The organism is Vibrio iocasae (assembly GCF_042245395.1).
GTDB lineage: Bacteria > Pseudomonadota > Gammaproteobacteria > Enterobacterales > Vibrionaceae > Vibrio > Vibrio iocasae.
In genome coordinates, this window is record NZ_CP145310.1 from 1,326,445 (window position 1) to 1,384,115 (window position 57,671).

At 43.0% G+C, this 57,671-nt stretch carries 50 protein-coding genes, 1 pseudogene and 1 riboswitch (1 of these 52 running past the window's edge); of the genes and pseudogenes, 21 read left to right on the plus strand and 30 right to left on the minus strand.

Features of this window, described 5'->3' with window-relative positions:
- Both SNR28_RS05965 and SNR28_RS05970 read right to left on the minus strand, forming a co-directional pair.
- Window positions 1–305, minus strand: the 5' end (the start) of a protein-coding gene (locus tag SNR28_RS05965; protein WP_375748298.1) for an AraC family transcriptional regulator. The gene continues 529 nt to the left of window position 1, outside the view; the window shows 305 of its 834 coding nt (coding positions 1–305); the start codon lies at window positions 303–305; the stop codon falls past the left edge of the window.
- A 109-nt stretch (window positions 306–414) separates the two neighbouring features.
- Window positions 415–1,344, minus strand: coding sequence for a LysR family transcriptional regulator (locus tag SNR28_RS05970; protein WP_375748299.1), 930 nt, complete (start codon window positions 1,342–1,344; stop codon window positions 415–417).
- A 146-nt stretch (window positions 1,345–1,490) separates the two neighbouring features.
- Here SNR28_RS05970 and SNR28_RS05975 point away from each other — a divergent pair, with 146 nt between their 5' ends.
- Together SNR28_RS05975 and SNR28_RS05980 are read left to right on the plus strand one after the other, a co-directional pair.
- Window positions 1,491–2,936, plus strand: a complete 1,446-nt coding sequence (locus SNR28_RS05975) for a DUF1254 domain-containing protein (protein WP_375748300.1) — start codon at window positions 1,491–1,493, stop codon at window positions 2,934–2,936.
- An 86-nt stretch (window positions 2,937–3,022) separates the two neighbouring features.
- The gene (locus SNR28_RS05980; RefSeq protein WP_375748301.1) at window positions 3,023–4,270 is read left to right on the plus strand and encodes a DUF1254 domain-containing protein; all 1,248 of its coding nucleotides are present in this window, start codon (window positions 3,023–3,025) and stop codon (window positions 4,268–4,270) included.
- A gap of 106 nt (window positions 4,271–4,376) precedes the next feature.
- On the opposite strand, the gene SNR28_RS05985 is transcribed toward SNR28_RS05980, so the two are convergent.
- The 4 genes from SNR28_RS05985 to SNR28_RS06000 all read right to left on the minus strand — a co-directional run bounded on the left by SNR28_RS05985 (window position 4,377) and on the right by SNR28_RS06000 (window position 9,052).
- A complete protein-coding gene (locus tag SNR28_RS05985) occupies window positions 4,377–6,149 on the minus strand; it encodes an FAD-binding protein (RefSeq protein WP_375748302.1) in 1,773 nt (590 codons plus the stop codon).
- Between the two features lie 5 nt (window positions 6,150–6,154).
- Window positions 6,155–6,370, minus strand: a complete 216-nt coding sequence (locus SNR28_RS05990; protein WP_277822881.1) for a ferredoxin family protein — start codon at window positions 6,368–6,370, stop codon at window positions 6,155–6,157.
- A 24-nt stretch (window positions 6,371–6,394) separates the two neighbouring features.
- Entirely contained in the window at window positions 6,395–7,774 is a 1,380-nt protein-coding gene (locus SNR28_RS05995; protein WP_375748303.1) for a ferric reductase-like transmembrane domain-containing protein, read from the minus strand.
- 213 nt (window positions 7,775–7,987) lie between these two features.
- Window positions 7,988–9,052 (minus strand): TRAP transporter substrate-binding protein, encoded by a 1,065-nt coding sequence (locus SNR28_RS06000; protein ID WP_375749907.1) that lies wholly within the window; start codon window positions 9,050–9,052, stop codon window positions 7,988–7,990.
- 311 nt (window positions 9,053–9,363) lie between these two features.
- Here SNR28_RS06000 and SNR28_RS06005 point away from each other — a divergent pair, with 311 nt between their 5' ends.
- Complete coding sequence (locus SNR28_RS06005) at window positions 9,364–11,004, plus strand: VRR-NUC domain-containing protein (RefSeq protein ID WP_375748304.1); 1,641 nt, start codon at window positions 9,364–9,366, stop codon at window positions 11,002–11,004.
- Window positions 11,005–11,008: 4 nt separating this feature from the next.
- On the opposite strand, the gene ppiC is transcribed toward SNR28_RS06005, so the two are convergent.
- Entirely contained in the window at window positions 11,009–11,287 is a 279-nt protein-coding gene (ppiC, locus tag SNR28_RS06010) for a peptidylprolyl isomerase PpiC (RefSeq protein ID WP_375748305.1), read from the minus strand.
- A gap of 170 nt (window positions 11,288–11,457) precedes the next feature.
- Between ppiC and SNR28_RS06015 the strand changes: the two genes are divergently transcribed.
- Window positions 11,458–12,357, plus strand: coding sequence for a chemotaxis protein (locus tag SNR28_RS06015; protein ID WP_375748306.1), 900 nt, complete (start codon window positions 11,458–11,460; stop codon window positions 12,355–12,357).
- Window positions 12,358–12,635: 278 nt separating this feature from the next.
- Entirely contained in the window at window positions 12,636–13,577 is a 942-nt protein-coding gene (gene nlpI, locus SNR28_RS06020; protein WP_375748307.1) for a lipoprotein NlpI, read from the plus strand.
- Between the two features lie 56 nt (window positions 13,578–13,633).
- Here nlpI and SNR28_RS06025 read toward each other — a convergent pair whose 3' ends face one another.
- The 11 genes from SNR28_RS06025 to sigZ all read right to left on the minus strand — a co-directional run bounded on the left by SNR28_RS06025 (window position 13,634) and on the right by sigZ (window position 25,993).
- Entirely contained in the window at window positions 13,634–13,981 is a 348-nt protein-coding gene (locus SNR28_RS06025) for a DUF3316 domain-containing protein (RefSeq protein WP_375748308.1), read from the minus strand.
- A 476-nt stretch (window positions 13,982–14,457) separates the two neighbouring features.
- Window positions 14,458–17,610 (minus strand): efflux RND transporter permease subunit, encoded by a 3,153-nt coding sequence (locus tag SNR28_RS06030; RefSeq protein WP_375748309.1) that lies wholly within the window; start codon window positions 17,608–17,610, stop codon window positions 14,458–14,460.
- 3 nt (window positions 17,611–17,613) lie between these two features.
- Entirely contained in the window at window positions 17,614–18,762 is a 1,149-nt protein-coding gene (locus SNR28_RS06035; protein ID WP_375748310.1) for an efflux RND transporter periplasmic adaptor subunit, read from the minus strand.
- 136 nt (window positions 18,763–18,898) lie between these two features.
- The gene (locus SNR28_RS06040) at window positions 18,899–19,687 is read right to left on the minus strand and encodes a LytR/AlgR family response regulator transcription factor (RefSeq protein ID WP_375748311.1); all 789 of its coding nucleotides are present in this window, start codon (window positions 19,685–19,687) and stop codon (window positions 18,899–18,901) included.
- Window positions 19,684–20,754 carry a sensor histidine kinase gene (locus SNR28_RS06045; protein ID WP_375748312.1) on the minus strand — a complete coding sequence of 357 codons (1,071 nt, stop codon included), beginning with the start codon at window positions 20,752–20,754 and terminating at the stop codon, window positions 19,684–19,686. The genes SNR28_RS06040 and SNR28_RS06045 overlap by 4 nt, the downstream gene beginning before the upstream one ends.
- Complete coding sequence (locus SNR28_RS06050; protein WP_375748313.1) at window positions 20,754–22,013, minus strand: hypothetical protein; 1,260 nt, start codon at window positions 22,011–22,013, stop codon at window positions 20,754–20,756. The genes SNR28_RS06045 and SNR28_RS06050 overlap by 1 nt, the downstream gene beginning before the upstream one ends.
- 2 nt (window positions 22,014–22,015) lie before the next feature.
- Window positions 22,016–22,780 carry an outer membrane lipoprotein-sorting protein gene (locus SNR28_RS06055; protein ID WP_375748314.1) on the minus strand — a complete coding sequence of 255 codons (765 nt, stop codon included), beginning with the start codon at window positions 22,778–22,780 and terminating at the stop codon, window positions 22,016–22,018.
- Complete coding sequence (locus SNR28_RS06060; protein ID WP_375748315.1) at window positions 22,773–24,032, minus strand: ABC transporter permease; 1,260 nt, start codon at window positions 24,030–24,032, stop codon at window positions 22,773–22,775. Before SNR28_RS06060 ends, SNR28_RS06055 begins: the two co-directional genes overlap by 8 nt.
- Window positions 24,029–24,706, minus strand: a complete 678-nt coding sequence (locus SNR28_RS06065) for an ABC transporter ATP-binding protein (RefSeq protein WP_375748316.1) — start codon at window positions 24,704–24,706, stop codon at window positions 24,029–24,031. The genes SNR28_RS06060 and SNR28_RS06065 overlap by 4 nt, the downstream gene beginning before the upstream one ends.
- 8 nt (window positions 24,707–24,714) lie before the next feature.
- On the minus strand, window positions 24,715–25,317 hold the full coding sequence (locus SNR28_RS06070) for a hypothetical protein (RefSeq protein ID WP_375748317.1): 603 nt from the start codon (window positions 25,315–25,317) through the stop codon (window positions 24,715–24,717).
- Window positions 25,318–25,450: 133 nt separating this feature from the next.
- Window positions 25,451–25,993 (minus strand): RNA polymerase sigma factor SigZ, encoded by a 543-nt coding sequence (gene sigZ / locus SNR28_RS06075; protein WP_375748318.1) that lies wholly within the window; start codon window positions 25,991–25,993, stop codon window positions 25,451–25,453.
- 141 nt (window positions 25,994–26,134) lie between these two features.
- On the opposite strand from sigZ, the gene SNR28_RS06080 reads away from it, so the two are divergent.
- Complete coding sequence (locus tag SNR28_RS06080; protein WP_375748319.1) at window positions 26,135–26,851, plus strand: glutathione S-transferase family protein; 717 nt, start codon at window positions 26,135–26,137, stop codon at window positions 26,849–26,851.
- Window positions 26,852–26,917: 66 nt separating this feature from the next.
- Here SNR28_RS06080 and SNR28_RS06085 read toward each other — a convergent pair whose 3' ends face one another.
- The gene (locus tag SNR28_RS06085) at window positions 26,918–27,841 is read right to left on the minus strand and encodes an aldo/keto reductase family oxidoreductase (protein WP_375748320.1); all 924 of its coding nucleotides are present in this window, start codon (window positions 27,839–27,841) and stop codon (window positions 26,918–26,920) included.
- Window positions 27,842–27,940: 99 nt separating this feature from the next.
- On the opposite strand from SNR28_RS06085, the gene SNR28_RS06090 reads away from it, so the two are divergent.
- Together SNR28_RS06090 and SNR28_RS06095 are read left to right on the plus strand one after the other, a co-directional pair.
- Window positions 27,941–28,351 (plus strand): XRE family transcriptional regulator, encoded by a 411-nt coding sequence (locus SNR28_RS06090; protein ID WP_375748321.1) that lies wholly within the window; start codon window positions 27,941–27,943, stop codon window positions 28,349–28,351.
- 90 nt (window positions 28,352–28,441) lie between these two features.
- Entirely contained in the window at window positions 28,442–29,488 is a 1,047-nt protein-coding gene (locus tag SNR28_RS06095) for an alpha/beta fold hydrolase (RefSeq protein ID WP_375748322.1), read from the plus strand.
- Between the two features lie 10 nt (window positions 29,489–29,498).
- Here the strand turns inward: SNR28_RS06095 and SNR28_RS06100 are convergent, their stop codons facing one another.
- Window positions 29,499–30,074, minus strand: coding sequence for a hypothetical protein (locus SNR28_RS06100; protein WP_375748323.1), 576 nt, complete (start codon window positions 30,072–30,074; stop codon window positions 29,499–29,501).
- Between the two features lie 188 nt (window positions 30,075–30,262).
- Between SNR28_RS06100 and SNR28_RS06105 the strand changes: the two genes are divergently transcribed.
- Window positions 30,263–32,314: an alpha-amylase gene (locus SNR28_RS06105; RefSeq protein WP_375748324.1), complete on the plus strand. Its 2,052-nt coding sequence runs from the start codon at window positions 30,263–30,265 to the stop codon at window positions 32,312–32,314.
- 178 nt (window positions 32,315–32,492) lie between these two features.
- Window positions 32,493–32,592: riboswitch (purine riboswitch) on the plus strand.
- Window positions 32,593–32,659: 67 nt separating this feature from the next.
- Complete coding sequence (gene add, locus SNR28_RS06110) at window positions 32,660–33,658, plus strand: adenosine deaminase (RefSeq protein ID WP_375748325.1); 999 nt, start codon at window positions 32,660–32,662, stop codon at window positions 33,656–33,658.
- A gap of 65 nt (window positions 33,659–33,723) precedes the next feature.
- On the opposite strand, the gene SNR28_RS06115 is transcribed toward add, so the two are convergent.
- Window positions 33,724–35,733 (minus strand): methyl-accepting chemotaxis protein, encoded by a 2,010-nt coding sequence (locus SNR28_RS06115; RefSeq protein ID WP_375748326.1) that lies wholly within the window; start codon window positions 35,731–35,733, stop codon window positions 33,724–33,726.
- A gap of 222 nt (window positions 35,734–35,955) precedes the next feature.
- Between SNR28_RS06115 and SNR28_RS06120 the strand changes: the two genes are divergently transcribed.
- Window positions 35,956–36,594, plus strand: a complete 639-nt coding sequence (locus SNR28_RS06120) for an HAD family hydrolase (RefSeq protein WP_375748327.1) — start codon at window positions 35,956–35,958, stop codon at window positions 36,592–36,594.
- Between the two features lie 72 nt (window positions 36,595–36,666).
- Here the strand turns inward: SNR28_RS06120 and SNR28_RS06125 are convergent, their stop codons facing one another.
- From SNR28_RS06125 to SNR28_RS06140, 4 genes are all read right to left on the minus strand, one after another.
- A complete protein-coding gene (locus SNR28_RS06125) occupies window positions 36,667–36,909 on the minus strand; it encodes a hypothetical protein (protein ID WP_375748328.1) in 243 nt (80 codons plus the stop codon).
- A gap of 39 nt (window positions 36,910–36,948) precedes the next feature.
- Entirely contained in the window at window positions 36,949–37,164 is a 216-nt protein-coding gene (locus SNR28_RS06130) for a DUF3820 family protein (protein WP_375748329.1), read from the minus strand.
- 32 nt (window positions 37,165–37,196) lie between these two features.
- The gene (gene alr, locus SNR28_RS06135; protein WP_375748330.1) at window positions 37,197–38,276 is read right to left on the minus strand and encodes an alanine racemase; all 1,080 of its coding nucleotides are present in this window, start codon (window positions 38,274–38,276) and stop codon (window positions 37,197–37,199) included.
- A 93-nt stretch (window positions 38,277–38,369) separates the two neighbouring features.
- Window positions 38,370–39,734 (minus strand): alanine/glycine:cation symporter family protein, encoded by a 1,365-nt coding sequence (locus SNR28_RS06140; RefSeq protein ID WP_375748331.1) that lies wholly within the window; start codon window positions 39,732–39,734, stop codon window positions 38,370–38,372.
- Window positions 39,735–40,556: 822 nt separating this feature from the next.
- On the opposite strand from SNR28_RS06140, the gene dgcN reads away from it, so the two are divergent.
- The 4 genes from dgcN (at window position 40,557) to SNR28_RS06160 (ending at window position 45,163) form a co-directional block, all read left to right on the plus strand.
- Window positions 40,557–41,561: an N-acetyltransferase DgcN gene (dgcN, locus tag SNR28_RS06145; protein ID WP_375748332.1), complete on the plus strand. Its 1,005-nt coding sequence runs from the start codon at window positions 40,557–40,559 to the stop codon at window positions 41,559–41,561.
- Window positions 41,561–42,535, plus strand: a complete 975-nt coding sequence (dgcA, locus tag SNR28_RS06150) for an N-acetyl-D-Glu racemase DgcA (RefSeq protein WP_375748333.1) — start codon at window positions 41,561–41,563, stop codon at window positions 42,533–42,535. The genes dgcN and dgcA overlap by 1 nt, the downstream gene beginning before the upstream one ends.
- Before the next feature lie 20 nt (window positions 42,536–42,555).
- Entirely contained in the window at window positions 42,556–43,419 is an 864-nt protein-coding gene (locus SNR28_RS06155; protein ID WP_375748334.1) for a D-amino-acid transaminase, read from the plus strand.
- Window positions 43,420–43,744: 325 nt separating this feature from the next.
- Window positions 43,745–45,163, plus strand: a complete 1,419-nt coding sequence (locus SNR28_RS06160; protein WP_375748335.1) for an alanine/glycine:cation symporter family protein — start codon at window positions 43,745–43,747, stop codon at window positions 45,161–45,163.
- 52 nt (window positions 45,164–45,215) lie between these two features.
- Here SNR28_RS06160 and SNR28_RS06165 read toward each other — a convergent pair whose 3' ends face one another.
- The 4 genes from SNR28_RS06165 to SNR28_RS06180 all read right to left on the minus strand — a co-directional run bounded on the left by SNR28_RS06165 (window position 45,216) and on the right by SNR28_RS06180 (window position 49,888).
- Window positions 45,216–45,962 carry a hypothetical protein gene (locus tag SNR28_RS06165; protein ID WP_375748336.1) on the minus strand — a complete coding sequence of 249 codons (747 nt, stop codon included), beginning with the start codon at window positions 45,960–45,962 and terminating at the stop codon, window positions 45,216–45,218.
- A 206-nt stretch (window positions 45,963–46,168) separates the two neighbouring features.
- A complete protein-coding gene (locus tag SNR28_RS06170; RefSeq protein ID WP_375748337.1) occupies window positions 46,169–47,842 on the minus strand; it encodes a SpoIIE family protein phosphatase in 1,674 nt (557 codons plus the stop codon).
- 14 nt (window positions 47,843–47,856) lie between these two features.
- Window positions 47,857–48,156 (minus strand): STAS domain-containing protein, encoded by a 300-nt coding sequence (locus tag SNR28_RS06175; protein ID WP_375748338.1) that lies wholly within the window; start codon window positions 48,154–48,156, stop codon window positions 47,857–47,859.
- Between the two features lie 91 nt (window positions 48,157–48,247).
- A complete protein-coding gene (locus SNR28_RS06180; RefSeq protein WP_375748339.1) occupies window positions 48,248–49,888 on the minus strand; it encodes a methyl-accepting chemotaxis protein in 1,641 nt (546 codons plus the stop codon).
- A 717-nt stretch (window positions 49,889–50,605) separates the two neighbouring features.
- Here SNR28_RS06180 and SNR28_RS06185 point away from each other — a divergent pair.
- The 5 genes and pseudogenes from SNR28_RS06185 to SNR28_RS06205 form a co-directional block, all read left to right on the plus strand.
- Window positions 50,606–51,580, plus strand: coding sequence for a hypothetical protein (locus SNR28_RS06185; RefSeq protein WP_375748340.1), 975 nt, complete (start codon window positions 50,606–50,608; stop codon window positions 51,578–51,580).
- Window positions 51,570–52,958, plus strand: coding sequence for a diguanylate cyclase domain-containing protein (locus SNR28_RS06190; protein ID WP_375748341.1), 1,389 nt, complete (start codon window positions 51,570–51,572; stop codon window positions 52,956–52,958). Before SNR28_RS06185 ends, SNR28_RS06190 begins: the two co-directional genes overlap by 11 nt.
- 41 nt (window positions 52,959–52,999) lie before the next feature.
- Window positions 53,000–54,135, plus strand: a protein-coding gene (locus SNR28_RS06195; protein WP_375748130.1) for an IS3 family transposase whose coding sequence is annotated in 2 segments (ribosomal slippage) — window positions 53,000–53,249 and window positions 53,249–54,135 — 1,137 coding nt in all. Because the reading frame shifts where the segments join, the coding sequence is not laid out codon by codon here.
- Window positions 54,119–54,895 (plus strand): EAL domain-containing protein, encoded by a 777-nt coding sequence (locus tag SNR28_RS06200; protein WP_375748342.1) that lies wholly within the window; start codon window positions 54,119–54,121, stop codon window positions 54,893–54,895. The genes SNR28_RS06195 and SNR28_RS06200 overlap by 17 nt, the downstream gene beginning before the upstream one ends.
- A gap of 64 nt (window positions 54,896–54,959) precedes the next feature.
- Window positions 54,960–55,093: pseudogene (locus SNR28_RS06205) on the plus strand (IS481 family transposase); the annotation flags it as partial.
- 96 nt (window positions 55,094–55,189) lie between these two features.
- On the opposite strand, the gene SNR28_RS06210 reads toward SNR28_RS06205, so the two are convergent.
- The gene (locus tag SNR28_RS06210) at window positions 55,190–56,476 is read right to left on the minus strand and encodes a diguanylate cyclase (RefSeq protein WP_375748343.1); all 1,287 of its coding nucleotides are present in this window, start codon (window positions 56,474–56,476) and stop codon (window positions 55,190–55,192) included.
- A gap of 230 nt (window positions 56,477–56,706) precedes the next feature.
- Here SNR28_RS06210 and SNR28_RS06215 point away from each other — a divergent pair, with 230 nt between their 5' ends.
- Window positions 56,707–57,597 carry a DMT family transporter gene (locus SNR28_RS06215; protein ID WP_375748344.1) on the plus strand — a complete coding sequence of 297 codons (891 nt, stop codon included), beginning with the start codon at window positions 56,707–56,709 and terminating at the stop codon, window positions 57,595–57,597.
- Window positions 57,598–57,671 lie beyond the last annotated feature (74 nt).

Sequence of the window (57,671 nt, forward strand, 5' to 3'; positions counted from 1 at the left end):
AGCTTTTCAAGTTGTTCAGGAACCGGATACATGGCTCGATAGGCCCAGCCACCTTCGGTCGCAGAATGACCACTATGAACCTCATCAGCATTCACCAGAATGATGGTGTCTTGTGGAGCAACATGATGCCCACCCGTCCTGTAAAAACGCTGTGCACCGTTTTCAATCACACCTATGGTATAGCCTTCATGGCTATGGCGAGAAAAGTTTTGCGTTTCGTATTCGGCATCAAGAATCTCAAGACCACCCAACTCCTGAGTGATCTTGTAATCTGCTTTTTCCTTGCATTTTTTCTTTTCTGTCATGACGCCCAATCTTTACCGAACCACGTTTCAGATTAGTTTAGCCTACACCCGTAACATTATTTTGTACAAAATAGCGCATTCAGAAAATGAATGCTTATTACCTTTTCGATTATTTAACCACCATATCCTGAGTCACCTCACGAAAGAGCTGTAAAAACCATTTATGTAACGGACTCTGCCGAAAGCGATAATGGTTGAAGACAGAGAATTCGACTGGCTTGGGTTGAAAACTATCCTCAACCTCAAGTGAAGTAAGTTGTGGGAACAAATCTCTGGAAAGGTATGCTGATGCAGGAAATATCGCGTCACTGCAAGCGGCGATCTCAGCCAGTGCCGTAATGGATTCGGAACGAAAATCTATCTGAAGCTCTTCTCCATCTTTGGCCCCAAGCGTTTTTATTAAGGGCACCTGCTCATTCCAATCCGGAACAATAGCACTCACCATTGGGTATTGGGCAAGATCAGCGCTTGTACACTCGCGCTCAACCAGTGGATGATCTTTTCTGGCTAGCAGTTGAAATCGATCATAGGCAAGCGTTGTGCGTATGATTTCCTTAGGTACGTCCGATGAATAGTAGGTAATCCCCATATCCAGCTCACCATTTCTTAGCCTGGCCACAGAATCTTTACTCCAGCTTTCTATATACAAATTGATATTTGGAGCAGATTCACGAATTCTAAGATGCAGCTGCGCTGGTAACGAAACTGACAAGAAGTTGTTCATGGCAATTTTGAGCGTTGCTGTGTGTGTAGATGGGTCGAACACCTGAAGCTCATTGATCAGATCATCGAGAGACTCCATGACAAAAGGGAGCTTGTCGCATAGAAGCTGCCCCTTTTCCGTTGGCGTCAGGCCATCTCTTGTCCGGACAAATAACTCATCATCAAGCTGATTTCTCAAGCGGGCCAGTGAACGACTCACCGCCGGCTGTGTCATACCCAGGCGCTTTGCCGCCAGTGTCGCTTTACGCTCTTCCGAAAGTACTTTAAATACTTTGAGCAGATTCAAATCCAGGTTATGAAGGGCCGTTCTGTCCATACTGTTGTTCCAGTTCAGTCGCTGATTTACCAGCCAGCACTATATCACTTTTGGTATATCCGCAATAATGTTCCAGATCTTGTTGGGAGCCGAAGCAAAGAATAATCTATACCCCATGACATCTTTGGTTACTAACAGGCAATCATATGAAAATTAAAACATTAGCAACTATTATCAGTCTGACTCTGGTAGGTACCTCTGCGATAAGCCTCGCTTCAGAAGCAACTCAAATTGCTCCTCTGGCTCAACCATCACATCAGGTTAATATGCCGATTGCGTATGCACAGAGCATCGCAAAACAGGCATATCTTTGGGGATGGCCAATGGTAAATCAGGCTAATCGTCGCGCTTCGATCACTCAGGCCCCTTATCCCGGACATCTGGCGGGAGTTTTACCTGTTGCTAACCAGGGCCATATCGCTATGTTGAATGACTACATCAACCCCGGCCAGTCATTTGTTACCTGTCCTAATCAGGATGTTGTTTACGGCCTTGGCTTTTTCTCTCTTGATGAGCAACCTGTGGTTATTCAGGTTCCGGACTTTGGCGATCGTTTTTGGGTTTACGCCTTATACGATCAACGTACTGATCAGTTTGGCCATCTTGGCAAACCATATAAAACGGAGCCCGGCTTTTACCTGATTGCAGGTCCTAACTGGAAGGGTGAAGTGCCGGAAGGAATCAATGCGGTCGTTCGTTCCAGCACGGAATTTGCCAACATTATTCCACGTGTATTTATGGATAATACAGAAGCCGACAGAGAAGCAATCCAGCCACTGGTTAATGAGATTGTTGCCTACCCGCTAACCGAGTTCAACGGCAAAGTGAAGCACACTAACTGGGCCAAAGCACCTGTTATACCAGCACCTAAATCAGATGGTGAAACAAAGTGGGTAGTACCTGAGAAGTTCTTTGACCAGCTGGGAGGGGTACTGGATTCCGTTCCTCCGCTACCGGGAGAAGAGGCGATGTACGCTAACTTCCGCGCTCTGCTGGCAGCTGCAGAACAAAGCCCGGAGATTAAGCGAGCTATTACACAAACCGCGGTTGAACTGGACGAGAAAGTTGTCAGCGAGTTTTTCAAATGGAAACACAACGGTGTACCCGCAGGTAACGGCTGGAACCGCTCGAAGAACAACGCTCAGTGGGGTATCGATTATTACAACCGTCTGGGTACCGCAAAGTCAAACATGTTTGATAACCGTCCGTCAGAGACGCAATATTTCTACACAGATGGTGATAGCAAAGATATCCAGTTAGATGGTGCTAACAGCTACAAGATCACATTCGAAAGGGGCGAGCTCCCACCCGTAAATGGCTTCTGGTCGATGACCATGTACAACAAACATCATATGTTTAATCCAAACGAGCTGGAAAGATATTCACTGGGTACCAAAAATAAGGCTTTGAAATATAACGAAGATGGCTCGTTAACGCTTTATGCAGGTCACAAGAGCCCTGGTAAAAAATTAGAGAGTAACTGGCTACCAGCACCTGATGGTACATTCTCGCTTTACATTCGCGCGTACTGGGGCAAAGAAGCCATTCTCGATGGTAGCTGGAAACCACCCGTTATATCTCAGGTTAAATAGTCAGATTAACTAAGCTGAGCAACAGATTGAACCAACACAAGGTTGGGTTGGTTCTCAATTTATCGAGTTTTAAAAGGTAAAACATAATGACCAGATTAAACAGGTTCCTGACAACCGGGCTTTCAATCATCGCACTAACGTCAACATATGCATCTGCGCAGCAGTTAACTGAACCTACTGCCGCCGAGTACACTGGATACCGAATTACTCATCATATGGATGCAACCATCAAACATATTGAAAATTTCGGCCTCAATACCTTCGATCATCCGCCGATTGGTGACTACCGTTCGTTTGTGATTACTCCTGCACTTGATCACTTCTACTCTAAGGCGGTAGCCGACCTGAGGTATGGTCCCGCGGTTGTGGAAACGCCTGCAAGAGATGATCGTTACGGCAGCATTCAGGTATTTGATATGGAGCACTACACCATCTTCGACAAAGTCACAGACAAAGAGGGTGAGCGCATTGTTCTGGTACATGAGGATTACAAAGGTAAACTGCCTTCTGGAACCGTGGTTAAAACCAAGTCCTATTTCCCGTTTGTTTTCATTCGCACCCAGTCATTTAACTTTAATGATGACAAACTTGCAGATGCCATCAGACATCAGGCAAAAATCTACGGCGTGGTTGATGATGTAGAGCTGCCTAATACTTCTGAGCCACAACAAGTGTTGCAGTGGACATATGACAATAAAACTCACTACAAACAGAGTGAAAAGCTGATTGAAAAAGCGATTGCAACTTATGACGCAGAAGCACATAAAAAGGCATATGCATATCTAGCCGACTACGCTTCATCGGGTCAGGTAGTTGGTAATCCAGGCATGTTTGAGGATATCGACGATCCAAAAGGCGGGGATCTTAAGATCCGCGCAACGGGGACTCTACTTGGTCATCTTGGTTTCCCGGTACATCACGCTTATTATCAAAACGTAGCTGTTGACGAAAAGGGGCGCAGACTGGAAGGTAAAAATGGCCCGTTTAAGGTCACGCTGCCTTACAAGCCGGGGGTTGGTCAGTTCTGGTCAGTAACTCGCTACGGCTCAGATACCTTCCTGCCACTCAACCCGGCAGAGATTGGTGGTAATGATATCCAGTCATACAACGCTTACAATACTCAGCCAGACAAGGATGGTAATGTAACCTTTACGTTCAGTACTAAAGATCCGAAAGATGGTAGTTACTGGATGCCGGTTAAAGAAGATGGGTACTACTTTGTCGTGCGCTACTACCAGCCGACAACGAAACTTAATGGTAATACCGCGTTTGATAAGATTTATGGTGATACTAAGTTGAAAGGCAAGTTCAAGGCTATAACGTTCTCGAAGTAAATCTTACAAATAGCAAACCTTACAAAAATATAGCGGCGTCTTCTCTGACGCCGCTTTTTATATCTGTTTTGGTTGATTTCTATCCGTTTAAACAAGCTCTATCTTTTTAACTAAGCTCAGGCCAGTTATCAAATGGTTGCTTCTGGAACTGCATTTCACCATTGTCATCTTTATAGAGATTCAGCCATGCTTGCCAGTTTTCGTAGTCAATCTCAGGGTAATCAAGGCGATAGTGGCTACAACGGCTTTCGGTGCGAAGCATAGAAGCCTTCAACTTCATTTCCGCTGACACAATCATGTTCTTCGTTTCATGAGCTAATCTTAAACTATGACGGTCCTCTGCCAACAGCATTGGGGCGTGATGCTCTTTAAGCTCTTCCACATAAGCCAGTGCACCCTGCATCATCCGCTCTTTCTTAATATAAAGTACGAAGTTGGGAATCATCACCCCCTGAAGCACCTGAGTGACCCACGCCGGGCTATACCCTAACTCTCTTTTTAGTGGAGCCAGGATCTCTTCTTCAATCTGCATCTGCTTTGATTTGCTAACCTGAATCTGCTCTACAGACTGACTCGCCTTCGCTGCCGCTTCGCCTGCGAATGTACCTTGTACTGCCGAGCCCGCTAACGAGCCACCAATTTGAGTATAGATACCACCAGACATATAAGAACCCAATGCATCCCCTGCGGCGTATAGCCCGGGAATCGTGCTTAAGCCCGTTTCATCAACAGGTACCAGCCCTTCCGCTTTATGAATGGCCATACCTGCTGTAGAGCCACCAACACGGTCACTGCTCATCCCCGGAGGGCCTGATCGTTTCGCTTTGCCGAACAGTGAGAACAGCCCCGTTTCCTCTGGTGGTCTTGGCGGTGGGCCTGACTGCCTAAAAGCTTCTGGCACAAAAGGCCCTTGAGAGTATCGATCGTTGTCTTCTTTAGGTGGTGGCCCGTCTGGTCGCCCTTCGCCTGGAGGAGGCCCCATCGGCTTAGCACCACCATTTACATAAGCTTCATAGTTAAGATCAACACCAAGATGATGATTTACCTGAACGCCGGTAATACCCGGTTTCTCCTCAATCTGGCCATCCCAGTTGTCATAACAGGAGCCCGAGTTTTCTGCCGATGCAGGGTGTCCATCATTCCACTCTTTACCTGTTACCACAGCACCGATGTCATAGGCCATAATCGTTCCGTCATGGGTGACATCGCACATAGGAAAACCATTAGGTTTAAAACCGCCCGAACCAGTACACAACACCACTGTTTTCGCGTGATAAAAAATAACCTTATTCTCATCCATGCTAAAGCCTGCGGCACCTACAACACGTCCCTGCTCCTTCATCAGATGCGTAACCATAATCCGCTCTTGCAGAGGTATGTTTCGCTCTTCCATTGGACGCATAAACGACTTGTTATATAGGGGGGAATCAAAGAATCCCCATGATCTGAGCTCTTCAACTCTATCAGCAGAGTGTTCCGCGAGCTGTCGGGTAAATACCGGGTTGTTGGTACCAATAGCCGACTCTGAAACCTTCGCGACAAACTCATCGATGCTCATCTTTGCGTTTTCTTTGTCATAGCTAAAAATACCCTTAGCGAACGGGGTAAGACCGGAGCTACCCAACCGACCTTTAGAAACCATCAATACTTGAGCTCCGGCATCGTGTGCTTTAACCGCCGCGAACAAACCAGCCATGCCTCCACCAATGACCAGTACATCGGTCTCGTGTGACTCCTGGGTAAAGCTATTTGCATCAATTTTGGGTTGGTTCTCGACCGGAGAATCGGCGAAAGCCATTGATGCAAATGCGGATGCACCTATCACACCACCAGCAACGCTTATAAACTGGCGTCTGGACATATCCATTTTATTGCTCATGTTCATTACCTCCAGGAAACCATGACTGGCAGTGTTTTTTCAGGTGTAATAGTGATGGCACCTACCGGACAGTAGAGTCTGCATAGATGGCAGATCTGGCAGTCTTCCGGATAGGCAATCACCGCTTTTTTCTTTTTATCGTCGAACTGAATCACATCCGTGGGACAACTTTCCACACAGGTTTTGCAACCTATACAACCGGAAATCTGACTAATTGGCATATCTGTTACCTCTAAAACCTGTGATTAAAATGAAAGTTGTTCGTAGTGAACATTGGAAGCAGGAACATTCAGTTGTTTCAGGCTCTTTTTCACCCCTGAAATCATCGCTTCAGGGCCACATAAGTACACTGTCCAGTCGCCTGTATGTGCTTGGTGAAGCGTCTGGCCGATACAGGCCTTGTCGATAACACCCTGATGTACCCCTTCCAGATTCGATTCCTCAACACACACAAGCTGTTGGCCGAAGTCATTCATTGTCCCTTCAAGCGACTTTATTTCGTCCTGAAGCACCATTTGATCGTAGTTGCCATTGCCGTAGATCAAACGCACCGGGCGTTGTTCATTGCGGGAGGCCAGTTCTCTTAACAAACTAAGCATTGGCCCGATACCCGCACCACCAGCAATCAAGGCGATGGCATCAGACTTATCACTCTCAGCCAGGCTAAGGCTTCCGTATGGGCCATCTATATAAACGTTTTGTCCGACCTGCAACGTGTCCAGCGACGAGGTATAGTCGCCCAGCTCGCGGATAATCATTGAGATATTGGGAAGATCTTTTTTGCAAGACGCGATAGAAAACGGGTGTTCATTCATGTTGAAAACAGATCCGGATGTATTCATCCAGACAAACTGACCAGCTTCAAAATCGAAATCACTTTGGCTTTTCAGAGTGACCTGCCAATCTCTGCTACTCACCTTTTCGGTACTGACTAAAGTAAATGGAGTAGCATTTATGCGAAGTTTTTTGACAAATGAGTTGTAGAAAACAAGAAACACAGACACCCCACAAAGTGTCCACCAAAGATTGTTAAACTGAGTTTCAAACTGACCGTGGCTCCCGACGCTAGTAATGTGCAAAGTTGCAAGCACAGCAATAACAACAAAGCCGATAAGATGAGTAAGACGCCACATCTCATAGCTCATTTTCAGTTTGTTCTTAAATACGGCCATCAATACCCAGGTAACCATCGCAACCCAGGCCAGAATCCCCGTTAACATCTGTGGAGCGGTAATCACCTCTACAACACTCGTAAGGCCATCGGTAAATGCCTGTTGAAAACGTGGAGCCAAAATCAAGATTGGGTGAAGGAGAAAGAAAGCACCAATCCACTGCCCTACTGTCTTATGTTTCGACATGCTCCAGTCTATATTGGCAAACAAAGCTAGCTTTCTAACCCGGCTACCCAAAGGAAATTGCACAAAAAAAGCCATCATCGCAATAATATTTAACATTCCCAGTATGCTGATATATGCACCCTTATCGTTCATATCCAGCGTATAGGTAGCAAGAAACGGTACTACCAACAGGGCAAAGTAACCCACAAACATTTTCCAGTTTCTTCTGTTAACAAGCGACGTCAGTCGATTTGTTGATGCACCCAGAGAAATTGCTTTTGTATTCATAAGCCTATCCAGTGTTTTATATGATTTGAATTTGCTGACAACAAATCCATAGTTTTTATCTGGATATACACTACTGAAAAAGGTTGGAGGGAATGTGGAGAAAAGATGGAGTCTTATTAGTCCATTGCCCTATAGATAAACAGAGAGAGGCTATAGAAAAATATGCCCCGCTTGCGGAGAGTCCAAGCGGGGCATTTTACAATCCGATAGTGATTAATTTAACTTGCTGCTATCTAAGTAAGCTTTCGTCGAAATATCCGTCCATGCACGAACTTTCTTCGTATATTCTGCCTGAGAATCAACGATGCGTTTTGCCAGTTCGTCTCTTGCAGCTTGCTCTGCCAGTAGTTCTGTGGTTGCTGTGCGCATTGCATCCATGACTTCTTCCGGGAAGTCACGAACTTTTATGTCTGGGTTATCTTCAAGCATCTTATCCCACGCAACTGCGTTGGCATCAATCGCCTGAACATACATGTCAAACGCAGCAACACGGAATGCGGTTTCTAAGATAACCTGAAGGTCTTTCGGTAGCGATTCCCACTTACGCTTGTTAACAAGGAACTGAGTTTCAGATCCTGGCTCATGCCATGCTGTGTAGTAGTAAGGTGCGATATTCTGGAAGCCCATGCGTAAATCGAAAGCAGGCCCAACCCATTCCAATGCATCAATGGTTCCGCGCTCCAGTGACGTATACAATTCACCTGGTGCAATGTTCGTTGGTTTTGCACCTACGCGAGCAAAAACCTCACCGGCAAACCCTGGAATACGCATTTTAATGCCTTGCAGATCATCAACTGATTTGATTTCTTTCTTAAACCATCCACCCATCTGAATATCAGAGTTACCGCCAGGGAAAGAAAGAAGATTGTGCGGACCATAAACCTCTTGCATCAGCTCCATACCGCCACCGCGATAGAACCACGCGTACTGCTCAGTCGTCATCATCCCAAAAGGCATAGAAGAGAAGAATAAAGTGTTTGGAACCTTGCCTTTCCAGTAGTAAGAACTTGAATGGCCCAGATCGTACTGACCAGACTTCACCATATCGAATACACCAAATGGCGCTTTATGCTTATTAGCGGAGTCAATTCGAATTTGTAGTCGACCATTTGACATCTCGTTAGCCAGCTTAGCCATATTCTTAGATGCATCACCCAGGATAGGGGTGTTTGGTCCCCAGGTTTCAGCGAGCTTTAGCCGATAAACTTTTTCAGCGGAGTGAGCGGAAAGGGAAAATGCTGCGATTGCTGCCAAGCTTACTGTTTTTATCAGTAGCATGGCTTTATTTTTAGTACTCATTTATACCTCATTGTATGTTAGGCGCAAAAACTTCCATATCGTTTCGTAAACATAAATTTACGAGATATTACGTTAACGTCAAGCACTATCTACAAAGCCAGCTAAGCTTAAAAAATAGGAACGACTGGTTAGAGTTATTATTCAATAACAAAGATGCAACTAAGTACGCCTTATCAGAACCAACTACCATAAGTGCAACATAATATAGCGGAAAATTTTTATTCTATATTTAGCGCTAAATCCAAGGCAGAATAACCAACAACCTAAGAGATGATGAGATATGTCGCTGAATGGCTAACGAAACGAGTACTAATACACAATTAGCTGAGCCCCAGCTTTCACCGCATTATTACCTTGATAATTTTCGCAAGCTGACTTCTCATGCATTGTGCTGGTATCAAGATCTTCTTTATCAGAGCGAACGAGAATGGATTGAGCGTTTTGAGCAACTGCCCTTAGAGGCACAGTGTTTACTGGTTAGGTTACTCTCACGCAAAGGAGAATGCTTTCGCAGCGATAAGCTTAACTACAGTGAAATTAAAAGCATACAAGCCGCCGCAAAAGCACTTGCATCCAAAGAGTTCATCGAGATAAATCCCCGACTACTACTCTCGACAATTGCGACTAATTTGCTCACTAAACCTGAGATCATTAAACAGTTTCCTAACGAAAATAAATCCTTAAAAAAGCAGGCACTGATCGAGAGCGTCTGTGAAAAATATTCTGATGAGCAGATTAAGCTCACGTTCGATATTTATCAGCTAATTAACGCTCAAATCATTGATGTTTTGTTACTTCTCTTCTTTGCAAACTCTCGTCAGGATTTAACTCAGTTTGTTGTTAGTGACCTTGGCATTCAAAAGTTCGAGTCTTATACCCTAAGCACTCAATTACGTTTTTTTGATCATCGCATTCAAATAGAGGCTCTTCTTCAACTGAGTAAGCTTTCTGAGGAACTTTACTTATCTTCAGAGGTTGATGAACCATTTCTTGATCATCTAACAGAGGAACTGCCACAAAAGCTAACCCACCACTATGTAAAACGAAAAACAGAAAAACTGATTAATCTTATTGCCAGAGAATATGAACGACTAGAATGTACAGATAAAGCCTTGTACTGGTTTAAGCAAACCACTCTTCCTCCGTCCAGAGAAAGGCAAGTCAGGATCTTAGAGAAATTAAACCTTGATAATGAAGCAGCATTGATCGTTGAAGACATGCTAGCCACTCCCATAGACCAGCCAGAACATGAAGTCGCACAACGACTAGACACTCGTTTAAGAAGGAAGGCAGGAGAAAAAATAACTCGTCCTGTAAATAACCCCATTCGAGAAGATAAAGTGACACTTGACCTTTCTTCAAAACGCGTTGAGTTGGCAGTAAAGGAGCATTATGAAGCTAATGGCTGGCAGGCTTTCTATACTGAAAACAGCTTGTTAAATGCACTCTTTGGATTAGCATTTTGGGACATTATTTTCTCACCTGTAGAAGGCGCATTTATAAATCCTTATCAACAGCAACCACTTGACCTATTCCATCCTGACTTTATTCAAAGAAGAAAATCACAGATTACTGAACGTTTGTCGGTACTAAAAAACGATCACAAGAAGATAGTCCGAAACCACTTCAATGAAAAAAAAGGCACAGCAAACACGCTCGTCAATTGGTCGATTATCACACCAGAATTGTTGGAACTTGCTTTAAGTACATTCTCCTCGGAGCAAATTGTTTCATTATTCGAGGTTCAACTGAGCGATCTAAGACATTTCCGTAGCGGTATGCCAGATCTTATCGCTTTCAAAAATGGAGAGTTTCTTTGGATTGAAGTAAAAGGACCAGGGGATAAGTTGCAGGATAGCCAGAAGCGCTGGATTAAGCACTTCGAGCTATTGAAAACTCCATACTTGGTTTGCTATGTAAACAGCAAGTAGTCACTCAACATTTATACAATGTTTTCACGACATGCCAGCCAAATTTTGTCTTCACAATGAATGGCGTTAACACCTCGTTTTTAAATACGGCTTTATCGAACTGCGGAACCATCTGGCCCTGACGAAATTCACCTAAATCACCGCCTTTCTTCCCTGATGGACAGTTAGAATATTTTTTAGCGAGTGTCTGAAACTTTGCACCTTTTTTAAGCTGCTGCAGAATATCTTTTGCCTGAGATTCGTGCTTAACCAATATATGGAGTGCTGCTGCGGATCTTGCCATAGGAGAAATCTTATCTTGTTTTGAAACTGGTCGCGGATTGTATCCTATCGTTATGAATTATTCGAGATGTAAGCAATAATAGAAAATATTTGATCTTGATAAACACCTAGCCGTAATATTCAAGCTATAAATAAAAACAATCCTATTTAAATGACGTATCAGGACGGCCAATGAAAAGCAAAGCCAATCAATCTCAGGGAATGCTGCTCTTTAAGCTATCACTTAACCAACAGAGCTTTGCAATCGGCACACTTAAAGTTCGAGAAATTGTACCTTATATGCCGACAACTCAAATCCCCTACTCTCATCACCATGTGATAGGTACGGTGACTATTCGAGATCTTACGGTTCCGGTTATTGACATGGCTGCTGCGATAGGATTTCGACCTATTGCACAAGAAGAGTACGAAAAATCTTATCTCATCGTTACTGACTGTCTTCGTACCGTTGTTGCCTTTATGGTGCGTTCGATCGATAAAATCATCGACTGTGACTGGCATTCAATTGAACCTTCTCCGGAAACAGCGGGTTCAAATGTCTTTGTAACCGGTATTACAAGGCATGAGGATAAGATTGTTCAAATGCTGGATGTGGAGCTTCTTCTTTCGAAGATCTACCCGCAAGACGCATCTGCAAAAATTCCGATTCTTACCGATGTTGAACGTGAGAAGCTGAAACCGCTTAACATTCTTTTAGTTGACGACTCAAGCATCGCACGTAAACAGCTTTCTGACGCCTTAGACAGTATTAATATCCCATACTCTGTTTGCAAAAACGGTATGGATGCTCTGGAACTAATGCGACAAAGAGCATCAGATGGTACGCCAATTGACTTGCTGGTAAGTGACATTGAAATGCCAGGTCTAGATGGATATGAACTGGCTTTTGAAGTTCAAAATGACCCGAGTCTAAGCGCAGCATACCGTATTCTTCATACCTCTCTATCCAGCGAGATGAGTGCAGACAGAGCCCACCAGGTTGGTGCACATGAAGCTTTAACCAAGTTTGATGCTACCGAGCTAGTGCAAGCCATGCTTCGCGGTGCTGAAATGGTAGAAGCTGCACACTAAACCTTGTTCTGAAGTCCTACATTATGAGCTTGTAAATAAATTATAAGCTCATAATGCCCACGTCACATATCCGGTTGAACTTAACAACTGCTCAATCGACATCAAATATAGTGCTTCATGTGATTCAATGAGTTAGCCGAGACTCCGTGATCTAACCATTAGTTTTACATATTTTGCTATTGATAATTTAATTAATTAGTGGTCATTTTATAACCAATCGTGTTATAAAAGGTGCACGATATCTCAAACCCATATGTACCAAGACTCATAGGTGATATATGTTTTTCAACATGTTCAAACCCAAACAACTAACCATCTTACTGGCATTGTCAGGAACTTTGGTTAGTCATGTTGTATTTGCAGATGAACATAAGGAACATGATCAGCAAGCAAGTTATCCAGTGATGGCGGTACCTCTTCAATCTACCCTTGATCAGGAGATTGAGATCGCCAAACTAAATAAGCTGCTTTTAAGAAGTGATATCAACGATGAGTTAAAGGCAAAAGCTTATTATCAGCGAGCACGTTATTATGAAAGTGTGGGACTAAAGGATTTAGCGCGAATCGATTTTGGAGAGTCTCTCAGCATAAATCCGAGACAGCCACTAATCTATAACCACCTTGGAGTCTATTTCACCCAATCTGGTGAGTTTGATGCGGCCTATGAGGCTTTTGACTCAACAATAGATTTAGACCCTTCAAATCAAGATGCGTTATACAACCGCGCTATCGCACTCTATTACGGTGGTCGATATCAACTGGCGTTAGAAGACATCGAGCTCTACAGCAATAACAACCCAAAAGACCCTTACAGTGCAATTTGGTACTATCTTATTGAAAGTAAGACAAACAAAGAAACTGCCAAGCAAAGACTCGCACATTGTTATGAAGCAAATAGTGGTAACTGGGGCTGGGTGATTGCAGGAATATTATTAGGTGAGGTATCTGAAGAGCAGGCTTTAGCTTACGCGATGCAAGGTAATGGAAATAACGTGGCAATGGCCCAACGTCTTACCGAAGTTTATTTTTACCTTGGTAAACACAAAATAGCTCAACAGGAATATTCAGAGGCACTATCGCTATATAAACTGGCGATTTCACTCAATGTATTTGATTATGTAGAACATGGTTTCTCTTTCTTAGAATTACAAAATATTTATCAAGAATTTCAAAAAGCCAGAAAATCAGGAAATACCGATAAATTTGTAAAAATACAATAAATTAAAAGTCAAAGGCCTCTGATATAGAGGCCTTTGATGGCGTGCGACTGAACAAATTAGTCGGTACTAGATTCTCTTGCTGTGTAAGAGTAGTCAATATCTACAACTGCACGGTACATAGTTGTGTCGCGTGAAGTCGCGATTTCTTCAATTTTGACCTGAGCACTGTCTACTGAAATGCCACCTCTCACGTTATCACCAAATGTAGGTAGTTTGTGTCTGAGCTGCTGATTGCTCGCCGTGTTCAACGAGTCATAAATACTATAACCAGCATCTAATGCCTGTTGCTTAGTACTGAAGTTATCCGTGACAAACATCTTCTCTTGATGAAATGTACTTGTAGGTTTAGCCGTTACTGCAAAACTTACCAACATACCCGCTGTGATCGCAATTAGAGTTTTCATAATGTTTCCCTTCTCGACTGTTTATTATTAAACAGGCCATATCCCTGTTTAATCGATTACTAAATAGAAAATGACTTCCGCCTCTGTATATATCACTCGTTCCTCCCTCGACAACCTAATCAAGTAGAACGGTATTTATTTATACAAATTTCAAAAATAATCGATCACTTTATTGTGCAAAATAATGGACTAGAATATATTCTAACCCTTGAAGAAGTTATAATTTATTGATTATTATTATTTTTATTAATAAACAACATTACACGGATAAATTTTAAACAAAGGTTTTATAATCCTATTAAAAAACGAAAATCAAACAATTAATTAAATTCAATAAGTTACGAAGGAGAAATGTTAAATCCCAAACCCGCTATATAATCATTTGAAATAGCTTAGACATTTATCTTTTAAAAAAAAGGGCACTTTCGTGCCCTATTTTTTAGCAATACAAACAAACCATATGCTTCTAGCGCTGGTTAATCATCATCCAACTCTATTAGCTTTGTATTACCACCATGTGCTTTCTCTCTCCCCCTCTGGATAAACGCATAGAAGCCCGGTATCAGGAACGTACCAGCGAGTAACACACAAAGCAGGCCACCGGTTAGTGATATACCCAATGAGTTCTGGCTAATATGCCCAGCACCTCTTGCAAATATCAATGGTGTTATACCCAAAATGAACGACCAGGAAGTCATGTTCACCGCACGGAAACGAAGTGTTCCACCTTTAACGGCTGCTTTATCAATCGGCAAGTTAGCCTGTTCGCGCTCATTTTTTGCAAACTCAACGATAAGAATCGCGTTTTTAGCTGCCAAGGCAATCAGCAGGACCAAACCTATTTGGGCGTACAAGTTCAATGGTATACCGGCGAGGTTGATAGCGATAAACGACCCCAGTGTCGCAATTGGAACAACAAGGATAATTGCCAGAGGTATCGCCCAACTCTCATATTGAGCAACCATAAACAGATAAATAAATATCAAGGCAAGTGCAAACGCATATATTGCCTGATTACCCGCTTTCACTTCCTGATAAGCCATACCAGTCCACTCGAACTGATATCCCATAGGTAGCACTTCTTCCGCGACTCTTTCCATCGCTGCTATCGCATCGCCACTAGAGTAACCGTCTGCAGGCTGCCCCTGAATCACTGCGGAGCGATACATGTTGTAACGCCATGCCACATCAGGCTCGAATACTTGTTCATAACTAACCAAAGTACTAAGCGGGACCATATCTCCATTAGCAGATCGAACGTGGAACAGCTTTAGATCATCCATATTACTGCGATGCTCACTATCAGCCTGCAATGTCACCCGGAAGTTCTTGCCGAAGTAGGTAAAGTCGTTCACATAAAGCGAACCAAGGTTACCTTGTAGCGTCAGAAATATATCTCCCAGAGAAATCCCAAGCTGCTTAGCTTTCTCACGGTCAATATCGACATAATAATGAGGGACGTTGGCCCTAAACGTACTGAAGGTACGTTGTATTTCAGGCTGTTCATTGGCTTTCTGAATGACTTCTCCCATTACCTGAGCCAGATCCGTTCTACTTCTGCCCAATGTGTCTTCTAGTACAAATTCAAATCCAGATGCCGTACCCATTCCAGGAACTGCTGGCGGACCTAACGCAAATATCATCGCTTCAGGTAGCTGCATTGCTGATCGGATGTTAATACGTTGCGCAATGGCAAATGAAGAATGGTCACCTTCCATGGCCAGGCGCTCATCCCAGTCTTTTAACTTAATAAAAAGCGTTGCACCATTAGACGCAGCAGCACCTGTCATCATTGCGTAGCCGTTAGCAACCGTAATACCGTCAATGCCCGGCTCTTGATTTACTATTTCAGATAGCTTTTCGGTCGTCTCTTCTGTACGGGAAAGAGAGGCGGCATCAGGAAGCTGTACATTGACCAGCAAAATACCCTTATCTTCCTGCGGAACAAAACCTGTAGAGGTTGTTTTAGCAAACATACCTACAGCAGCCACAGCAACGATAAAGAAGACAACCAAAACCAACGACTTCTTAACCAGATAGCCTGCCGCCTTACCATACTTGTCCGTTACTTTCTCCAAACCACGATTAAACGATTTGAACCACTTTGCGGTATTATCACCCCCTTGTTTCAGGACTAAAGAACAAAGTGCAGGTGACAGAGTCAGCGCGTTAATCGACGAAATTACAACGGATATACATATAGTCAAAGCAAACTGTTGGTACATGATCCCTGTAATGCCCGGAAGCATCGAAACGGGGATAAATACCGCCAACAGTACTAAGGTCGAAGTAATGATAGGGCCAGTTACCTGCTTCATAGCAAGTAGTGTCGCTTTTGGAGCAGTAAGAGACGGATCTTTACGCATCGTGGTATCGACATTCTCGATAACCAGTATTGCGTCATCCACCACAATACCAATAGCGAGTATCAGACCAAACAGTGTAACGGTGTTAATGGTAAAGCCTGCCATTAACATGATGGCAAAAGTACCAATTAAAGACACTGGTATGGCGACAACCGGAATAAGTGTGGAGCGCCCGCTCCCCAGGAACAGGTAGGTAACGGCAATAACCAATAGAATCGCTTCTATCAGCGTTTTCACTACCCCTTTGATAGACTCAGCCACAAACACCGTTGTATCGTAACTGGTTTCGTAAGCCATGCCCTCCGGGAACGTAGAACTCATTCCGTCAAGCAAGTCCATGACGGCTTTACCACTTTCCAGAGCATTTGCATCTGATTGTAACGACAAAGTCACAATGGAAGCGTTCTGCCCGCGGAACTTACCCGTACCATCGTAGAATTTCTTGCCTAATTCAACTCTTGCAACATCTTTTAGGTAAATCGAAGAACCGTCGTTATTTGCACGTAACAACACATTTTCAAATTCAGCGGCTGATTCAAGGCGTCCTTTAGTGACCAGATTAAACTGAACTTCCTGAGGGTCATTATAAGGAGGAGCACCAACCTTACCCGCAGCAACTTGCACGTTTTGTTCGGCAAGCGCAGCATGAACATCACTAGTTGTCAGGTTGAGGTTGGCCATTTTCTCTGGGTCCAACCATACGCGCATCGCGTACTCACCACCACCAATAACGTTGACATCACTGATTCCCTGTATGCGAGCAAGCTGATCTTTCACATTCAGGTTAATATAGTTGATCAGGAACTTGTCATCGTATCGTCCATCAGGCGAGTAGAAGTTAAGCACCATCAACAGGTCAGGAGAACGTTTCTTCACAGTCACACCAACAGAGCGAACTTCCTGAGGAAGTTTGGACTCTATCTGGGTAACACGGTTTTGTACGTTCACCTGAGCCATGTCAGGATCAACGCCCACATCGAAGGTAACATTCAACGAATAAGAACCATCGTTAGCACTCTTTGAAGACATGTAAATCATATCTTCAACACCGTTTACCGATGACTCTATAGGGTCGGCGATGGCTTGTTCTACCGTTTCTGCACTCGCGCCTGTATAGAACGCTGTCACACTCACCGACGGTGGGCTGATTTTCGGATATTCAGCAATCGGCAGCTGTGTAAGGGAGATCGCACCAGCCAATGTGAGGATAATAGAGATTACCAGCGCAAACTTTGGGCGCTGAATAAAAAAGCGACTCAGCATACCTTAACCCTCGCTTGCAGGATTTACATTTGACTGGGCTGCTTCGTCTATTCTGACCGGAACACCATTTCTTACGCGCTGAAGCCCTTTAGTGATAACAACATCACCCTTAGATAGCCCTTCTTTGATGACTATTCCGGTTTCAACTTGTTTACCAAGAACCACGTTACGACGCTCTGCAATATTACCTTCTGTCAGTAACATGACAAAATCACCTTCCAGGTCTGTCTGAACTGCCCGGCGAGGAATAGTTACAGCTTTTGAAGACGCTTTTTCACGCAAGGAGACTTTAATGTGCTGGCCAGGAAGCAAGACTTGCTCAGGGTTAGCGACAACAGCACGCATACCAATGGTACCCGTATTCAGATCAATTCGGTTGCCAATATAATCAATTTGCCCTACTTCTGGATAAGCCTCTCCGTTCTCAAGGATTACCTGAACTTCCGCGAGTTGAGATGCCCCGGAACCATCGCCACTCGCTTCATCCATCCCCATCTCAAGCCTTTCTCTTTCGCTGACATTGAAGCTTGCATGGATAGGATCGAGGCTCACCAGCGTAGTCAAGACACCAGAAGATGGTGACAATAGATCACCGATACTAACTTCACTCTCACTGATTCTTCCGTCGAATGGAGCAACAATTCTTGTATGAGAAAGACTGACTTCTGCGGATGTAAGTTGTGCCTTTGCAGCTTCAACCTGAGCTTGTGCACCTAGCTTATTTGCCGTCAGAGTATCGAACTCCGATTTAGAAATATTGCCTTTCGGCAATAAGTCTTCACCACGGTCAAAATCGAGTTCCGCTTTTTTAAGAGCAGCATTCGCTTGTGCCAGTGATGCTTTCGCGCTTGCCACCTGAGCTTCAAATGTTGCTGGTTCAATCTGATAGAGCAACTGGCCTTTTGTGACCATCTGCCCCTCTTTAAAATGACGAGACTTAAGGTACCCCGTTACCTGTGCACTAATCGAAACATCTTCTGGTGCACTAATACGCCCTACATACTCTATGCTTCGTTGACGTGTTACTTCTATCGCTTCCTGGGTAATGACAAGCGGTGCAGGCATCGCTTGATTTTTGCTTTGGTTCTCGCCACAACCTACTAGCACAGCCGTACTTAATGCTGTAGCAAGGAGAATTTTGTTCTTATTCATATAAATACCATCAATAGCAACAAACTAATCGTGAAATTTATAGAATTTCAATAGGACTCATGTCCGAGCTATATCAATTCTGACGTTTATGTGTATCAATTTGTAACAACATCAAGTATAGATAAGAATTTTTACTCTACAGGCTTTTAAATAACCCTTGTGCGCTGCGACTCACAGGTAATGAGTTACCCGCAATGACAACGTTCATATGACCGCTGATTCCCTTCGAAACTTTCTCAACCTTCGCAACGTTTATCACCGTAGAACGATGTATCTGCCAAAACAGGTCAGGGTCCAAGTTCTTTAGTAACTCTTTAAGAGGTGTTCTGATAACAAACTCTTCCTTGCCCAAAGCAGATGAGGTATAGACCGAAACATATTTGTCTTCCGCTTTGAAATAGAGAACCTCTTCAACCGAAATAAGGTGAATGTCCTCTCCACGGCTAGCTTTAATCCAATTAAGAAACTGAGGAGCGGGAGCCGGATTGTTTTGAGAGAGTTGCTTTAGCAGCGATGACAGGTCTGTCGTAGACGTAGTTTCTTCGTCTCGTAACCGCTGTTTTAGCCGATTACAACAAGCAAACAAGCGCTCTTCATCCAGCGGTTTCAATAAATAATCAACCGCATTGTGTTCAAACGCTTTTACTGCGTACTCATCATAAGCGGTGATAAAGACAATTTTGGGTGGGTGACTCAACCGCTCAAGTTTCTTCGCTAGAGCCATGCCATCTAACCCGGGCATCCGAATATCCAGAAAAGCGATACGAGGGTGCTTTTGCTCAATATCTTCAAGCGCTGATAACCCATCGGAAACCATCGAGATAATCTCAAGTTGTGGCCATACGTTTGCCAACATCTTGTTTAAATGGTGCCTCAGTAATGGTTCATCATCTGCAATGATGGCTGTAGGAAATTCTGTACTCACGAGTCAATCCTTTGAGTGTGTGGATTTAGTGCTTCAAGATCCTGCACTGGCAATGAAATACGGGCTTCTACTCCACCCGAAGCTTTCTCTTTGATAATCAATTTCGCTTTGGTTTCGAACAACATCTCCAATCGGTTGCGAATGTTCTCAAGCCCGATGCCATGACCTTTCTGACCGTGCTCAGAGAACCCGCGGCCACTATCACTCACGTTTACGTTCAAGTAGTCGGCTTCCAGATGAAATTCCACTTCAACATTTCCACCTTCAGGCTTTGGCTCTATACCATGATTAATCGAGTTTTCGACCAATGGCTGTATGAGCAGTGGGGGAACGGACATTGATTTTATAGACTCATCACATACGATTCGAAACTCGAGCCGCTCACCCAATCTTACCTGTTGGATGCCGAGGTAGGCATTAAGCATCTCTATTTCAGCTTCTACTGTCGTCAATGCTTCCCGGGTACTCTTGAGGTTAGCCCTAAGTAAGTCAGTAAGCTTATTGATCATCAACTGAGCCTTTTTTGTATCACTTTCTATTAACGCAGAAATATTCGCTAATGTGTTGAACAAAAAATGTGGCTCTATCTGACTCTGCAGTTGGCTAAGCTGGCTCAACACCAAGGCTTTTTCTTTCTCTGTCTCTTTTCGTTTAACTTTTTCAAGCTCGGCTTCTGCAACCAACTTTCTCTCCAGATGGTAGAAGTAGTTAAAGCATAAAGCGGTAAAGACAACCCCCAGAATCAAGACTGACAACAACCCATCTTTTGCTTCATACCCTTCATAGGTGGATAACCAGAAATGGGCATGAGCCGTTCCTATACCAACCGCACAGCAAATGGACAAAAGGCTGTTCGTAAGAGAGGTTAAATTAGGCAAGAATTGCCTGAATAGGTATGAGCTCAACATTGAGCTATAACCAAAACCCAAACTAATCAGTAAATGTTGATAATATGGGCCCGACCAGATACTGCGCGTAAATGCTGCGATAACAGCACAAACAACTGTCGTCACTACCAAGCTCTTCATCCAACGGCCTGACTTTGACGAGTTATTTACATCTACCATTAAAAACGTCCTTTAAGATTCAATAAGACCTTATGCTTATCGGGCAAGTTTGCATACACAGAGTTACTATCTCCGGTATAAAACCGTGCGGCAAGTTCGATTTCAAACCTTGAAGCACCTGTATCTTGCACTAAAAAGCTCAGCCATTGAGTAGCAATAAAACCGCTATCTGAAGGGGAATAGATAATATCAAAGGTAGGTGTAATGTTTTCCATCCAATGATACTCGTTGCGAGTTGCTGACAAAGCGCTTCCATCCAGGCTCCAATGCAACATGATATTGTGCTGAACAAGATTCACATGATTAAAACCATTGGCATAAGAGTATCCGAGATCTTTGTAGGTATCTGGTAAAGCATCTACTACAGAGAAAGCACTGTCCCACTCACCTTTGCTCCATCCCCGATTATCGTACCAATACTCCAATATAACCTGATTACCGCTTTCATTAGCCCAGTTCAATCCAAGCAGTCCCTGAACACCGTTTGTTTGCCCGCCTTCGGTCACAGGTTCCTGACTGCTTGCGGGCAAAATATAAGAGTGAAACTTCCTTTGATACAGCCCAGACATATGTACTTCCCAAGCGCTATCTATAACTGTGACCCAGCTAGTGCCAACTAATCCATGTCGTACATCGTCGTAGTATGCAATCACCTGATATTCAGAGTCTCCGGAAAACCAATACCTTCGAGCCCCAACACCTTGCTGCTCACTCAATTCTTGTAGCTCTGTGCCATTCTGATTGTTCCAGCTTGAATCTGTATATATCAGCGACCATTCACCATCCATATCGAAATATGACAACATCGCAGTGCCAGCACCTTCCTCAATCTGAATGCCTACGGGATTTCTTCGATAGGGTTTAAAAATATCCAGAGGCCGATATCCATAGCCTACTCCCCAGTCAATTCGAGCTTTGCCAAGCAAATAATCAAATGATGTGTCTCCAGCAGAAATACTGCCCTGCGTGAACAGCTCCTGTACGACAAAGTCACTATCCGTTTTACTTGTTACATTGCTGTATAGGTTATCTACACTGAGGGCGAACAACCCGACCCATCCTTTATATCTGGCTTCAACATCCAAAAGAGCGTTTACCGTGTTCTCTTTACTTTCATTTGCTGGCAGAAAAAACACGCTCTCTCTATGCTCAATCTGATCCATGCTGACAGTCCAGTCCCAATTAAGACTCAGTTCATCACTGTATGCTTGCGGAACCATTAGCGCGCACAGAAATATCGAAAAGGAAGCTTTCCACATGTTTAAAGCTCCGCCAGGTCATTACGGGAAAGGTACGCAGGATTGTAGTACTTGTTCTCCAGACGAACAGGCTCTACCGATATATACTCCACTTCGGTCGATTTGCTGGGTTGAATTCTATCTGCCAACACCATAGAAATAACCGTTGTCAGGCCGTTTCTTTCTCCTTTGATGAACGTAGCAACTTTCGCAATCTTCCCGGATCTTAAGTACAGATTTGCCATGACCGGAAAATCCGTCCCTTTCTCCAACCAAAGCTCTATTCGATGATAAGTGGCGCCCTTCGTCACGGCACTTAGATCGAGCATATTGGTCTCGATATTTTGGTCTTGGTGGTTCGTGATAGTCTCTTCTCTAATCCATGCACCTTTATAATCATCACTCCAGGTAAGCGTGGATATATCTCCGACAGACGCTTCTCCCAACAGCTTTTGCATAGGTGTAATGCGTATAGGTCTTCTGCTTTTTGGCATTAGCAACCAGTAATTGTCACCCAACATAAGCATTTTTTGACCACTCTCAATCTGAGATTTAAATACCACGAGTGACTCTCGATTTTCCTTTAGGTAAACATGGTACATACGGGATTTATCATGCTCACCATCTTTATAGAGGTGAATATTAGAAACGACCTTAGAAGCATCATTTTGTAATCGATATCTGTCCGCATTTTCAAGCATTTGAACAACATCAACTTCTTGGGAAAACGCTCCAAATGACAAATTAAGCAGCATAAATAGGGTCGTGATACTTTTAATACTAAACATAAGTCAGAGCCTCCGTAATCGGTTTATTTACGCCTCGTTTTGCCGATAAATAGGCACTTAACAGGCAAATAAACAACACGCCTAACGTACTAAACAAAACTAACTCAAACGAAAAATAGATGTATAGCGGGTACCCTTCACTACTCCCCGGTGGTGGTGGCATTTGAATTTCATAGAATGTGAGGAACACGGAAACAATGCCACTTGATACTGCTCCAATGGCAGCACCTATCAGAGCGATCATTCCAGACTCGCGTAAGAAGTCCTCGATAATGTCTTTTGGATAAGCTCCCAGAGCAGAAAGTGTACCGATTTCACGAGTGCGTTCTGTCACTGACATCGTCATGGTATTAAACAGTGCCACAAAAACCACCAGCGCCATTACTGCCCCCATGATTCCGAAAATACGGTCATAAAGGTCTTTAACTTTTTTATAGAAGAACGCCCTTTCCTGCCACGGAGTGATTTCAATTTGCTGAGCGAATCCAAGAGCGCTGAGCTCTTCACCCACCAAAGCATGTATCTGGGATGTGTCTTGTTTATCAAATAGGAAAACGGACAAAGTGCTCACCTTCTCTGTGACCAATAACTCTTGTGCCATAGACAAGTGAATGTAGAGCTGCCGCTTATCAAGTTCAGGAATGCCCGTTGAGTAAATCCCCCTTACTTTGAAGTCATAAGCATTCAATGCCCCTTCGCTGGTTGTCGCCAATAACGTCGCCCAGTCACCAACTTTCAGACCGAGGTTCTTCGCCAGCTCTTTTGCCAGCATCACCTCTGGCTCTCCGACATCGTAACGACTGCTTGTTACTGATGATAGAGTCTGACCCGATTGCACAGACAAAAACGGCCCTTTCATGTCGAACTCTTTTTCATTCACGCCAGTGCCAACAAATATGGTGGATTTATTGCCGTTGGATACCAGTCCTGTGAAGTAAATACGTGGCTGAATTCCTCGGACTTCATCATGTGTCAGCAATCGACGGGTCAGGTTATCTAGGTTTGCCAACCCATTGCTGAGGGGCATGTCTTCATCTTTTTCGAAGTAACCCGGAGTACTTAATGTCAGGTGGCCGCTATCTCGCGATGCCATCTCTTTCAGTGAGTCATAGGTATACAACCCAAAACCACCAGCACTGACTAAAGCAAATACCGCAATAGCAACAATCAAAATCGACAGAGAACTACGTCGGCTATTTCTCAACAAGTTAAGCCAGGTGATTCTGATTGAATAAGGAATTAATACGTTCATGCAACCTCCCTTAAACGGCTCTCTTTACCATCCAGCAATTCAATGGTTCGGTCACAACGCATTGCCATTCTTGCGTCATGAGTAGCAACGATAAAAGTGGTGTTAAACTCATGACCGAGTGATCGCATAATGTCGATAATCATATTCGCGGTATCACTGTCCAGGCTGGCGGTAGGTTCGTCAGCGATGACTAGCTGAGGCTTATGTACGAGCGCTCTTGCGATGGCGACACGCTGCTGCTGGCCACCAGACAGGTTATCTGGCCGGTGATGAAGAAACTCTGAAAGACCCACCTTATCTAACATAGCTTTGGCCAACTCTTGTTGTTCCTCTCGACTATGTCCATTAAGAAACAGTGGGTAGGCGACGTTTTCCAACGCTGTCATTACTGGAATCAGGTTAAATTTCTGAAATACAAAGCCAAAGTGACTACGACGTAACTTGGCAGACTCGGATATCGAGGTGGGATACGGTTCACCGTTAAGCAAAATTTCCCCTCGAAACTCACTATCAAGGAGCCCAAGAATATTCAGGAGCGTGCTTTTTCCAGAGCCAGACGGACCACACAGTGCAACCATCTCTCCTTGCTCTATTTGTCCAGATACTCCATTCAGCGCCCGAACCTTCTGTTTGCCTAAGTCGTATTGCTTCGAGATGTTTTTATACTGAATCATACTCAGCCTCACTCAACCGTTTTCATGCTTTGCAGTTGAGCAGACCAAAGCTTTGCGTTACTCGTATCATCCGCATTTTTGGCTGCCTGAATTGCATATTCGTATATCCAGGCAGTCGCATCAGGTGAGTAAGTCTGGAAATCCTTCTGAGACAGAAGTTCCAGATACAGCTCATAGCCTTTGTCAAACTGATTAAACATAGATGGTAAGGTGGTAAAAACGACCGCAGCATTCGCTTGTGCCAGATATGAATAAGGTAGCCCCATCACCAACTCTTCTTCATTCTGGTTTGATTTTAAAAGAGATAAACCCTTATCGATCTGAGCGATACCTTTCTCAACATGTTTCATTTTGTTCCATGGTAAAAAAGCATCACGGCCCAACAAGGTTTCCGAACTACCCAGATAAACAAGGTTTAAGGCGGTTGCCCCTTCTCTTGCTACGAGTTCGCTAAGAGCTTGATTGACGGGTTCTGTTTTATCGGTATCCCCCATCGCCGCCTGGTTATACATTGCGATAAAGTTGTTCGGTATCGCGGCAACGGCAGCACTTGTACCGCCTAACAATACAGACAACCCTACAATAGATGGCAATATCACTCGTCTAAGCATGTTTCTATTCCTTTCTCATTTTGCTTAGTTAAAGCATATAGACGAGAAATAGAGCTTTCTTTTCGATGCGATAAATGGGTGCTATCTGGAGTGAATGGTAACTGGAGCAGATAAGTGGATCGGAGAAATTAAGTTAACAGCCACTACAACCCTTCTTCTTGGCTTGATAATCGACAACCCCGCCTTTACTACCAAGGGTAAAGTCACAGCATTCACTGAACACTCCATGTAACTGCTTTCGACTCTTCTGGACTTTGGATTTTAAGGTGGAGTACTTTAATCCATGATTTTCAGCGTACTCTTTTTGTGACATTCCCTCTAACTCAATAGCAGTCAAAAGTGCTGCATCCTCTTCAGGCAAGCTATTGATAAACGGAGCCACACACATAGATAGCTCTCGTTTAATATCTTCTTCAGGTTCCTTGTGCCATAGTTCCTCGTCTGCTACCCCTTCCTCTTTGGCCCGCTGGCGATAAAAATCCATAATTGCATTATTGGTAACCTGAAAAAGCCAGGGTTTGATCTTATTGCTGTCATTAATGGTGGAAAAGTTTTTGTAGGTTTTAAGAAAGATATCTTGTAAAAGATCATCTACATCATCTTGATTTGATAGATTTTTATGTAAAAACCCTCTCAAGCTGGATTGATACTCCGACCATACTTTTTCAACGTTCATTTCTAATAGCCCTTAGGTAGAAATTTCTTTTCACTATACCAACGTAAAAATCTCCGACAAAAATATTTCATCTTTTTTTCGTCTTTTTGGAAACGCACCCGTCTTACTTGTGACATTAAAATTTATTAAAGAGGAAAACTAATGATCAAACTAATCAGCTTCAAAAACTGTCCTTTTGTACAACGTGTAATGGGTGCTCTGGAGATGAAAGAAGTGCCTTACGAAATTGAATACATCGAACTAAACAATAAACCGCAGTGGTTTTTAGATATCTCACCGAATGGTCAGGTACCTGTATTGGTAACCGAAGACAAGACCGTTTTGTTCGAATCTGATGCAATTGTTGAGTATCTCGACGACAAATACGCACCAATTGAAGAACTGACCCCAGAACAAAAAGCATTGGATCGAGCGTGGTCATATCAGGCAAGCAAACACTACATGCCACAGTGCAGCACCATGTCGAGTAAAGATAACGAGACCTACGAAACTCGTCTTGCTAATCTGGCTAAGTCGTTTGCAAAAGCAGAAGCAAAACTTGGAGACACACGATTCTTTAAAGGCGATTACATCTCTAATGTAGATATTGCGTGGCTACCGCTTTTACATCGTGCATTCGTGATTAAGGAACATGCTGGTATTGATATGCTGGAAGGCTTTCCTAAAGTACAACAATGGCAATCTGCTTTAATCGAGTCAGGACTGCCACAAAGAACGGTACCAGAAGATTTTATTGAAAGATTCGGTGGCTACTACCTAAAGAACAATTACTTTGCCTCTGTGATGAATGGCGAGAAACAAACATGTGCACCGTCAGGTTGTTCGACGAACAGTAAATCAGGTTCATGTTGCTGTTAAGCACTTAGAAAAACGCCACTCTAACATTGCATCAGAGTGGCGCTCTTGTGTTCAAATACTTAGTTTCTATGGCACACCGTGACCTTTAGACGCAACCCAAACTCGGAACCACTGCTCGCGTGTCAGTTCAATGTTTAATGCCTCTATTGCTGTCTTTACACGGTCCATTTTTCCTGAACCAATAATTGGCAGTGGATTTGAAGGAAGGCGTCTAACCCAGGCATAAATCACCTGATCTATCGAGGCGGCACCCACCTCCTCTTTGATCGCTTCAAGTTCGTTACGCACACGAACGTGTTGCTCTTCTTCTCCCCAGAAGATAGAGCCGCCACCAAGACATGACCAGGCCATTGGGCGAGTTCTTAACATCTGGAGTTGGTCCAACGTACCGTCATGGGCTACCTCGAAGTTCAGCGGGTTAATTTCTACCTGGTTGGTGACAAGCGGAACATCCAGGCGAGATTGAAGCAACTCAAACTGACGCGGTGAAAAGTTAGAAACACCAAAGTGTGATACTTTCCCTGCTTGCTTGAGTTCAGCAAAAGCTTCAGCCACTTCATCCGCTTCCATCAGTACGTCTGGGCGGTGAATTAACAGTATATCGATGTTTTCGACATTCAGACGCTCAAGTGAGCTGTTCACCGACTCCACAATGTGCTGCTTGCTTGTATCGTAATGGTTCACTTTGCGCTCAGGAAACTTATCCGAACACAGTTTGATATCGCACTTAGTCACAATTTCAATCTGGTCGCGGAAAGAAGGTTCGAGGGCCAGAGCTTCACCGAACAGCTTCTCACATTCGTAATTGCCATAGATGTCCGCATGGTCAACAGTAGTAACACCCAGCTCGACATGTTGTTTCAAAAAAGCAAGACGCTCCTGTGGTGACATTCCCCAGTCAGCCATTCTCCAGTAGCCCTGAACCAACTCAGAAAATTCTGGCCCTTGTGGTGCTATTTCCTTTGAAACTAAAGATACTTTATCTACCATCTGGTAGCCCTCCCGTTTGTCTTATGGGGTTCATCCTATGCTTGTTTATCCTGACTCTCAATGGTAAAAAAGATCAATTTCGAACCAGAGTACGAATTCATGAGTTTCGCAGAAAGATTACAATCATTAATAGGCCAAGAAAGCATCAGCGGCTTCGCTAGAAGAGTCGATTTAAGCGAAGGGTTGATCCGAAAATACCTAAAAGGCAGCGAGCCTAGTTTGTCCAAAGCCAATCAAATAGCAATTAAAGCAAACTGCTCACTGGAGTGGCTTGCAACGGGTTGTGGTTATCTTTATCGACAAGCAGAAGTGGTTGATATGGAAGCATTAGAAATTGCTCACCAAGCGGTTACCAAGAAGCCGATGACGGAAGCAGAGCAATTGCAATACCGATTGATTGTATCTGGTTACCAGTATCTAAGGGCACATAAAAAGTCTGACGGATACTTAGATAAAAGTGCAATGATTAGCTTCCTAAACCGTCATCCGAAAGAACAGAACCCGAATTGATGTCCGAGTCATCATGTCCGCGAAAACAAAGTAGAGCATTAACTCCAAATAATATATAACTTGGATATCAGCTGAATAAAGTACATCGTCATGAAAGTTTTAATCACCTTATTCTTGTCACTATTCCTGTCCACAATGATGTCAACTTCTGTCATTGCACTGGAGTACCCTCCAAAGCATCTGCCAGAGAGAATGACACAGCCAGAATCAGCGGTATGGAATACTTTCAAACTTCGACCTGATTTGACTATTCGCTACGTTTCCATCAAACCAGAGATGCCCAAGCGAGGTACCATAGTTATGGTCCACGGGATAATGGAGTCTCCTGAGTTCAACTACGAGTTGTTCCGCGACATGTTAAGCCTTGGACTTGAGGTTTGGGCTCTGGATCTGCCCGGTCATGGTAAATCCACAAGATGGCTCGAAAACAGCCACAAAGTGTTCATCGATGATTTTGCGACGTACACCGAAGCCTTGCACCATCTGCGTACCAAGGTGATGCCACCTGACATCGAGTCCCCTGTGTATTTAATGGGAACAAGCTTGGGTGGACATATTGCAACCCGCTACGTAGGTGAGTATCCCGGTTTCTTTGATGCGCTAATTGCACAAGTTCCAATGTACGGGATTAAAACAGGAAGCAAGCCTGAATGGCTTGTACGGACACTGGCATACCTGGCTGACTCCTTCGGTTTCTCCGACTCTTACGTATTGGGACATGGTGACTGGAAGTTATGGGATGATTACCAGCTAGAAAAGAGCTGCTGTACAACTGATCCAGAAAGAGACTTGGCAACAGTCTACTGGCGTATTTACGAACCAGAACTCACCATAGGTGGAACCACTTACCGCTGGTTAAACAAAGCGTACGACTCAATGGACATGGTCAACGAAGAATCGTTTCTGCAAAAGATAGAGATACCTGTCTTAATTCTTAGTGCCGGAAATGACAGATTAGTAACCAAAGAAGCGCACGACAGATCTTGTTCATTAATGAATCAGTGTGAGCAGGTATTTTTTCCTAAATCCAAACATGTTCCGACGATGGAGCGTGATGAAATTCGGGACAGAGCCTTAAGCGTTATTGATCAGTTTATAAGCGATAACGGCCTCTTACAGGAAGCGCCCGTTAATTAGGGCGTGAGAGTTACATGAGTTGGTAAAAACGGATGATGATCTCTTTATCGCTGCTAATAAACTCAGCATAGCGGTCTGACTCTGGTCGCTCAAACTGGCTTTTAGGCACCAGTATCAGCTTGCGAGGCTTGGTGATCGACCCTTTGTTCATAAACTTCATCACTTCACGATCAACCTTGTAAACAGGCTTGCTTTGCAACTCTTGTTTCACATCAATCGTCGTATCACCGATAGTCACTTTAGAGAGCACATAGTCATCTTTTCGAAGACTAAGCTGCAACTCTGAATAGTTAGCCGGACTAAACGGTGCGTGTAACTCTACTTTCGTTACTTGCTCGTTCTCAACCCACACATAGCTGTCTACCAGCGTAGTGTAGTATCGAGTCGGTTCAGAGCAATACTCTTTTCCCTCTTCGATTCCACAATCAAAAAGCCCTTCCATTTGATTGAGTGAGCTGACATCAAAATCACGGAAATCTTCAGACATCATGGGTTCTAACCAAGGCAAAGAAAGCGATGTTGTCCGAGCTAAAGCAGGCCAGTTGGCTAAAGCAGACAAAATAAGTATCAGATGAACAGTTTTCATGACGATTTCCAAATAAAGAACCTTTTTAATATAACGTTTGAACACTCCGCTGTCCTACGCCCCTTCAGGGATTAGAAAGCAGACAAAATTTGATCAAGTTAACGAAACGGGGCGTAGGGGCACAGAATGATGTCGATGACACTTCCTTTATTTATCATTCAAATAAATAACTATAGGAAGGTTTATTGATGAAACGCTCTGCTCTGTTTTTGGCTCTAGCGTCAGTATCCCCGATGCTGATGGCAGCCAACTTATCCATATCGACCACAACCAACAGCCGTAACTTCCCACTGTCAGAAGCGGAACCTTTGGTGGTACCACTCACTAAGGATAGCTACGTTCTTAAGATTACTGATACAAAGGGAGAATGTAAGGACCCCGAGAATCAGAGAGTGCGCTTTAATAACCCTCTGGCACTAAACTGTGGTGCGCCAACTGAGCTCCCAATCAAAATCCGCTTTAGTGGTGACTATGCATTTGTGTATGACGCAGTTGCTAACACGATTCTTATCAAGCGACAGCCTAAGAAAGCGGCAAAAACAGAGTTTAAGCGACCGCTGCCAACCGTGCAGTGTGAAAAGTATGATGGTGGTGAAGTCACTGTAATGCTGGATGGTTCATATGCAGACGGCACAAAACTACGAGACGCATACAGTGGCGATATCGTGACTGTTTCAGCAAACAAAGTATCCGTAACACCTTCTGTGAACAGTGGTGGACTGGTGTTGCTAGAGCCTGTCGAAAAAACCGCGCGTTCAGGTAATTTAGACTGGCGCAACGCTAATATCTATTTCGTTATGGTAGATCGTTTCAATAACGGTGACCAAAGTAACGATCAAAGCTACGGCAGACAAAAAGATGGGAAGGACGAAGTAGGTACTTTCCATGGTGGTGACCTTAAGGGTGTTATTGAAAAACTCGACTATATCCAGAGCCTTGGCACTGATGCCATCTGGCTATCTCCTATCGTTGAACAACAACATGGCTTTGTTGGTGGTGGAGAAAAAGGGTCGTTTCCATTTTATGGCTACCACGGGTACTGGACACGCGACTTCACTAAGATTGATGAGAACTTTGGTCAGGATGAAGACTTAAAAACTCTGGTCGAAGAAGCGCACAAGCGCGGCATAAAAATTCTGCTCGATGCTGTGCTCAATCACTCGGGCTACTCAGCAATCGCCGATCTTCAGTTTGATGGTATCGATGTGGTCACTCCATTAAGCAGTTGGCCTGATCAGTGGGCGAAGTGGAAACCAACCGGCGACGATAACTGGCACAGCTACCATAAGCAAGTTGATTACGGAAACCCAAACTGGGCTAACTGGTGGGGTCCGGATTGGGTTCGTACCGGACTACCGGGTTACCAAGCTCCTGGCAGCAGTGACACCACACTTTCCCTGGCTGGTCTTCCTGACTTTTTAACTGAGTCTGATAAACACGTTACCCCGCCTGAATGGTTGCTAAAAAACCCGGGAACGAGAGTCACCAGCAAAGAAGGTTATACCGTTGCAGATTATCTTATCGAATGGCAAACCGACTGGGTAAAACGTTTTGGTATTGATGGTTATCGAGTAGATACCGTTAAACATGTTGAGGGTGATGTCTGGAAACGCCTTAAGTCTGAGGCATCTTCAAGCCTAGAGCAGTGGCGCAAAGAAAACGGCAAAAACGGCCAACCATTTTTCATGATGGGTGAAGTGTGGGGACACACGGCATACCGTAGCCCTTACTTTGACGATGGCTTCGATGCGCTTATCAACTTTGATATGCAGAAGAAAATGGACAAAGGTGCAGTTTGTTTAACCGAAATGGATCGCACATACAACAGCTACGCAAACACCATGGTTGAAGAGGCGGACTTTAATCCAGTTAGCTATATGTCTTCACATGATACGGAGCTGTTCTTCTCGCGCTTTAAATCATTTGAGATGCAGCGCGGTGCTGCGAGCGCACTTCTGCTAAGTCCGGGTGCAGTTCAAGTCTATTACGGTGACGAGGTTGGCCGGAACATTGGCCCTTACGCTGATGACTTCCATCAGGGTACTCGTTCAGATATGGTTTGGAAACTGGATGATAAACAGCAAACCTTGCTGACTCACTGGAAAAAACTGGGCAAGTTCAGACAAGCTCACCCGGCGATTGGCGCAGGTAAACACGCTGAAATTAAACAAGACGGTGCATACGTGTTCTCAAGAACGCTCGATGATGACAAGGTAATTGTCGTATTCGCAGGCAAATAGACACTATCTCCCTCTAAATCCTCAACCTCTAAATCATGGAGGTTGAGGATATTTCCAACAATTCTCTACTATAATCTGCTGTATTAATAATATTTTAACGATTGCTCTTCAATTTAGTATCAAATGATTTAGACAGTGGATAAAAATATCGTTAGTATTCACGCCCAAGTTTCGCCCCGAATGAAACTTAACGTAACTTCGTATAATCCCAATGATATGGTTTGGGAGTTTCTACCAAGAGCCTTAAACTCTTGATTATGAAGTCTGTAACTTTATTTTTGTCACTTACAACAATATCGGTGATTTTGTTGTCGCTGATTATTGTCCTAATAAAGGTAGAGACTCATGAACTATTTTGACCTTCCTAAGATTGATCTACATTGCCACCTAGATGGTAGCGTTCGCCCTGAAACTATTGTCGATCTGGCAAAACAACAAAATATTTCACTACCTACAGAAGATATCGAGCAAATCCGCGATTTGATGATCGCACCTGAGACCTGCCCAAATCTTGATGAGTACTTAAAGCGTTTTGAACTTCCTATTTCTGTTATGCAAACAGCAGAAGCGATTAAGCGAATTTCATTTGAAGTGTTTGAAGACGCAGCAAAAGAGAACGTTAAGTACCTTGAAGTGAGATTTGGTCCTCTATTACACCAGCAAAATGGCTTGTCCCTTGATGAGATCATTTCAAGTGCCGTAGAGGGCATGCAGAAAGCAGAATCGCTGTACGATATTAAAGGTAATTTTATTCTATGTATTTTGCGCCATATGCCAAAAGATAGAATTAATGAGGTGATTGATACCGGTGCTAAATACTTAGAGAATGGTGTCGCAGCTTTCGATTTAGCTGGTGGAGAAGTACCTGGTTTCTGTGAAGAGTATATTCCCTACGCGAAATATGCTGCAAAGAAAGGATTCCACATTACCATCCATGCCGGAGAGCAAGGCTCCGGTCAGAACGTGTTTGATGCCATTAGTATGCTTGGAGCAGAGCGTGTGGGCCATGGTATTCATATCAAAGGCCACCAGCAAGCATACGATCTGGTAAAAGAGAAAGACGTTGCGCTTGAAACTTGTCCAAGCAGTAATGTTCAGACCAAAGCGGTAGATGATCTAAAATCTCACCCAGCCAGCAAGTTTTTGAGAGACGGTGTGCCAATCACGATTAACACCGACAACCGCACTGTGTCGAACACCACGATGACGGATGAAGTTCGTAAAGTCATTGAGGAGTTTGAGCTGACAGAAGAAGAGTACTTTGCCATTTATCAAATAAGCGCGGTCTCTTCATTTGCATCAGACTCTGTTAAACAACACTTGTTGACGTATTTACCTGCATAATACTGTTCATTTCTATACCAAACAGGCCAGCAATCATGCTGGCCTGTTTTTTGTTAACGCCTCAATTAACTGTATCGATAAGGCTGCTTAAAGAAAGAGAACAACTCTTTCATCTTTTCTTTATCTGTAGCAGAAATTGATTCGAATCGAATGCCATAAGTGTAGTAATCATCCTTCTGAACACTGTGAACGATTTTTGCGCCAATAGACAAACTCGACCCCGTAGTTTTGGAGATTTCATCTGGCATAAACAGTTGAACGGTGACCATTTGATCACTATTAAACTCGGAACTAGAGCGGATTTTTAGCCCCTCCATACTGATATCGTGAGTAAGTCCATCCGCTGTCACACCAGCTTGCATCAAGTTAACCCGAACTTTGTTTTGCGCCCTGGGCGTTCGACGCTGTTCATTGCCTTCCGTCTCAATTGTATCGTTTAGCTCGGTAACAAATCCTCGAAGCTGACCATCCAGTTGTTCAGAAATATTGTAAAGATCGCCCGCCACCATTGATGTTGTTTTGGCCTTGCCACTACTTTCAATCAACACACTAAACAGATCTTTTAGGCGACTATCCAAGTATTTGAGTTTAGTCGTTTGTTCCTGATTGTAGCTGGAAATCACGGTCGCGCTCTCTGTCGTTTTACTTATACCATCCGACATAGTGGTAAACGACTCCACTGTCTGGGCAGATTTCTCCTGCGACTGGTGTACTGCACCTACCACCCCTTGCATAGAGTTAACAGAATTCTCAACTTTCTCCATTAACTGACTGATCAGCTCTGATATCTCACCACTGGAGCTAGATGTACGTGCAGCCAGATTACGAACTTCATCAGCAACCACAGCAAATCCTCTGCCCTGCTCTCCTGCCCTCGCCGCTTCAATTGCAGCATTAAGAGCCAATAAGTTAGTTTGGTCTGCAATGTTGTGAATAGACTCGGTAATCTCATTAATTTGTTCTGTAAAAGCCTTCAGCTCATGCATCTGCTCAGCAGTTTGGTTCACCGAATCGACTGCAATGTTCAGCTCATTAATACTCTCATTTACAACAATGATGCCCTGCTCCGCCATTTCGAGTGTTTGTCTGGATTCATTAGCAGTCGTATCGATGTGCTCACTGACTACATTCGACGTATCCAGTAGCGTATTAACGGCTTCCAACACCTGGGTAGAGCTTTCCTGCTCTAGTCGGTTACTTGAGGAGATTTCCGCCGAAACAGCTGAAACTTGTTGCGCCGAGTGCGCCATTTGACGGCTATTTTGTTGAACAACATTAATCACATCATGCAGTGAGACTCTCATCTGCTCAACGTTACTGGTCAGTTTACCCATCTCATTGTTCAGGTGCTTGTCTTCACCATAGTCTTTCAAATCACCTGATGTAATGCGACGAGTCGTCTTAACCACCTGGTTAATTGGATTTACTATATTTCGGGCAATGATACCTGAAAGCACAATAGCGATAAGCAACGAGATAATGGCAGCAATAATCTGGTTTCGCTCCATCACAAGAATGTCGTCTTCCGAAGCCTGGCTAAACATCACTACCGCTTTGTTCATTGACGCCAGTACCTTCACGCTGTGTCCACTCAGTGCTTCCAGAGCTTTAACATCGTAACCATTTTTCGAAATCTGCTCGATCTGTCGCTGCTGCTCCAACCAGAGTTTTTTAACCTGTTCCAACTGCACTGCTATGGCCTGGGTCGCTGGCGGCAACTCTACAGCTTGCTTCATCCCAAGGTCTAAGTAGGTACGCCCACCAGACGTCAGCGCATCCAGAGATACATCAAACAATTTCTTGGTATTCTCGATGGAAGATAATTCTGGCTTACTGTTCTGCTGATTTGCTACGTGAAGAGCAAGCATAAACTCTTTTGTGAGTTTCTGACTCAACATCCGTTGACGACCCGCAATATTGATCACCAATCCATCATTTTTCTGTTGAGCTAATGAGATAACGGTGTAGCTAACCAGGCCAGAAATAACAGCAATAAAAAGAAGAGTGAGTATCTGTAGCTTTCTCTTGACGCTAAAGTTTGCAAAGCTCAGATACGATGAGCGACTGACTGACATTGAATATCCTTATATTTATAAGCGCTTTTATTATGTTCAATATAAAACTAGACCGTTGAGCATATTGAATCAAGCGCATAAGTGTGAATTAAGTAATAAAATTTAAGGATTTAAGTTAAATTGAGCTCAATATAAAACCATAATCAAAATTTAGAACTAATGGTTCTGTTTGAAGTCATATAAAACAATATTTACTAAACTGATTGAGTAGCCCTAGAAATCATGATTAACGCACTTTTATTCGATATGGATGGATTGATTTTCGATACCGAAGGTCTTTACAAAACCGCCTGGCAAGCCGCAGCCCGCGAGCAAAACCTTGCTCTGACCGATGAGCTATACCGCAATTTTATTGGTGTTCAGGATCCTGCTTGTGAGCAGATGCTCATCGAATGGTTTGAAGAAAGACTGGATATAGAGCGATATAGAAATGTAAGAGATTCTCAGCTTAGCCAGTTAAAAAAAGGGCAACCCGATTATAAGCCTGGATTTGATGCACTGTTTACCAAAGCAAAAGCAGAAGGTTTGAAAATCGCACTGGTTACGTCATCTTTCCTGAAAGATGTAAAACATCATTTTGAAGGTTCAGGCTATCTGGAACAGTTTGATGCGGTTATTACCGCTGAAGATGTGAAAAATGGAAAGCCAAACCCCGACTGCTACTTAATGGCAAGCAGTCAGTTAAACATCGAGCCGTCACATTGTTTAGTGCTTGAAGACTCTATTAACGGGATGTTGGCTGGTTTGAATGCAGGCTGTCAGGCAGCAATGGTGCCCGACCTATTGCCACCAAATGATGAGATAAAACAGCGAGCAACTGTTCTCGCTCACTCGCTGGAAGAGATAATTGAACTCATCTAAGCCTACTTAATCTTTATACTTGGGGGGGGTGGCTCTTTGAACAAAGATGCTTTAGCAAGTTACACTCATCTATTACTTGAGCTTATGACCTCTCTTTTTCGCAAACTTTTGAATAGCCTCGGCAAACGTTGTTGTTCTTCCTTTCGGCTGAACCTGTACTACCTTATATCCCATCTTTTCTAACGCGTGGCGTTCTGCCAACACGGCTTTGTCATCTTGCTGACTACCTTGGGCTGGTTGATGAATGTAACATCCTTCTAGTTCACCGTCTTCGATCAGTTGGTGGTGTCTTAGTAAATCGATATCAAAATGCATAGTAGATCTTTTAATTAAATAGAGTGTTTCAGTAGCAGGTTACATTCGCTTTAAGGGCTTAACCACGCTATCTAATCCTTCGATTTTTAGCGCTAAGCATAACTTGAGGAGATCCCCAAGCTCCCCATTAGGAAAGCCCTTCTTATCAAACCAAAGTAAATACTCTTCCGGAAGATCGATTAATACCCTACCTGCATACTTACCAAACGGCATTTGCATTCTGGCTAACTTAAGAAGGTTTTGTTTTTCTAGCATATCGGGACTCTCAAAAATCGATGCGTGCTAGCCTATACACCTTTGAACGTTTTCACCACCCTTTTTGTTAGCTTTATCGTCAGCTCATAAGGTATCGTCCCGATATGGGTGGCGACTTGTTCTATCGGAAGATGCTCTCCCCAAAACTCTACTCTGTCACCGACTGAGTCATAAGAATCGGCCCCTAAATCGACCGTGATCATATCCATTGAGACTCTACCCACAATTGGAACGACCCTTCCGTTCACCCATACAGGTGTTCCCACAGGAGCGAGCCTTGGATAACCATCCCCGTAACCCATCGCAATCACACCGATTTTTGTCGACTGATTTGCTCTCCAGGTTTCGCCATATCCCACGGGTTCTCCAGCCTGATGCTCCCGAATTGAAATAAGCTTGGAACGAAGCGTCATCACAGGTGTTAACTCATAGTCGCTGCCCGTAAATTCTTCACCAGGTGAAATACCATAGAGTGCAATGCCTGCCCGAACCTTATCAAAATGCGCAGAATCCCAATAGAGTATGCCAGCAGAGTTCGCGATAGATTTTTGGCCATTATACTGGCTCACGACGGATTTGAATTTTTCGACCTGTTCGCCAGTAACTGCAGAATGCCTATCATCAGCACAACTGAAATGACTGACAAAGTTTAGAGGTCCGCTGACATTACCACTATTAGTAATACGCTCAACAAAATCTGGGACCTCATTAGGCTGGACACCTAAACGATGCATTCCTGTGTCGATCTTGAGCCAAGTAGCAACCGGGATGTCGAGCTGCACCGCTTCATAATCTTCAAGTTGTGCTCTGTCATGAATTACAATCTGGAATCCTTTACTGGAAGCTACAACCAGATCTTCTCGACAAAAGCAGCCCTCCAATAGCAATATTGGAACTTCAACTCCGGCCTCTCGTAACTCTATGGCTTCTTCAATACGTGATACCGCTAATGTATCCGCCATATCCAACGCTTTGGCAACTTCAGTTGCACCATGTCCGTATGCGTCTCCTTTGATAACCGCGATAACAGACCCACACTTGCTCATACCCCTGAGCCTTATGTAATTATTCCGCGCAGCATCAAGATCAATCACAGCTTCTGCAGTGACCATACCAACTCCATTTGTATATCGTTCTTTTGTATATAGCTCTGTAGTGAAGAGGCTGCTCCTTATGCGGGATAAGGAGCAGCAATTAGAGATGAGTTACTTAGTAGCCGAAGCGCTGTCAGCTTTTTCAGAAGAGAAGTAGCTCTTTGTAAGAGAGAAGACAACTGGACTAAGCACCGCAAGCGCTATCAGGTTTGGAATCGCCATCATTGCGTTCAGCGTATCACCCAGTAGCCATACAAAGTTAAGCTCTGCCATCGCACCAACTGGCAGTGCTAACACAAAGATCAAACGGTATGGAAGTACTGCTTTAGCACCAAACAGATATTCTGCGCAGCGCTCACCATAAACAGACCAGCCAACAATTGTGGTAAACGCAAACACCGCAAGGCTGACTGCAACAAGATAACTACCCCAACCCGGTAAGATTTCACCAAATGCTGCTGATGTCAGAGCTGCACCCGATTCACCACCTGTCCATTCACCAGAAATGATGATAACCAAGCCTGTGATACTACAAATAACAAGCGTATCAAGGAAAGTACCCAACATTGCGATAAGGCCCTGACGAACAGGATCATCTGTCTGCGCACTCGCGTGAGCAATAGGAGCAGAACCAAGGCCAGCTTCGTTCGAGAACACACCACGAGCCACACCAAAGCGAATCGCCATCCAAACCGTCGCTCCGGCAAAACCGCCTTCTGCTGACGCTGGTGTAAACGCGTGTTCAAACACAAGAGCAATAGCGCCACCTAGCTCACCAAAATTCATCAGTAAGATAATCAAACCGCTGACAATGTATGCAATAGCCATAAATGGAACCATCGCACCTGCGAACTTACCTACACGTTTTAGACCACCAATGATAACTGCACCCGCCAGTACCATGATGATGATGCCTACAACCAAAGGAGAGAATGAAAAGTTAGATTCCAGCACCTGTGCAATTGAGTTTGACTGAACAGCGTTACCAATACCGAAGCTTGCTACTGCACCAAATAGTGCGAACAGACTACCAAGCCACGCCCATTTTTGTCCCATACCATTTTTGATGTAGTACATAGGTCCGCCAACGTACGCACCATTTTCATCTTTTTCACGATATTTAACCGCCAGTACCGCTTCACCAAACTTGGTTGCCATACCAACTAATGCAGTTAGCCACATCCAGAACAGCGCACCCGGTCCACCAATAAATACAGCTGTAGCTACACCTGCAATATTACCGGTACCTACCGTTGCAGACATCGCGGTCATCAAAGCCTGAAATGGAGGAATTTCACCTTCACCACCAGACGTTCGACCACTCCACATCAATTTAAACGCTCGACCAATGTTCAAGATAGGCATGAACTTAAGACCTACGGTAAGGTAGATGCCAACCCCAAGGATCAGAATCAGCATTGGGACACCCCATACGATTCCGTTTAACTGACCAATCAGGTCCGTTATCACTTCCATTTAGTATTCTCCATTTTTATAACTTTAAGATTTCTTTAGGCAAAACAGCCTTAATTGCATAAAACATCAGTCTCAGAGACGTTATGACTTGTGTTTGCAATTTACAGACCAATTCAATAACTCTCTCATAGTTTACGGTGAGAAAGAGAGCCAAGAATTGTAATGAATCAAATTTGCCCTAAGAGCGCAAGGAATAAAAGAAAAGCCCAAAAGCACTTACTCAGTACAATAATTCATCTTATATATCAAATACAACATTTAACACCATTTGTTAAACAAATGTTTTTCGGTGTTTTATAAGTTGTTAACTTGAAATTCAGACATCAATAACCACAGAATAAACAGCTAATATGAAGCAAACCACCCAGTTTCTTCTCGCCACTTTGGTGCAATAGTGCTCATTATTGGTGATACAATCACAATTAAACAGAATAATTATCCAGCGCAATTTTTGATTAGCCTCTTAGTTTTTAAGTTTATTCTTCATAAAAATACCGGTTATCAGCAAAGATTGATTCACTACTAACATGTGTATACACCAGAATTATATAAATCTTATTTAAATTTCGTTTTAGTGCTAAATTTCAAGACCGAATCATGTTTTAGAATTTTAAGTCATCTCAATCAAACAAACCGGAATTATGTAAAAACCACAAACAACCCATCACAATGAATAAAATAGGCCCAATCCCTTTAAATATAAAAGTCTATTAATTCTACAAAATCCAGAACACTCATTTTTTGTCACGAATTTTGCACTAGAGGAAATGGTCAATATAAAACTTTCCACTACACAACAGAGACAGAAAATGGAGTACGCAAATGGAACTTAAAAAACCTTATTTACTATTTTTAGGTGATGCCGCAGATCCTCTGGCAGCAAAAGTCGCTCAGGGAATCAAAACTTGGCACCCGGAATACTGCATAGGTCAATACCGACTACTCGAGTGCAATGCTGATTGTCAGCTAGAAGATATGTCGATATCCAAGGCTGTGGATGCAGGTGCAAAAACACTGGTGATTGGTGTTGCAAACCGTGGTGGCGTAATATCTGCCGAGTGGGTAAGCGTACTAGTTGAAGCCCTGGAAGCAGGTATGGACCTCGCTTCTGGACTGCACAACAAACTCAATGATATTCCGGAACTGGTAGAGTGTGCGAAAAAGAATGGCCGTCAGCTATTTGATGTTCGATACCCAACACAAGATTATCCAGTCGCTAATGGAAGGAAACGCTCAGGAAAACGTCTGCTGACCGTTGGAACTGACTGCTCTTGTGGAAAAATGTACACCTCTTTAGCATTGGAAAAAGAGATGAAGACACAAGGCATGAATGCAGATTTTCGTGCGACCGGACAAACAGGCATTCTGATTAGTGGAGAAGGTGTCAGTGTCGACTGTGTCGTTGCTGACTTCATTTCCGGTGCGATTGAAACAATTTCTCCAGATAACAGTGCAGATCATTGGGATGTCATTGAAGGCCAGGGGTCTCTCTTTCATCCATCATTTGCTGGTGTTACTACAGGTCTTATCCATGGAGCGCAAGCAGATGCCCTCATACTTTGCCATGAGCCAACACGTACTCATATGCGAGGTCTTCCTGATTACTCCGTACCTGAAATTCAGGCTTGTATGGACGCGAACCTTGCGGCTGCTAAGCTTACAAACCCGAATGTTCGTTTTGCCGGAATTTCGGTTAACACATCTCTAATGGAAGAGTCTGAGGCCTTAACATTTATGGATAAGCTCGAAAGTGAGTTTGGCATTCCTGCAGTTGATCCGTTCCGTCAGGGTGTTAGTCGAATAGTAGAAAAACTGGCGGAGATGTAATGAAAATTACGCTATCAACAAAAAGTTGGCCTATTCGAGGCAGCTTCACTATCTCGCGCGGTAGTAAAACTCAGGTTGACGTGGTCCTTGTTGAGTTGGAAAAAGATGGATTCATCGGCAGAGGTGAATGTGTTCCCTACAGTCGCTACAACGAGTCAATTGAGAGTGTTCTGGGTCAACTACAAGAAATCATGCCTAGCATCAAGGCTGATATCAGTCGTCAGGATATACAACAGCTTCTGCCTTCTGGTGCGGCCCGAAATGCACTCGATTGTGCGTACTGGGATCTGGAGTGTAAACGCAATGCCCTTTCAGTTTGGGATAAAGTAGGTGTTACACCTTCTAACCTAATTACCGCTTTTACTCTCTCACTGGACACGCCAGAGAATATGGAAAGTGCCGCCAGAGAGAATGCCCACAGACCATTACTCAAACTAAAGCTGGGTGGCGCCGAGGATTTAGCACGGGTTCAGGCCGTGAGAAAAGGTGCACCGGATGCCGATATTATTCTGGACGCCAATGAAGCATGGGATGTCGAACTGTACAAAACACTGGTTCCTGAACTTCAGAAACTCGGGGTTTCGATGATTGAGCAGCCCTTTCCTGCTGAAAAAGATGAAGTTCTTGAAAAACTTCCGCGTCCGATTCCAATTTGTGCCGACGAATCCTGTCATGATAGAGCCAGCCTGCCAAAAATTATTGGTCGATATGAGATGATCAATATAAAGACAGACAAAACTGGTGGACTAACTGAGGCACTGGCGTTAAAAAAAGAAGCAGAAACTGCAGGTTTGCAAATCATGGTTGGGTGTATGCTCGCCTCTTCTTTGAGCATGGCACCCGCTTTTGTTGTCGCACAAGGTGCTGAAGTTGTAGACCTCGACGGACCTTTACTACTAAGTCAGGATATCGACAACGGATTCAGTTTCGAAAACAACCACATGCTGCCATTTACCAACGCGCTCTGGGGCTAGAGTTAATTAGGATAAATATTATGGAACGTATTGTTTATGTAAACGGGGAGTTTCTCCCTGAGTCAAAAGCAACTATCTCAATTTTCGATCGTGGTTTTCTGTTCGCAGATGCTATCTACGAAGTGACCGCAGTCGTTGATGGAAAGCTTCTCGACAACGAAGGCCACATAGCGCGCCTGGAAAGGTCGTGTAAGGAACTGGATCTAATTAACCCTTTTACACCAGAGTCTCTGACGGAACTGCAGATAGAATTGGCAAAGCGCAATAATCTGGTTGAGGGTGGTATCTATCTTCAACTTACCCGTGGTAATGCTGGTGATCGTGACTTCGCTTATCCGGAAGATACACCACCGACGGTGGTTATGTTCACGCAGTCTCGTGCGGTTGTCGATACACCAAAAGCAATCGAGGGCATCAAAGTCATCTCAATGCCTGATATTCGCTGGCACCGTAGAGATATAAAAACAACTCAGCTACTCTCTGCTTGTATGGGCAAGCAAGCAGCGTTAAATGCAGGCGCTTCTGACGTATGGCTGATTGAAAACGGCTTCGTCACCGAAGGCGGTTCTAACAATGCTTATATTGTGACTAAAGAAGGCAAAATCGTCACTCGCCCTCTGAGCAACGATATTCTGCATGGCATCACCCGAGCATCACTGCTGAAAGTCGCAGCTGAAACAGGAATAGAGATAGAAGAACGGTTGTTTACTATTGAAGAAGCCTATGGCGCAGAAGAAGCCTTTATCAGTTCCGCTTCCACATTTGTTTGGCCTGTTGTTCAAATTGATGATCAAACTATTGGGGCAGGAGAACCCGGCCCAGTCGCGAAGAAGCTAAGAGAAATCTATTTAGAAATCGCCAAATCAACGGGGATTACCATATAACATATAGACAAAACTGACTAAAAATGCTGTTTATTGTTACCAATGCAGCATTTTTTGTTAATCAATCTTTGCTATTAACAATTTGATTTATAAAGAAATACCTCTTCATATTTTCTCTGCATCTCTCAGATTCTCATTGTCAAGATGTTCGCAGGCCATTCTTTCCAGTATAATCTTTCGCTTGCGCTGAGATAAATGGCTAATTTTTATACAGTTCGAGATGTATCACGACAGATAATTCGCCATAAGTAGTAACAATATATCAACATATACTACCGAATAACTATTCTCAGGGCAGACATTTAAAATAATTCAAGGAGTCCAAATGGAATTTTTAGAATCCTTTTTTGGGATAATTGGTGATCTTACCTGGGGTTGGGCACTTATCCCATTCCTAGTGATCTTTGGTCTGTTCTTTACAATCGTAACGGATTTTGTTCAGTTCAGATTCTTCAAACGCATGTTCCGCGTCCTACTAACGAAAAACCAGACTGCTGGCGAAAAATCTATCTCTGGCCGAGAAGCACTTTTACTATCCGTTGGTGGCCGTGTAGGTGGTGGTAACATCGCTGGTGTTGCAGTTGCAATCACATTAGGTGGTCCTGGCGCTGTATTCTGGATGTGGGCAATCGCTCTTGTTGGTATGGCAACAAGTTTAGTTGAATGTTCTCTGGCGCAGCTATATAAGCGTAAAGAAGGCAGCGACTTCCGTGGTGGTGCAGCTCAGACTATCGTTTATGGTCTAGGTAAAGATTACCGCTGGCTGGCTTATGTTTATGCTGTGTGTCTGATTGCTTCTTTCGCAATCGGCTTCAACGCTTTCCAGGGTAACACAGTTGCTGGTGCTGCGGCAGATAGCCTTGGCATTGACCGTATGTACACAGGTGTATTCCTGGCGGGTGTTGTTGGATTCATCATCTATGGTGGTATCCACCGTATCGCTAAAGCAGCTGACGTAATTGTTCCGATCATGGCTGTAGCGTACATGGCGATTGCAGTTATCATCATCCTGATGAACATCACTGAACTTCCAGCAGTCATCTCTTCAATCGTAAGCAACGCATTCGGTCTTGAAGAAGCTGTCGGCGGTGGTATGGGTGCTGCGCTTGCGCAAGGTCTGCGCCGTGGTCTGTTCTCTAACGAAGCTGGTCTTGGTTCTGCGCCAAACGTTGCTGCAACAGCGGACGTAACTCACCCAATCAGCCAGGGCATCACACAGTCTCTGTCTGTATTTATCGATACAATCATCGTGTGTAGCTGTACAGCATTTGTTATCCTTCTAGGTGACGTATATGTACCAGGTGCAGATATCGATGGTGTTGTACTAACTCAGCAGTCTCTTGTTTCTCACCTTGGTGAGTGGGCGAAGTACTACCTGACATTTGCTATCCTGCTATTCTCTTTCAGCTCAGTAATCTACAACTACTACCTGGGTGAGAACGCATTGGCATTTATGTCTAAGAGCAAAACAGCTCTACACGTACTGCGCGTAGCTGTAATCCTGATCGTATTCACTGGTGCAGTAGCTCCAGCAGCGACTTCAGTATTCTTCTTCTCAGATCCAATGATGGGTATTCTGGCGGTAGTGAACTTGCTAGCACTAATCATGCTATTCCCAACTGCAATGCGAATCCTGAAAGATTACCGCGAGCAGTTGAAAGCAGGTAACGAGCACCCTGAGTTCGATTCTTCTAAGTTTGAAGACCTAGATATCGACCAAACAGCATGGCCTAAGAAAAGCTAATTTGCTTACTAAATCATGATGTTGATAAAGCCCCATGTATGGGGCTTTTTTATTAATCAAGTGATATTATTCTTCGATTAAACATGTAGATAATCAGTATCAAACACACTCCAAACAGTCCCAAACTTGAAGGTTCCGGTATAGTAGTAACATTTGTCGATGCTAGAGAGGTTATTGTCGTTCCTGTAGGATTTTGAATTTCTCTTATTATCGTATGGTTATCAGTTTCAAAATTCGAACCATAAAACATGATGGACTCTATTTTAAAATCATCAGACAACGCAAAGAGGTTAATAAAGCCGTATGGTTGTCCTGGGTTTTGTCCTTTGAAACGATCAGTAGGATTTCCTTTATATGGCGCTAAGTTGCCTAAAGAATCAAATATAGTACTTGTTGTAAAATCAAACTCTTCAGACAAGGTATTTACCTTTAATCGATTTCCATGGTCACCTGCACTCCACCAGAAACCGAAGTATCCAGCTGGTTCCAATAGCTCTAATGTGATTGAAGATCTGTGTTTGGGGCTCACGAACATATAGTTCCCATAACCACCAGCACCTCCCCAAAGGCGGGCTGAATAGATTTTTGGCTTTCCTTCTACATAATAAGTACCGAAGTTAGCACTTTGATTAGAAGAAATAACACCTTTAGACCAATCGTCAAAATTTTCTATAACTTTATCCCCTTCGACAAGTGAGCTTTGCACACCAGGGGCTTCAATTGTAAAAATCAACCCCGCATGAGCTGGGCCTGCTACTAGTAAAAGGATTAAAAGTAAAGCTTGATATAGATGATACATAACGCTGCCCTACAAACAGTATTAGTTGAACTGTATAAGCAGGCAAGGTGTATACCATAGACGCCACACCATCTATTTCATTGATTTATATAACAATAAATTTAGGTTTATGTAGCATATGTATTCTAAACCAGTTTTTATTCAATATGATTCTTATTCTGAGAACTGAGTTGATACCAATACCATTGGCGCGTCGTTTTAATCGATCACTGAAAATCATTGTAGCGATACAAAACACGGACACAGCGGCCTTCTTTTAAGTACTGTACAAAGTCACATAAACTATTAACAATGGATAACCCTCTGCCGTACTCGTCATGTTCGTTAAACTCTTTTAACATGGCATTGCTATCAAATCCTTTTCCGTTGTGTTCGATTTCGATACTCACTTCTTGCGCAAGAGGGTTTACACCAATCATCAAGGTAACCCACTTATCTTCATCGAGTTTATCTAACTTGTCTCGTTGTTGTTGGTAGTAGAGAGAAAAGCCATCAACCTCGTCTTTCACATCAGAGAACAGCTCAAGTAATCCATGATCTACAGCATTAGAAAGAAGTTCTGAAAGAATCGTACAAACTAAATCAAGGTGCTCTCCGAATATGACCCCTTTAAGCGCCAGCCTTAATTCACTTAACACCGTTAACTCCTGCAGCGCGTAGGTATTGAGCCTAATAAAGAACTCGCAGGGTAATCTACTAACTAATGTTGTGGGTTGTTGAAGGCATGTCTTTCTATTAGTTACCGGAAAATCTACGATCAAGATTGATAAGTCATCGTTTACCAGTTTTTTTGAGTAGTTTCTTACCGATTCATATACGCTGGGAATGGTAACTGGATGATTAAGCAGTAAGCTTTTCAACCTATCTTCACCATATAGTTGACCAGCATCATTCTTTGCTTCAATAACTCCATCCGTGTAACAAAACAACTTCTGCTGAGGAACAACCTTTAGGAAGTCGATATTTACCTCAAACTCAGAATCGGCTAAAACACCCAGAGGCATATGTTTTGAAGAGATTGTATGTGCTATCGAACCATCAGGATTTAGCAGGTACGTATCTGGCAAGCCTCCTGCCCAGCAAGCGACTTCTACTCCATTCGACTTAACTTCGTAAACATTAGCAGCAAGCATCATTCCCACAGGTAAAAAACGAGCCATAACAGAGTTGAGCTCTGTAACAATTTCACTAATCGGCAACCCTTTTTGCGCCATGCTAAAAAAAGCTCTGGCAGCCGGGAGGGTTGAAATTGCAGCAGGAAGACCATGACCTGTCGCATCCGCCACCATTATATAGGCTCCACCAAATGGCCTTTGAGCTGCAATAATTAGGTCACCGTTAAACAACGTTTTTGAAGTAGAGAAATAGTCAATCCCGGATAAGCCGTTCAGATGGGTAGTCATTTCTTTTTTCAAATTATCGAAAATAGATTCTGCTACAGAATGCTCATACTCGATGTGTCTACGATATCTCTTTAACTCATCCCTCTGTTCTTTAACTTCACTATGCATTCGCGCAACTCTGCAATGCGCTTGAACTTTAGCGCGAATGACACTTCCATCTACTGGCTTAAGTATGAAATCATCCCCTAACGAAAGACACTGCTCAAAAGACGTATCATCATCCAAAGCAGTCAAAAAAATGATTGGAATGTGATTTTGTGGGAAAAGCTTTCTAACCTCTTTTGCAGCACTAAAACCGTTTTTTACTGGCATCATCACGTCTAACAAAATAGCATCTGGTAGATTGGCTAATCTAGGCAGTGTATCAACCAGTTCCTGACCATCGGATAGCGCTGTTACTTCGTCTACAACATCGCTAAGGAGTAATCGACATAACTCTCTATTACTCGCATGATCATCAACAACGATTACATGCATATCCATCTACCACGCTAGTCAATAATGAATTTTTTGTCGAATCTTGATATCAACAAGATTTTTTTTACCTGAGGCAACGCATTGGTTATCCTGATCTCAAGGTTTTTCTTATCTAGGTAGCTTTGCATGTTTAAAAGCATGCCAAGCCCAGCACTATCTATATAGTCCACTTTTCTCATATCAACGGTAAAGTCACATTCTAAGTGATCAGCATAACTTGCTCGAAAATCGTTAACTAAGTTAAAACCAAATGCCCCTTCTACTTTTATCAACACATTTTTCGTTTTGTTGTCTAACTCTATCTCTATGGCCATTACATAACCTCAATTAAATCATGAACAAACCATCAATTTCGCCTAAGGCCTTATTGAACTCTGTAAAGTACCGAAAGTAAAAAGTCCGAAATCACGCTCCTTTACTAGACAAGGAAAACTCATCTAAGGTAGCTGAAATTCCTTTCGCCATCTCATTCATGTCAACAGCTATCTTCGAACTACTGGTGATTTTATCGTTAGTACTTTCTAACAACTTGGTGAGGTAATCTTGTGCAGTCTTCAGTTCATCAATACTTCTAGATTGGTCATCAATTAGAGATGCAATCTCATTTTGCTGAGCGACTGTATGCTGGATAGAAGTAGATATTAATTTAATGTTTTGCTCAGTATTGTGGCTGCATTGTTTACTATTCAATACTTCTGCTTGAAGATTATCCACCGATTCGACAGACACACTCACACGCTCAGTGAGTTGATTTAATAACGTGCTTATCTCAATAGTAGAATCATTTGTTTTTTGAGCAAGGACCCTTACTTCATCAGCGACGACTGCAAACCCTCTCCCCTGCTCACCAGCCCTAGCAGCCTCAATGGCTGCATTTAACGCCAATAGGTTGGTTTGTTCGGCAATAGTTTGTATAACATCAATGATGTTATACACCTGATCAGCTACAACCCTTAACTCTTGGATATTTTCGGAAACATTTTGAGACTCTACCGTAGCTAGTTCAACGGCATTCATATTCTCGTTAACGGATTTCAGCCCTTTATTCGCATTGACCTGACTTTCATTAGCTGAACTTAATGTTAGCCTAACCGTTCCTGACACCTTCTCAAACGAGGAAATAAGTTCATCGGATATGTGTGAAATTTGCTCATATTTACTCTTCTCATCTTGATAACTGCTATTCACCTCTTGAGCCAGAACCTCTACTCTTGACGAGAGCTTGGTGATATGTGTTGCGCTGGTTTTCAACCCTTTGACAACTGAAGATAACGCATGCCGCATTGACTGGATATTCTTGGCAAGCACTCCTAATTCACTTTTGTTAATAAGCCGAACTATATCTTCCCTGTCTTCTAAGTCACCTTGACTCGTAGCAAGACTAACCTCAACCATGTTATCTATCGGTTTGGTGATTGTTCTTCCAACCATTGTAATAGCAAAAATTGAGACCAAAACACCGACTAGAGAAATCAGAATAATATCTTGCTTTAAGGCTTGGACATTTTGCTCAGCATGTTCATTATACAAAAGCACTGCTTCATGCATTAAGACTAGTGCTTCTTGATTGGCGAGCATATAGTTGTCTACTTGCTCTTCTGTTGGAACGGTTTGCGAGTTGATCAATGCCATTGCCATCGATTTCTGTTGCAACCATAATTTACTTACTTCTTCAAGTTTGCGAACAAAATCATTCACCCCGTTTTCTGGAAGAAAAAGTTCGTTTGCCATAGATAAATCGGCAAAGGTTTTTCCTCCACGTTGAAGCGCATTCAGAGACAGCTCATAGAGTGTTGCTGTATGGTTGTAGTCCAATATGTTATGTACCGAGCGATGACCTTCATAAACCGATAACATTACCTCACTAGCAAATTTCTTTGTGAGCATCCGTTGACGACCAGCCATGTTAACAATTGTGCTATCAACCCGGTTTCTATCTAATGTAACAATAATGTCAGCTGCAATTACGATTGTTGCGATCACAAAGACTAAAACGACAACGCCTAATCGCCTTGCTACAGAAAGCCGAGAAATAATATTTATCATTGCCTAACCTTTACTAAAGCCTACTTATATTACTCAACTAAGCGCTTAACGTTTCTAAGACTTAATTTAAGCTTAAGGTCACAAATTAACTTGTTACTTCCACCGCTTTATGCCGTAATTTAGTTTATATATTGAAATAACAAGCAGTGACACAAACCCCTATAACTACCGAAATTAAGTTTATTCATACAAGTTCAAATTTAGCAAACAAATTTTATAATAAATAAATTAATAATAAATACCGTGCTATATTTAAACCAGAAGATAGTTCGACACTAAACCCTTAATAATCAACAAATTAAATGGGTTAAATAACAAACATATAAATAAATCATTTAGCCTAAATTCTAATTAAGTAAACCTGTAGATTCCTACAGGTTTACTACAAACAATTAAATCCAATGCTGGATTCTAGACTGAAATCATGAAGAATTTATTAGAATCTTAATTAATCAGTTAAAAAACAAGAAAGCCATCGTAATAATAAGATTGTTTTTCAAGAGGTTATTGACAACTATTCACTTTCAATAAATATTGTAATGAAACTTTTAAAATATACGCATATACTAATTTTTAGAAGATATCATAACTGATCTGTGGATTAGCACTAAATTGAGAATGACTCGAGTTAGTCGATCGGCTAGGCAACCTCCTATATTTATACGAACACAGTACATAACTGAGAGCATCACAGTTATTCTGGGAGGGATTAACATAATGAAGAAACATATCCTGTTTATATGCATACTCGCGATAAGCGCATGCAGTGATGATTCCTCTTCAGTTTTTTCTGAATCCGGAATCACCGTAGCGCTAGCGACTCAACCCAGTTCGGCCTTGGTGGTTTTTGCCATTGAAACTGGCGTGTTCGAGAATCATGGCATAATGATTAATCCTCTAGAGTTTGATAGTGAAGAGCTAGCGATAAGTGCTACTACAAAGAAAGAAATAGACCCTGATATCATTTTCGCTTCAGATATCACATTCTTGGCTAATCAACACAAGCTAGATAACCACAGAATTGTCTCGACCGTATTTGAGTCAGACAATGCAAATGCTCTGGTAAGTACCGAACCATTTGATATTTTCCCTTATTTAGAAACCAAAACACTTTGTACTCAACAACAGTCTGCCCTTCATTTTTTTGGAAAAATACTTGTGGATCGTCAGTTAGTTGGTGCAAACAAAATTAGTTTTTTTAATATCACTGAACTGAACAATAAGCTCATGACCGGTGATTGTGACATCGTTACGACAAGAGAACCTTATCTATCCGATTTGAAAAATCAAACAGGTGATAATTTATATGTTAAGTCCTTTCCAGGTACCTATCTCCAATATGAGCTAATGCTAGCTCATAATCGAGTTAGTGATAAAAAACTGGAACTCATACTCTTGGCGTTATTAGACGCTGAGCATCAACTTTATGATTCAAGAGATCAACTGGTGGAAGAGTGTTTGAAGACCCCAGGAACACTATGCAACTTGCTGGACCACAACATCATTCAAGATAGCATTGTCGAAGTATCATTGTATCAAACAGTTATCCCAAACCTAAAAAGGGAGTTTAGTTGGCTGAAACAACAATCTAAAGACGTCTCTGAATCTCAGAATATAGATGTATTAATTCGAACAGTACCACTGAACAACGTATCTCCACACAGAATGACGGTGGTAAACCATGAAGATTAGTATCTCTCGAATATTACTCTACTTATTTCTAGGCTTTTTTGTCTCTAGTTTGTGCGTACTATTTATTATTGAGAAACAACGCAAAATCAACCAACGAGCTTTATCACTCAACGAACACTCCGCTGCACTTAGAAGCACGGCTATTAATTTGAACTTAATTATCGCGGAATTTGATACAAGCAAAGACGAAATTCCCCACTTTAAATGGAACAAAAGCATCAACTCAGTGAGCAGTTTGTACAATCAGCTATTAAAAATCGCCGACAAAGAGAGGTTCCTTAACTCTCATCGGTTCGAGTTAGATATTCGTAGAATAAATCAACAGTTTGAACATTTTAAGACTTCAAAAAGCTCTGTAGATAGATATTGGACGACTATCAACTTAATTACTTACACCCAAAACTTCGTTACTCACCTTGATCATATTATAAATGAACTTCAAGTAGAGTCCCGGAATGAGCTGAGTACACTACACAACGCTTATTACTTACTATTGGGACCTATCTTCTTAATAAACTTGGGTATGTTAAGTGTTCTATATCAAAGCGTAGTCACTCCTTTGACTTCAATTGTCGTACAGTTGAAAGCTTTTAACTCAGGCAGAACAGATCAAACAATTGACAAGCCAAAAATTGATGAATGGAACTTATTAGCTGAAGAGATAGAGCAACTAAACTACAAACTACATCAAACAATGGTGAGTAAAAAAGATCTACTGAGCGAAGTACGCTTGAGACAAGAAGCTGAAAACAAGGCATTACAGTTAGCTCAAATAGATGAGCTTACAGAGTTACCAAACAGGCGCCACTTCCAACAACTCTTGAAAGAGAAAATGCGAGGTGAAAACAATGGTTTCTATCTCATATTCTTAGACCTAGATAGTTTTAAAGATGTTAATGATACGCTAGGACACTCTATAGGAGATGAAGTTCTTACCAGTATATCTAGGGCTCTTGTAGAAACTCTGTGCACTAGGAACTCGATAAGTCGAATCGGTGGAGACGAGTTTGCGATAGTCATAGATGTTTCTAGTGATGAAGAGGCATTTGAGTTTGCAAACCGAATGCGCGCCCTTATTTCTGAGCCACTAAATATAGGGGGCGCACAACTAAGAATTGAATGTTCAATTGGCATTGCCAAGTATCCAGAACATGGCAGAGACATAAAAGAACTGCTCGCCAGTGCGGATAGCGCTATGTATTACGCTAAACGAAATCCAGCGCTAACTTCCCACGTAAAGCTTTTCAACCAAGTTTTGAGAGAGATAAGCCATGATCGATTTCATTTATCTCATGCAATTAAAAAAGCAATTGTTGAAGAACAGTTCGATGTATGGTTTCAACCACAGATAAAAGTTGAATCGACCAGCCTCCTGTAGCCACTAATTTGAATTACAATTAGTAGTCCACAGGAGGGCAAATGAATAAGCAGTTTACCGAAGAATTTAAAATCCAAGCCGTAAAACAAGTCACCGAACAAGGCTACACGGTAGCAAGTGTGTCAGAACGCCTTGGAGTCTCCACCAATAGTCTCTACAACTGGATGAAGAAGTACGGGTCAGACAGCAAGCACTACCAGCAAGCAAATGAGCAAGAAGCGAAAATACGAGAGCTGGAAAAAGAGCTGAAACGAGTGACACAGGAACGTGACATCCTAAAGGAAGCAACTGTATTTTTCGCCAGCGAGTCAAAGAAAAATACGCGTTTATAAAATCCCGACTCAACAAATATCCCGTACGTTTAATGTGTCAGGTCTTGAATATTCAACGCAGTGGTTTCTACGCATGGATAAGGAAGCCAAAATCTGCCAGAGCTATTGAGGACGAGCGCTTACTGGGCTTGATTAAGCACTCTTGGCTTGAAAGTGGTTGTGTCTATGGTTACCGCAAGGTTCAAAGTGATCTACGGGATTTAGGGGAGACATGCAGCAGGCACCGAGTCGCCCGCCTGATGCGACAAGAGGGACTGAAAGCTCAAGTTGGATATAAGAAGCGTCGTGGCATGTATAGTGGTCAGCCAGCACTTATTGCTGAAAACATATTAGACCGTGAATTCTCGCCATCTGAGCCGAATCAATCTTGGGTAACAGACATCACTTATATCAGAACACACGAAGGTTGGTTGTATCTAGCAGTCGTGCTCGACCTTTATTCGAGAGCGGTGGTCGGTTGGTCAATGAGTTCAAGGATGGAATCAGAGTTGGTAACACAAGCGCTTCTCGCTGCGGTATGGCGTCGAAAGCCTAAAAGTACAGTGCTAATCCATTCTGATCAGGGAAGTCAGTTCACGGGCTATGAATGGCAGGCGTTCTTAAAAGAGCATAACCTGATACCTAGTATGAGTCGCAGGGGAAACTGTCATGACAACGCAGTAGCAGAAAGCTTCTTCCAGCTTCTAAAACGTGAACGGATTAAGAAAAAGATCTACCAAACAAGAGAAAAAGCACGTTCAGATATTTTCGATTACATTGAGATGTTTTATAACTCTAAACGTAAGCACAGCCACGCTGAGAATATGCCTCCACTGGTGTATGAAAAGCTTGGAATTTACAACTAGTCGCTGGTATACAGGAGGCTGGTCGATTCAAGTATCAACACGAGAAACCCATGGTTTCGAAGCTTTATTACGATGGAAAGCACCGGATGGGAAATATGTATCTCCTGACAAGTTTATCCCTCTCCTAGAAGAATCTGGCGATATTGTACATGTTGGGAAATTGGTACTTAAAAGATCCATAGAGCTTTATAAACACCTTTCAATTATTGGGTATTACAACTACAAAGTTTCGATCAATGTCTCCGCAATTCAGTTAGAAAGGCCTGATTTTGTTGAATATATCTGTGATCAAGTTATTGGCTCAGGTTTGTCCCCGGAGCACTTCCCAATAGAGCTCACTGAGACAGCTATCATTAGGAATGAAGCAACGATTATCGAGCATCTTAGATTGCTTCAAGCAGAAGGGTTTCAGATCCAGCTCGATGATTTTGGAACAGGAAACGCATCACTCAATACGATTAAGAATTTACCTCTAAACGCTTTAAAAATTGATAAAAGCTTTACACAAAAAGCAGACGAAAACACTCCCGAACTGTCGATAATAGAAGCCATGGTATCAATGTCTGATTCGTTAAACTTCGATGTAGTTATTGAAGGCATAGAAACGGAGGAGCAACATCAGTTAGCTATTAAATATGATATCCAGTTAGCTCAAGGCTACTACTACGCCAAACCTATGGCCTATGATCGGTTGATAGCGTGGTTAAAACAAACGGAGAATAACTCTACTGAGAAAAGCCAACGTATACATTTGTTATAGCTGAGTTTAATTTACCAACCGTCAAGTTCCGAAAATAGGGGGAAAGATCAGAAGAGTTACAGAAAATCTGGACGAATGGATGGACTACTACAACAATCATCGTACTCATCCAGGAAAATGTGCTGCGGCAGAACGCCGATAGAAACATTTGAAGATGGAAAAAGTATCTGGGTTGAGAAGAGTCTAGCCCAGATTTAATCTGACAGGCACCGAGTCGAAAAGTGGGTAACTGTCCGTTAAGGTCTAAATAGTACAGGTTATGTGAATCAAAAAAGCTCCTTCGGAAGCTTTTTATTAAGAGTGAGCTTGCCAGTTGTTCCGCCCAGACTCTTTTACCTTATAAAGAGCAATATCAGCGTCTGCTATGAGTTGGTCAATAGTGCTTGAAGGCTTTGATAGAACCGCACCTATGCTAATGGTTGGAGAGATAATATTTCCATTAGGGGCAGTGAAAGATAACCCTCTTACAGCTTGTAAGAAACGTTCTGCGGAAGCAGCCATTCCCATTTCATCAACATCGTTGATGACGACAATGTATTCATCTCCCCCTAACCTTCCCATTGCATCACTTTCACGAAGTTGTTTCTTACACTCACCTACAACAGCGATCATGCACTCATCCCCAAATGCATGACCATAGGTATCATTTACCTGCTTAAAGCGGTCAATATCAATTAAAAGAATCGCCAACCTAGCTTCTCTACGAGACGTTCGTGCTAGCTCTTTCTCAGCGTAATCAAGTAGAAAGCCTCGGGTAAGAACACCTGTCAAATTATCGATACGAGCTAGGTCCCGAAACTCATTCTTGAGGAGGATAACCTCTGTGATATCTGTTGAAATACCGATTAAACCATCAACATCTCCATCCTTGAATATCGGCATTTTTATGGACCAGTAATAGGAAACTTCCCCATCAGGTCTTCTAAAAACTTCTTCACCTGATACTTTTTTTCCTGTTTTTATCACTGCATTATCCAGTTCGGCAAACCTTTCGGCGGCTTCAGGCAACAACTCTTCTTCAAGTTGTCCAACAATATCTTCTACAGGGCGCTTATATAAGTTAGCAACTTTTTCGTTAACGTAGCGATAACGACGCTTTCGATCTTTCATATAAACGAAGGCATCCATATTCTCCAGAACTAAGCTAAGAAGGTTCTTTTGCTCAGCCAACTCGCTTTCTAATCGACGACGTTCAGTGATATCAGTAGAAATTCCGCACAAGCCAGTAATTACACCATCTGAGTTACGAATTGGGATTTTCACTGACCAGTAAAAACGCTCTTCACCTGTTTCTGCTATGATATTTCGTTCTTCGTTTTCAACTCTCTCCCCATTTTGCATCACTCTTAAGTCATTTTGGCGGAGTTCATCCGATATATCTAAATCAAAAAACTTCTCATCAGTACAGCCAATCACTCTTTCCAGTCGCTGGCCAAAAAGCTCACAGACCATATCATTGGCATAGGTATAGCGGCCCTCTATATCTTTCGTGAAAACATAGGCTCCTGCGTGATCCAAGGTAAACTTCAATCGATGAACCTCTTCACTCAGACGAGCCAACCCGTTTTCCTCTTCGCTCATACTTCCTCCACGGTCAATACATTTTGATGCTCCCTATACACAAATCATTGAAGGGAACTTCTTATATATTCATAAGTTAAAGCTTAGATGTTCACCTATAGAGTGTCCACATAACCAGCGATGAACATAAATGTGCTCAACTTGATTCAAAAGTCACTCTCCTATTGCATCAGAGAATAAATAAAGACAAACTATCGCCCTCGCCTATCGAACAGTATTCAGGGAATAAAATGCCGTTTATCAGTATGATTCAGTTGATCGCACTCGCTGCTATTTGGGGTAGTTCTTTCCTATTTATGCGATTGACGGCTACGGCACTTGGACCTGCTGTTCTCATTGAAGCAAGAGTGTTACTTGCCGCTATTTTTTTGCTCGCGGTATCTCTTTACCTAAAACGAAAGCTTCCTCTTCTTCAGTATAAAAAGCATTTCTTTATCATCGGGCTATTCAATTCTGCGCTGCCATTTTTGTTATTTGCTTATGCCGCGCAGACACTCAACGCTTCGACTCTTTCGATCCTAAACTCAACAGCAGCAATTTGGGGAGCCGCAATCAGCGTTGTGTGGACAAAAGAAGCGCTGTCTAAAACTGCGACTCTTGGATTGGTTATTGGTGTTGTTGGTGTTGCTGTGTTAGTTGGATGGGACGCGGTAAGAATTGGTGAAAATGCCCTTTTTCCAATTGTTGCAGGGATCTTGGCAGCCGCTTGTTATGGTATCGCCAGTAACTACGCCAGAACTGCTCCTAGTATTTCATCGTTTGATAATGCCCATGGCAACATGTGGGCAGCAGCGCTATTGGTTCTGCCACTCACTCTATTTATGCCCGCTCGCGAGACACCCACTCCCGACATGTTACTCTCGGTAGCCTTTCTTGGTGTCGTGTGTACTGGTGTGGCCTACCTGCTCTACTTCAAGCTCATAACTGATGTTGGCCCTGCGTCCGCCCTTTCTGTCACTTTCCTGATTCCAGTGTTCGGAATTTTGTGGGGATTCCTGATCCTTGACGAACATGTTGGCTGGAATACACTCATTGGAACCGTGCTTGTATTATCAGGAACAATGATGGTAACAGGGTTTTCATTACGCGCATTAATACGCTCCAGAGCTAAAACCCTATAATTTGTGGGGGACTGCACATCAAAATTCCCCCTGACATTTCCATGACTCAATACTGATTGCGATTTTATAGAATT

Excerpts from the sequence above, each read along its gene's own strand:
- SNR28_RS06125 (WP_375748328.1), bottom strand. The coding sequence starts at position 36,909 with ATGCATTTTGATATCGATTTACTAAGACACCACCAACTGATCGAAGAC.
- SNR28_RS06105 (WP_375748324.1), top strand. The coding sequence starts at position 30,263 with ATGAAACGCTCTGCTCTGTTTTTGGCTCTAGCGTCAGTATCCCCGATG.
- SNR28_RS06050 (WP_375748313.1), bottom strand. The coding sequence starts at position 22,013 with ATGTGGAAAGCTTCCTTTTCGATATTTCTGTGCGCGCTAATGGTTCCG.
- SNR28_RS06130 (WP_375748329.1), bottom strand. The coding sequence starts at position 37,164 with ATGCTAGAAAAACAAAACCTTCTTAAGTTAGCCAGAATGCAAATGCCG.
- SNR28_RS06005 (WP_375748304.1), top strand. The coding sequence starts at position 9,364 with ATGGCTAACGAAACGAGTACTAATACACAATTAGCTGAGCCCCAGCTT.
- sigZ (WP_375748318.1), bottom strand. The coding sequence starts at position 25,993 with ATGAACGTTGAAAAAGTATGGTCGGAGTATCAATCCAGCTTGAGAGGG.
- SNR28_RS06115 (WP_375748326.1), bottom strand. The coding sequence starts at position 35,733 with ATGTCAGTCAGTCGCTCATCGTATCTGAGCTTTGCAAACTTTAGCGTC.
- SNR28_RS06060 (WP_375748315.1), bottom strand. The coding sequence starts at position 24,032 with ATGAACGTATTAATTCCTTATTCAATCAGAATCACCTGGCTTAACTTG.
- SNR28_RS06045 (WP_375748312.1), bottom strand. The coding sequence starts at position 20,754 with ATGGTAGATGTAAATAACTCGTCAAAGTCAGGCCGTTGGATGAAGAGC.
- SNR28_RS06185 (WP_375748340.1), top strand. The coding sequence starts at position 50,606 with ATGAAGAAACATATCCTGTTTATATGCATACTCGCGATAAGCGCATGC.
- dgcN (WP_375748332.1), top strand. The coding sequence starts at position 40,557 with ATGGAACTTAAAAAACCTTATTTACTATTTTTAGGTGATGCCGCAGAT.
- alr (WP_375748330.1), bottom strand. The coding sequence starts at position 38,276 with ATGGTCACTGCAGAAGCTGTGATTGATCTTGATGCTGCGCGGAATAAT.
- SNR28_RS06140 (WP_375748331.1), bottom strand. The coding sequence starts at position 39,734 with ATGGAAGTGATAACGGACCTGATTGGTCAGTTAAACGGAATCGTATGG.
- dgcA (WP_375748333.1), top strand. The coding sequence starts at position 41,561 with ATGAAAATTACGCTATCAACAAAAAGTTGGCCTATTCGAGGCAGCTTC.
- SNR28_RS05970 (WP_375748299.1), bottom strand. The coding sequence starts at position 1,344 with ATGGACAGAACGGCCCTTCATAACCTGGATTTGAATCTGCTCAAAGTA.
- SNR28_RS05975 (WP_375748300.1), top strand. The coding sequence starts at position 1,491 with ATGAAAATTAAAACATTAGCAACTATTATCAGTCTGACTCTGGTAGGT.
- SNR28_RS06085 (WP_375748320.1), bottom strand. The coding sequence starts at position 27,841 with ATGGTAGATAAAGTATCTTTAGTTTCAAAGGAAATAGCACCACAAGGG.
- SNR28_RS06100 (WP_375748323.1), bottom strand. The coding sequence starts at position 30,074 with ATGAAAACTGTTCATCTGATACTTATTTTGTCTGCTTTAGCCAACTGG.
- SNR28_RS06065 (WP_375748316.1), bottom strand. The coding sequence starts at position 24,706 with ATGATTCAGTATAAAAACATCTCGAAGCAATACGACTTAGGCAAACAG.
- SNR28_RS06025 (WP_375748308.1), bottom strand. The coding sequence starts at position 13,981 with ATGAAAACTCTAATTGCGATCACAGCGGGTATGTTGGTAAGTTTTGCA.
- SNR28_RS06070 (WP_375748317.1), bottom strand. The coding sequence starts at position 25,317 with ATGCTTAGACGAGTGATATTGCCATCTATTGTAGGGTTGTCTGTATTG.
- SNR28_RS06000 (WP_375749907.1), bottom strand. The coding sequence starts at position 9,052 with ATGCTACTGATAAAAACAGTAAGCTTGGCAGCAATCGCAGCATTTTCC.
- SNR28_RS06090 (WP_375748321.1), top strand. The coding sequence starts at position 27,941 with ATGAGTTTCGCAGAAAGATTACAATCATTAATAGGCCAAGAAAGCATC.
- add (WP_375748325.1), top strand. The coding sequence starts at position 32,660 with ATGAACTATTTTGACCTTCCTAAGATTGATCTACATTGCCACCTAGAT.
- SNR28_RS06155 (WP_375748334.1), top strand. The coding sequence starts at position 42,556 with ATGGAACGTATTGTTTATGTAAACGGGGAGTTTCTCCCTGAGTCAAAA.
- SNR28_RS06055 (WP_375748314.1), bottom strand. The coding sequence starts at position 22,780 with ATGTTTAGTATTAAAAGTATCACGACCCTATTTATGCTGCTTAATTTG.
- SNR28_RS06120 (WP_375748327.1), top strand. The coding sequence starts at position 35,956 with ATGATTAACGCACTTTTATTCGATATGGATGGATTGATTTTCGATACC.
- SNR28_RS06175 (WP_375748338.1), bottom strand. The coding sequence starts at position 48,156 with ATGGCCATAGAGATAGAGTTAGACAACAAAACGAAAAATGTGTTGATA.
- SNR28_RS05990 (WP_277822881.1), bottom strand. The coding sequence starts at position 6,370 with ATGCCAATTAGTCAGATTTCCGGTTGTATAGGTTGCAAAACCTGTGTG.
- SNR28_RS06035 (WP_375748310.1), bottom strand. The coding sequence starts at position 18,762 with ATGAATAAGAACAAAATTCTCCTTGCTACAGCATTAAGTACGGCTGTG.
- SNR28_RS06190 (WP_375748341.1), top strand. The coding sequence starts at position 51,570 with ATGAAGATTAGTATCTCTCGAATATTACTCTACTTATTTCTAGGCTTT.
- SNR28_RS05980 (WP_375748301.1), top strand. The coding sequence starts at position 3,023 with ATGACCAGATTAAACAGGTTCCTGACAACCGGGCTTTCAATCATCGCA.
- SNR28_RS05995 (WP_375748303.1), bottom strand. The coding sequence starts at position 7,774 with ATGAATACAAAAGCAATTTCTCTGGGTGCATCAACAAATCGACTGACG.
- SNR28_RS06095 (WP_375748322.1), top strand. The coding sequence starts at position 28,442 with ATGAAAGTTTTAATCACCTTATTCTTGTCACTATTCCTGTCCACAATG.
- SNR28_RS05985 (WP_375748302.1), bottom strand. The coding sequence starts at position 6,149 with ATGAGCAATAAAATGGATATGTCCAGACGCCAGTTTATAAGCGTTGCT.
- SNR28_RS06160 (WP_375748335.1), top strand. The coding sequence starts at position 43,745 with ATGGAATTTTTAGAATCCTTTTTTGGGATAATTGGTGATCTTACCTGG.
- SNR28_RS06215 (WP_375748344.1), top strand. The coding sequence starts at position 56,707 with ATGCCGTTTATCAGTATGATTCAGTTGATCGCACTCGCTGCTATTTGG.
- SNR28_RS06170 (WP_375748337.1), bottom strand. The coding sequence starts at position 47,842 with ATGCATGTAATCGTTGTTGATGATCATGCGAGTAATAGAGAGTTATGT.
- SNR28_RS06080 (WP_375748319.1), top strand. The coding sequence starts at position 26,135 with ATGATCAAACTAATCAGCTTCAAAAACTGTCCTTTTGTACAACGTGTA.
- SNR28_RS06165 (WP_375748336.1), bottom strand. The coding sequence starts at position 45,962 with ATGTATCATCTATATCAAGCTTTACTTTTAATCCTTTTACTAGTAGCA.
- nlpI (WP_375748307.1), top strand. The coding sequence starts at position 12,636 with ATGTTTTTCAACATGTTCAAACCCAAACAACTAACCATCTTACTGGCA.
- SNR28_RS06030 (WP_375748309.1), bottom strand. The coding sequence starts at position 17,610 with ATGCTGAGTCGCTTTTTTATTCAGCGCCCAAAGTTTGCGCTGGTAATC.
- SNR28_RS06210 (WP_375748343.1), bottom strand. The coding sequence starts at position 56,476 with ATGAGCGAAGAGGAAAACGGGTTGGCTCGTCTGAGTGAAGAGGTTCAT.
- ppiC (WP_375748305.1), bottom strand. The coding sequence starts at position 11,287 with ATGGCAAGATCCGCAGCAGCACTCCATATATTGGTTAAGCACGAATCT.
- SNR28_RS06180 (WP_375748339.1), bottom strand. The coding sequence starts at position 49,888 with ATGATAAATATTATTTCTCGGCTTTCTGTAGCAAGGCGATTAGGCGTT.
- SNR28_RS06015 (WP_375748306.1), top strand. The coding sequence starts at position 11,458 with ATGAAAAGCAAAGCCAATCAATCTCAGGGAATGCTGCTCTTTAAGCTA.